This is a genomic window from Thalassolituus maritimus (genome assembly GCF_900156675.1).
Taxonomy (GTDB): Bacteria; Pseudomonadota; Gammaproteobacteria; order Pseudomonadales; family Oceanobacteraceae; genus Thalassolituus; species Thalassolituus maritimus.
Map to the genome: position 1 here is coordinate 113,736 of NZ_FTOH01000009.1, position 57,671 is coordinate 171,406.

The 57,671-nt window shown below is 50.3% G+C and carries 47 protein-coding genes, 5 tRNA genes and 1 pseudogene (2 of these 53 cut by a window edge); 26 read left to right on the forward strand and 27 right to left on the reverse strand.

All coding sequences use genetic code 11. The annotated features are described in order from the left end of the window. Nucleotides 1-1,364, reverse strand: the 5' portion of a protein-coding gene (locus BW941_RS14160) for a beta-ketoacyl synthase (RefSeq protein WP_175607917.1). It extends 433 nt beyond the left edge of the window; 1,364 of the gene's 1,797 nt are visible here — the first part of the coding sequence; it begins with the start codon at nt 1,362-1,364; its stop codon lies off the left edge, out of view. Nucleotides 1,365-1,512: 148 nt separating this feature from the next. On the opposite strand from BW941_RS14160, the gene BW941_RS14165 reads away from it, so the two are divergent. The 4 genes from BW941_RS14165 (at nt 1,513) to BW941_RS14180 (ending at nt 7,872) form a co-directional block, all read left to right on the forward strand. Continuing rightward, the gene (locus BW941_RS14165) at nt 1,513-2,517 is read left to right on the forward strand and encodes a GlxA family transcriptional regulator (protein WP_084189004.1); all 1,005 of its coding nucleotides are present in this window, start codon (nt 1,513-1,515) and stop codon (nt 2,515-2,517) included. Between the two features lie 160 nt (nt 2,518-2,677). Then, complete coding sequence (locus tag BW941_RS14170) at nt 2,678-4,498, forward strand: PAS domain-containing protein (protein ID WP_076517152.1); 1,821 nt, start codon at nt 2,678-2,680, stop codon at nt 4,496-4,498. Continuing rightward, a complete protein-coding gene (locus BW941_RS14175) occupies nt 4,495-6,903 on the forward strand; it encodes a two-component system response regulator (RefSeq protein WP_076517154.1) in 2,409 nt (802 codons plus the stop codon). The genes BW941_RS14170 and BW941_RS14175 overlap by 4 nt, the downstream gene beginning before the upstream one ends. Before the next feature lie 75 nt (nt 6,904-6,978). After that, nucleotides 6,979-7,872 (forward strand): Dyp-type peroxidase, encoded by an 894-nt coding sequence (locus BW941_RS14180; RefSeq protein WP_076517157.1) that lies wholly within the window; start codon nt 6,979-6,981, stop codon nt 7,870-7,872. Between the two features lie 100 nt (nt 7,873-7,972). Here the strand turns inward: BW941_RS14180 and rimO are convergent, their stop codons facing one another. Genes rimO through BW941_RS14195 form a run of 3 tightly spaced genes read right to left on the reverse strand, consistent with a single transcriptional unit; the run spans nt 7,973 to nt 14,560 of the window. Then, nucleotides 7,973-9,349: a 30S ribosomal protein S12 methylthiotransferase RimO gene (gene rimO / locus BW941_RS14185; RefSeq protein WP_076517159.1), complete on the reverse strand. Its 1,377-nt coding sequence runs from the start codon at nt 9,347-9,349 to the stop codon at nt 7,973-7,975. Nucleotides 9,350-9,402: 53 nt separating this feature from the next. Further along, nucleotides 9,403-10,326 (reverse strand): diguanylate cyclase, encoded by a 924-nt coding sequence (locus BW941_RS14190; protein ID WP_076517161.1) that lies wholly within the window; start codon nt 10,324-10,326, stop codon nt 9,403-9,405. Continuing rightward, nucleotides 10,319-14,560 carry a PAS domain-containing protein gene (locus BW941_RS14195; protein ID WP_076517164.1) on the reverse strand — a complete coding sequence of 1,414 codons (4,242 nt, stop codon included), beginning with the start codon at nt 14,558-14,560 and terminating at the stop codon, nt 10,319-10,321. Before BW941_RS14195 ends, BW941_RS14190 begins: the two co-directional genes overlap by 8 nt. 113 nt (nt 14,561-14,673) lie before the next feature. Here BW941_RS14195 and BW941_RS14200 point away from each other — a divergent pair, with 113 nt between their 5' ends. The 3 genes from BW941_RS14200 to BW941_RS14210 are packed head-to-tail and all read left to right on the forward strand — an operon-like array spanning nt 14,674 to nt 17,160. Next, the gene (locus tag BW941_RS14200; protein ID WP_076517166.1) at nt 14,674-15,207 is read left to right on the forward strand and encodes a DUF4124 domain-containing protein; all 534 of its coding nucleotides are present in this window, start codon (nt 14,674-14,676) and stop codon (nt 15,205-15,207) included. Between the two features lie 4 nt (nt 15,208-15,211). Next, a complete protein-coding gene (locus BW941_RS14205; RefSeq protein WP_076517168.1) occupies nt 15,212-16,345 on the forward strand; it encodes a tRNA-queuosine alpha-mannosyltransferase domain-containing protein in 1,134 nt (377 codons plus the stop codon). After that, nucleotides 16,324-17,160, forward strand: a complete 837-nt coding sequence (locus BW941_RS14210) for a CPBP family intramembrane glutamic endopeptidase (protein ID WP_084189006.1) — start codon at nt 16,324-16,326, stop codon at nt 17,158-17,160. The genes BW941_RS14205 and BW941_RS14210 overlap by 22 nt, the downstream gene beginning before the upstream one ends. Nucleotides 17,161-17,173: 13 nt before the next feature. Here the strand turns inward: BW941_RS14210 and BW941_RS14215 are convergent, their stop codons facing one another. After that, nucleotides 17,174-18,649: a RimK family ATP-grasp domain-containing protein gene (locus tag BW941_RS14215; protein WP_076517170.1), complete on the reverse strand. Its 1,476-nt coding sequence runs from the start codon at nt 18,647-18,649 to the stop codon at nt 17,174-17,176. A 189-nt stretch (nt 18,650-18,838) separates the two neighbouring features. Here BW941_RS14215 and BW941_RS14220 point away from each other — a divergent pair, with 189 nt between their 5' ends. Further along, entirely contained in the window at nt 18,839-19,942 is a 1,104-nt protein-coding gene (locus tag BW941_RS14220) for a GNAT family N-acetyltransferase/peptidase C39 family protein (protein WP_076517172.1), read from the forward strand. An 18-nt stretch (nt 19,943-19,960) separates the two neighbouring features. On the opposite strand, the gene BW941_RS14225 is transcribed toward BW941_RS14220, so the two are convergent. Both BW941_RS14225 and BW941_RS14230 read right to left on the reverse strand, forming a co-directional pair. Continuing rightward, the gene (locus tag BW941_RS14225; protein WP_068437543.1) at nt 19,961-20,173 is read right to left on the reverse strand and encodes a hypothetical protein; all 213 of its coding nucleotides are present in this window, start codon (nt 20,171-20,173) and stop codon (nt 19,961-19,963) included. Nucleotides 20,174-20,224: 51 nt separating this feature from the next. Beyond that, a complete protein-coding gene (locus tag BW941_RS14230; protein ID WP_076517175.1) occupies nt 20,225-21,346 on the reverse strand; it encodes a GNAT family N-acetyltransferase in 1,122 nt (373 codons plus the stop codon). 337 nt (nt 21,347-21,683) lie between these two features. On the opposite strand from BW941_RS14230, the gene BW941_RS14235 reads away from it, so the two are divergent. Beyond that, nucleotides 21,684-22,142 carry an HIT domain-containing protein gene (locus BW941_RS14235; protein ID WP_076517177.1) on the forward strand — a complete coding sequence of 153 codons (459 nt, stop codon included), beginning with the start codon at nt 21,684-21,686 and terminating at the stop codon, nt 22,140-22,142. Nucleotides 22,143-22,151: 9 nt separating this feature from the next. Next, nucleotides 22,152-22,946, forward strand: a complete 795-nt coding sequence (locus tag BW941_RS14240; protein ID WP_076517179.1) for a hydroxyacylglutathione hydrolase — start codon at nt 22,152-22,154, stop codon at nt 22,944-22,946. Nucleotides 22,947-22,961: 15 nt separating this feature from the next. Here BW941_RS14240 and BW941_RS14245 read toward each other — a convergent pair whose 3' ends face one another. The 3 genes from BW941_RS14245 to BW941_RS14255 form a co-directional block, all read right to left on the reverse strand. After that, on the reverse strand, nt 22,962-23,549 hold the full coding sequence (locus BW941_RS14245) for a uracil-DNA glycosylase family protein (protein WP_076517181.1): 588 nt from the start codon (nt 23,547-23,549) through the stop codon (nt 22,962-22,964). A gap of 39 nt (nt 23,550-23,588) precedes the next feature. After that, nucleotides 23,589-23,960, reverse strand: coding sequence for an HU family DNA-binding protein (locus BW941_RS14250; protein ID WP_076517183.1), 372 nt, complete (start codon nt 23,958-23,960; stop codon nt 23,589-23,591). A 138-nt stretch (nt 23,961-24,098) separates the two neighbouring features. Beyond that, on the reverse strand, nt 24,099-24,920 hold the full coding sequence (locus BW941_RS14255; RefSeq protein WP_068439995.1) for an SDR family NAD(P)-dependent oxidoreductase: 822 nt from the start codon (nt 24,918-24,920) through the stop codon (nt 24,099-24,101). Between the two features lie 261 nt (nt 24,921-25,181). Here BW941_RS14255 and aspS point away from each other — a divergent pair, with 261 nt between their 5' ends. Beyond that, a complete protein-coding gene (gene aspS, locus BW941_RS14260) occupies nt 25,182-26,957 on the forward strand; it encodes an aspartate--tRNA ligase (RefSeq protein WP_076517185.1) in 1,776 nt (591 codons plus the stop codon). Between the two features lie 82 nt (nt 26,958-27,039). Here aspS and BW941_RS14265 read toward each other — a convergent pair whose 3' ends face one another. From BW941_RS14265 to BW941_RS14290, 6 genes are all read right to left on the reverse strand, one after another. Further along, the gene (locus BW941_RS14265; RefSeq protein WP_076517189.1) at nt 27,040-28,200 is read right to left on the reverse strand and encodes a hypothetical protein; all 1,161 of its coding nucleotides are present in this window, start codon (nt 28,198-28,200) and stop codon (nt 27,040-27,042) included. A gap of 24 nt (nt 28,201-28,224) precedes the next feature. Then, nucleotides 28,225-29,091 carry a hypothetical protein gene (locus tag BW941_RS14270; protein WP_076517191.1) on the reverse strand — a complete coding sequence of 289 codons (867 nt, stop codon included), beginning with the start codon at nt 29,089-29,091 and terminating at the stop codon, nt 28,225-28,227. Between the two features lie 94 nt (nt 29,092-29,185). Then, complete coding sequence (locus BW941_RS14275; protein ID WP_076517193.1) at nt 29,186-31,102, reverse strand: MFS transporter; 1,917 nt, start codon at nt 31,100-31,102, stop codon at nt 29,186-29,188. A 118-nt stretch (nt 31,103-31,220) separates the two neighbouring features. Further along, on the reverse strand, nt 31,221-32,099 hold the full coding sequence (locus BW941_RS14280; protein WP_076517195.1) for a poly(ethylene terephthalate) hydrolase family protein: 879 nt from the start codon (nt 32,097-32,099) through the stop codon (nt 31,221-31,223). Nucleotides 32,100-32,291: 192 nt separating this feature from the next. Then, complete coding sequence (locus tag BW941_RS14285) at nt 32,292-33,170, reverse strand: alpha/beta hydrolase family protein (RefSeq protein WP_076517197.1); 879 nt, start codon at nt 33,168-33,170, stop codon at nt 32,292-32,294. A 144-nt stretch (nt 33,171-33,314) separates the two neighbouring features. Beyond that, nucleotides 33,315-34,115, reverse strand: coding sequence for a dienelactone hydrolase family protein (locus BW941_RS14290; protein WP_076517199.1), 801 nt, complete (start codon nt 34,113-34,115; stop codon nt 33,315-33,317). 177 nt (nt 34,116-34,292) lie between these two features. Here BW941_RS14290 and BW941_RS14295 point away from each other — a divergent pair, with 177 nt between their 5' ends. After that, complete coding sequence (locus BW941_RS14295) at nt 34,293-34,877, forward strand: porin family protein (protein WP_076517201.1); 585 nt, start codon at nt 34,293-34,295, stop codon at nt 34,875-34,877. A gap of 81 nt (nt 34,878-34,958) precedes the next feature. Here BW941_RS14295 and acnA read toward each other — a convergent pair whose 3' ends face one another. The 6 genes from acnA to BW941_RS14325 form a co-directional block, all read right to left on the reverse strand. Continuing rightward, nucleotides 34,959-37,676 carry an aconitate hydratase AcnA gene (acnA, locus tag BW941_RS14300; RefSeq protein WP_076517203.1) on the reverse strand — a complete coding sequence of 906 codons (2,718 nt, stop codon included), beginning with the start codon at nt 37,674-37,676 and terminating at the stop codon, nt 34,959-34,961. 524 nt (nt 37,677-38,200) lie between these two features. Beyond that, nucleotides 38,201-39,001, reverse strand: coding sequence for an HNH endonuclease (locus tag BW941_RS14305; RefSeq protein WP_084189008.1), 801 nt, complete (start codon nt 38,999-39,001; stop codon nt 38,201-38,203). A gap of 13 nt (nt 39,002-39,014) precedes the next feature. After that, a complete protein-coding gene (locus BW941_RS14310; protein WP_076517205.1) occupies nt 39,015-39,698 on the reverse strand; it encodes a hypothetical protein in 684 nt (227 codons plus the stop codon). A gap of 26 nt (nt 39,699-39,724) precedes the next feature. Beyond that, complete coding sequence (locus BW941_RS14315; protein WP_139325861.1) at nt 39,725-40,621, reverse strand: hypothetical protein; 897 nt, start codon at nt 40,619-40,621, stop codon at nt 39,725-39,727. A 63-nt stretch (nt 40,622-40,684) separates the two neighbouring features. Beyond that, complete coding sequence (locus BW941_RS14320; RefSeq protein ID WP_076517209.1) at nt 40,685-41,704, reverse strand: DUF6161 domain-containing protein; 1,020 nt, start codon at nt 41,702-41,704, stop codon at nt 40,685-40,687. Between the two features lie 362 nt (nt 41,705-42,066). Continuing rightward, entirely contained in the window at nt 42,067-44,862 is a 2,796-nt protein-coding gene (locus BW941_RS14325; protein ID WP_076517211.1) for a bifunctional aconitate hydratase 2/2-methylisocitrate dehydratase, read from the reverse strand. Nucleotides 44,863-45,194: 332 nt separating this feature from the next. Here BW941_RS14325 and pdxB point away from each other — a divergent pair, with 332 nt between their 5' ends. Next, a complete protein-coding gene (gene pdxB / locus BW941_RS14330) occupies nt 45,195-46,337 on the forward strand; it encodes a 4-phosphoerythronate dehydrogenase PdxB (protein WP_076517214.1) in 1,143 nt (380 codons plus the stop codon). Between the two features lie 27 nt (nt 46,338-46,364). Here the strand turns inward: pdxB and BW941_RS14335 are convergent, their stop codons facing one another. After that, nucleotides 46,365-46,754, reverse strand: coding sequence for a hypothetical protein (locus BW941_RS14335; protein WP_076517216.1), 390 nt, complete (start codon nt 46,752-46,754; stop codon nt 46,365-46,367). Nucleotides 46,755-46,777: 23 nt separating this feature from the next. After that, on the reverse strand, nt 46,778-47,992 hold the full coding sequence (locus BW941_RS14340) for a pyridoxal phosphate-dependent aminotransferase (protein ID WP_076517218.1): 1,215 nt from the start codon (nt 47,990-47,992) through the stop codon (nt 46,778-46,780). A gap of 82 nt (nt 47,993-48,074) precedes the next feature. Between BW941_RS14340 and msrB the strand changes: the two genes are divergently transcribed. Next, nucleotides 48,075-48,479 carry a peptide-methionine (R)-S-oxide reductase MsrB gene (gene msrB, locus BW941_RS14345; RefSeq protein ID WP_076517219.1) on the forward strand — a complete coding sequence of 135 codons (405 nt, stop codon included), beginning with the start codon at nt 48,075-48,077 and terminating at the stop codon, nt 48,477-48,479. A 129-nt stretch (nt 48,480-48,608) separates the two neighbouring features. Further along, nucleotides 48,609-49,091, forward strand: coding sequence for a glutathione peroxidase (locus BW941_RS14350; RefSeq protein ID WP_076517221.1), 483 nt, complete (start codon nt 48,609-48,611; stop codon nt 49,089-49,091). 8 nt (nt 49,092-49,099) lie between these two features. On the opposite strand, the gene BW941_RS14355 is transcribed toward BW941_RS14350, so the two are convergent. After that, on the reverse strand, nt 49,100-49,846 hold the full coding sequence (locus BW941_RS14355; protein ID WP_076517223.1) for a hypothetical protein: 747 nt from the start codon (nt 49,844-49,846) through the stop codon (nt 49,100-49,102). Nucleotides 49,847-49,958: 112 nt separating this feature from the next. Here BW941_RS14355 and BW941_RS14360 point away from each other — a divergent pair. From BW941_RS14360 to BW941_RS14375, 4 genes are all read left to right on the forward strand, one after another. After that, nucleotides 49,959-50,034, forward strand: a tRNA-Glu gene (locus BW941_RS14360). 16 nt (nt 50,035-50,050) lie between these two features. Continuing rightward, a tRNA-Gly gene (locus tag BW941_RS14365) sits at nt 50,051-50,126 on the forward strand. Nucleotides 50,127-50,259: 133 nt separating this feature from the next. Further along, a tRNA-Glu gene (locus BW941_RS14370) sits at nt 50,260-50,335 on the forward strand. A 2-nt stretch (nt 50,336-50,337) separates the two neighbouring features. Continuing rightward, a tRNA-Gly gene (locus BW941_RS14375) sits at nt 50,338-50,413 on the forward strand. A gap of 242 nt (nt 50,414-50,655) precedes the next feature. On the opposite strand, the gene BW941_RS14380 is transcribed toward BW941_RS14375, so the two are convergent. Then, a complete protein-coding gene (locus BW941_RS14380; RefSeq protein ID WP_068440847.1) occupies nt 50,656-51,033 on the reverse strand; it encodes a PA2817 family protein in 378 nt (125 codons plus the stop codon). 26 nt (nt 51,034-51,059) lie between these two features. Here BW941_RS14380 and BW941_RS14385 point away from each other — a divergent pair, with 26 nt between their 5' ends. Genes BW941_RS14385 through queF form a run of 3 tightly spaced genes read left to right on the forward strand, consistent with a single transcriptional unit; the run spans nt 51,060 to nt 53,580 of the window. After that, nucleotides 51,060-51,980 carry an ABC transporter ATP-binding protein gene (locus BW941_RS14385; RefSeq protein ID WP_068444217.1) on the forward strand — a complete coding sequence of 307 codons (921 nt, stop codon included), beginning with the start codon at nt 51,060-51,062 and terminating at the stop codon, nt 51,978-51,980. Continuing rightward, complete coding sequence (locus BW941_RS14390) at nt 51,977-52,753, forward strand: ABC transporter permease (RefSeq protein WP_076517225.1); 777 nt, start codon at nt 51,977-51,979, stop codon at nt 52,751-52,753. The genes BW941_RS14385 and BW941_RS14390 overlap by 4 nt, the downstream gene beginning before the upstream one ends. Beyond that, nucleotides 52,753-53,580, forward strand: coding sequence for an NADPH-dependent 7-cyano-7-deazaguanine reductase QueF (queF, locus tag BW941_RS14395; RefSeq protein WP_366371103.1), 828 nt, complete (start codon nt 52,753-52,755; stop codon nt 53,578-53,580). Before BW941_RS14390 ends, queF begins: the two co-directional genes overlap by 1 nt. Here the strand turns inward: queF and BW941_RS14400 are convergent. After that, the gene (locus tag BW941_RS14400) at nt 53,516-54,982 is read right to left on the reverse strand and encodes an adenylate/guanylate cyclase domain-containing protein (RefSeq protein WP_084189010.1); all 1,467 of its coding nucleotides are present in this window, start codon (nt 54,980-54,982) and stop codon (nt 53,516-53,518) included. The two genes, queF and BW941_RS14400, sit on opposite strands and share 65 nt — an antisense overlap. A 169-nt stretch (nt 54,983-55,151) precedes the next feature. On the opposite strand from BW941_RS14400, the gene BW941_RS14405 reads away from it, so the two are divergent. From BW941_RS14405 to BW941_RS14415, 4 genes and pseudogenes are all read left to right on the forward strand, one after another. After that, nucleotides 55,152-55,718, forward strand: coding sequence for a nitroreductase family protein (locus BW941_RS14405; RefSeq protein ID WP_076517227.1), 567 nt, complete (start codon nt 55,152-55,154; stop codon nt 55,716-55,718). 177 nt (nt 55,719-55,895) lie between these two features. After that, nucleotides 55,896-55,985: transfer RNA gene (locus BW941_RS14410), tRNA-Ser, on the forward strand. Between the two features lie 86 nt (nt 55,986-56,071). After that, nucleotides 56,072-56,242: pseudogene (locus tag BW941_RS18100) on the forward strand (DUF6538 domain-containing protein); the annotation flags it as partial. 15 nt (nt 56,243-56,257) lie between these two features. Beyond that, nucleotides 56,258-57,671: the 5' portion of a site-specific integrase gene (locus BW941_RS14415; protein ID WP_139325862.1), read on the forward strand. It continues 77 nt past the right edge of the window; only the first 1,414 of its 1,491 coding nucleotides appear in the window; the start codon lies at nt 56,258-56,260; the stop codon falls past the right edge of the window.

Consider the following 57,671-nt stretch of genomic DNA (forward strand, 5'->3'; position numbering starts at 1 on the left):
TGGTCGGCGGAAGCCGCCGAGATGGAGTGCCCCAAGTGGGCTTTAACTGCGCAGACCGGCCACTCACTGATGCCAAATTCTTTGGCCAGCCGGTTAAACATGTCTGATTCGGTAGTACGATTTTGTGGAGTGCTGCTGCCGTGAGCCTGCACAAAGCTCTTCTGCAGGGCAGTGTCACCCAGAGCGGTTTTACTCAGTGTACGTTTCGCGCTGGCCATGGCTTTACCCATGGTGATGTAGTTGCCAATGCCCGGTGCCGAGATTGAACGTTTGTAGCCATCTGCGTGGATAAATACGTCGCCAATACTCCCGAGTATATTCAGCCCAAGCTCAAGCGCGGTATCCCGACTGGTAAGCACGAAACACTGAGCCGACTCTGCCAGGGTGAAGCCAACGTTTTGAGCGAAGGGTCTGGAAGCACGGCGAAACTCAGGTTGTTGATTGTTGCTCAGACCTTCAAGTTTTTGCAGGCGCTCTTCGGTAGCGAGTGCTCCCATAGCATTAAAGCCCTCAACAATGCCCGGGATGAGCGGCGCTTCGCTGTTACCTGTGAGGACAAGCTTACGGCGACCGCTGCGGATATCATCAAGCGCCATACGCAGGTTGTAGAGGAAGCTGGCACAGGCGCCGTTGTTGCTTCCAGTAGCTCCAGTATTGCCAAGCAGGTAAGCGTTGATAAAGTCGGCGGGCATGGTGGATATGCCCATTGGTAACTGGCGGGAGGTGTTGCGCTGGCCCATCAAGGGGGCGCACAACATGCCGCCGAACCCCTGCATATCAAGCTGACCCGCCGTCGAGCCCATGTAGACAGCAATGTCGTCGGGGCAGAGGTGTTCTTTAATGTCATCGGCACTCATACCCAGGTTGCCGAGTGCGTCGGCGGCAGCGTAGAGCGCTAGTTGTAAGCCGCGAGGATGGTGTTTCGAGTTGTAGAGGCTGGCTACGTCAAATCCGGTCGGAATCTGACCAGCGCTCTGCACATCGCAGCGCTTGTAAGTCTCTCGATAGAGTTTGCTGGTCGTAGCGTTTGATGCATTGGTTATACCGTTATCTATTTCAGTTTCTTTTTCTGATCCCTCACGCTGGATTTCGTTAAAAACCATAGATTGTGGATTCCAGCCACGCAGGTCAGGGCAGTCTTCATCCCACGTCCGGACAAGCGAGTTATTGAGAACCTCGTGAGGTGGTTGGTCAGTCAGATTTGCCAACTCATTCTGCAGTTCTGCTTGCTGAACGGGGGAGAGTGCATCGTAAATAATCCGTCGATACGCTTGATGGCCAGAGGCACGCCCAGCGGCGTTGATACCGCCGAACGCGGCAATCACTACATCGGTGATTTCAGGAGAGTAAGTTGAATCAGACACAGTGGCCTCCGGCATATAATCAAGCAAGGTTTTGGGCGTTTGCCCGAGTGTGCCCACACAGTGTGCTCCGGATTCAGTTGTTCGGAATAGAATAAAAAAGACGTATAGTGGTATATAAAAGACACAAGCGGCTTATCCGGAGGTATTCTTGCTAAATCGATCTGACTTTCATGTCAGCGTTCTGCAGCTCGATCAGATGCTCTTGTCCAGCCTGGCAATGCCGCTTGAAATGCTCCATGCCGCGGTGAGCTACCATCACACCAAAAGCCGTTCGCGATTGAGCCTGAATGTCGAATCAGTGTCCCCAGCAGTGGGTTGTCAGCCAATAGGCGGGCTAAATATCGTTAGCGGAACGCCTTTGGCGGATGTAGGTAAGACCGATCTGGTGATCGTGCCTGCTATGTGGCGTAATCCATTACGAAAGTTAGATTCATCAGATCCTGTCTGTGAATGGCTCAGGCAGCGTTATTCCGAGGGTGCGTCTGTCATGAGTATCGGCACAGGGGCCTGGCTTCTGGCGAAGGCGGGGCTGCTTAATGGTCAGGCTGCGACCACCCATTGGCATGCTCTGAATGATTTTGAGCACGATTTTCCGGATGTTAGCCTGCAGCGCGATCACCTGCTGACGCAGGCAGGGCGTATTTATTGCGCCGCCAGTATTAACTCAGGCGCTGACCTGATGATTCATCTGATCGGTACATTGTTTACTAACGAAACCGCAGCCTACGTTGAACGGCAATTCTCTCCCGAAGCCCGTATGTCCTTCGATAAAAGAGTGTTTACTGAAGGAGCCCCGCAGCACGCTGATGAAGCCATAGCACTGGCGCAGAGCTGGTTACATCAGCATTGGCAGGGTACTCTGGCGATGGATCGGATTTCAGAGCTGGCAGGTTTAAGTGAAAGGCAACTGAGTCGGCGCTTCAAAAAGGTGACCGGCGAGTCCCCGGGGCAGTACCTGCTTCATCTCAAGTGTCGTTTTGGTAAGGAGTGGCTTAAAAACAGTGACCTCTCAATAGCAGAGATCGCTCAGATGTGCGGATTCAGTGATGCCAGTCATTTCGGGCGCATCTTTCGTCGTTGGCAGGGCGTGGCGCCATCTGACTACCGACGGGCAGTCCGAGCCAAGCTATTCAGCGTGAACAGTCAGTTTTAGCAAAAGAGATTAATTTTCACTTCCAGGAACAAAAGTCTGGCTGGTAATGTCTGACCGGAGGTTAAATTGGTCATTGAGGCCATTAACCTTCAATAAGAACAAAATTCGACTAACCTGATGTTACAGGGGCTATGCGGCGCGAGAAGCGCGGGAGCAGGCAATGGCGGTAACGGAACAGAGGGATTTGACGGGGCTGAAGTCCGGGGCGTTCGACGCCGTACTGAGCTCCGAGGATATGGGGATTGCGATACTTGATACCGGGCTACGGTATGTGGAGCTGAATTCCCTTCTGGCGAGGTTTAACGGCGTTTCTGGTGAGGAACACGTTGGCAGAACTGTCTCGGAGGTTTTGCCCAAGTTAGGTCCGCTGATTACTCCCATCTTGAAGGAAGTTATTGAAACCGGTGAGCCCGTAAGAAACCTTGAGATTGCCGGTGAGACGCCCAGTGTAGTCGGGCAGGACTCTTTTTGGGAAGCGTCGTATCTTCCGATTTTTTCCTCGCCGGGCCGGGTTGCCGGAATTCTGGTTATGGCGGTCAATCGGACGCTCGAGTATGAGCTCAAGCGCACTCAGGAAGAAGCTCACGAACTGCAGCGACGTATTCTCGACAGCCTGTTTACCTTTGTCGGCATTCTCTCTCCAGACGGTCTCCTTATTGACGCCAATCGGGCACCGCTTCAGGCCGCGGGCATTGATCTGGCCGATGTTGTTGGCAAGCGTTTCTGGGACTGTATCTGGTGGAATTATTCTCCGAAGATTCAGATGCAATTGCGTTCGGCAGTTATTCGTGCCGGAGCTGGTGAAACGGTTCGTTACGACGTGCCTATCCGCACCGTGGGTGATACCCGAATCACGATTGACTTTATGATTACACCTCTACTGGGCTCTGATGGAGAAGTTACACACCTTGTGGCATCAGCAAATGATGTCTCTGAGCGAAAAAGTCGGGAAGCTGAATTATCGCTCAGTGAAAAACGCTTTCGCCGCGTGTTTGATTCCACCGCTGATGGTCTCGTGATGATTAACGATTACGGGGAAATCATGCTAGCCAATCCAAGTATGGCCAGTATGTTTGGTTACTCGCTATCCGAACTGTACTCCTGCTCAATCGAAGATCTTATCCCTGCACACCTCCGTGACAAGCATCGAAAAGAGCGCTCGCGTTACCAGGAAAGTCCAGTCCCACGAGCCATGGCGGCTATGCGTGAATTAATGGCATGCCGACGCGACGGTTCTGAATTTCCGGTAGAAGTCGCATTGACGCCTTTGCAGTTTCCGGAAGGGACTCGGGTTCTCGCAACAGTCGTCGATATTTCGATTCAGAAGCAGATCCAGGCGAGTCTTATTAAAGCATTGAAAGAAAAGACGTCTCTCCTCAACGAGGTCCATCACCGGGTAAAAAATAATCTTCAGGTGGTTTCCAGTTTATTGAGCCTTCAGGCGCGCAGTGTCCCCGAAGAGCTGGTAGACGCATTTCTTGAAAGCCAGGGGCGGGTGAAGGCAATGGCCCTGATGCACCAGCAGCTATACGAGCACAAAACGTACGAGAGTATCGGCGCTGCAAGATACAGTAGCGAGTTAGTCACGCTGATTACGCGCAGCCACACGATGAGCAGCAGTCAGAATATTGAAACCGTCCTTGTGCCTCCGGACCGGGAAGTCTTTCTGACGATGGATCAGGCACTGCCTTTCGGTTTGTTGCTTAATGAGCTCGTAACGAACTCCATAAAGCATGCATTTACTGATCAGGATGTCGGTGAGATACGTATTTCAATGTCACAAGATGGTGATATGAATATTGTGGTTGTTGAGGACAACGGAAAGGGAGTCGAGGAAGGGATAGAACTCGGCAAAACAACATCGCTTGGATTCCAGCTGATTCCCGGATTAGTCGAGCAGCTGGACGGAGAAATAGCGTTGATAAGAGATAATGGAACTCGCTATGAAATACGCTTTCGCAAGCAGGAGACAGAGGAATGAGTGGCGAAAAGATTCTGATCACGGAAGATGAGCGGATCACTGCGCTGGACTTGAAGATGACGCTGGAAAAACTGGGTTATCTGGTGGTTGGTAGCGTTGCTTCTGGGGAGGAATCAATCGAGTTTGCACGCCGGTTGAAGCCTGATCTGGTTCTTATGGATATTCATTTAAAAACAGCCATGATGGGCACAGAGGCAGCCTATAAAATATCTCAAGAGCTCGGTATACCTGTCATCTTCTTAAGCGCATACTCGGACAGATCGGTAATTCGTGAAGCCGGTCAGTCGACTCCTTATGGTTATTTGATAAAACCTTATGATGGTCGGGAGATCGACGCATCCATTCAGGTGGCGCTGGCTAAGCACGCTGTTGATGACGAAATAAAAAAGAGTGACATGAAACTGAAATTGGCACTAGATGCTGCCAATATGTCCGCCTGGGAATGGCAACCTGAGGGTGAGCTAAATTTGCCTGAGCCAGATCGGCCAGAAGTGAAAAGTTTCACTGGTACAGTAGATGATATTATCAGGCGAGTTCACCCGGAGGATCGGGACTTCCTCGTGTCGTCTCTCAACAATACAGGGCAGTTATCACAACAAGTCAGGCTGCAGTTAAAAGAGTCAGGAAATTATCACAATGTCGATTTGTTTGCCGCAGTTATAAGTGATAGTGAAGATCAGAGAAAGGTTGTTGGTATTGCTCGTGATGTTGAGACAGAAGTGCGAGAAAGAGAGGAGCTACGCCAGGCCAGGGTAGTGTTTGAATCGATATCTGAGGCCATATTGATTACGGATGCACAGCGAAAAGTGATATCCGCTAACCCTGCATTAGAAACGATAACCGGATTCAGCATTGATGAGGTCAAGGGGCGCGATCCGGATGAGTTTCTTCACGCTCGTCGTCATAAAGACCACTTTTCACCCAAGCTCCTTGAACAAGGTAATCATTTCTGGAGTGGTGAAGTAGCCTGCAATACCAAATCTGGTGAGCGTTTTCCGGCCTGGGAGCATATTTCTGGCGTATTTGATGATGATGGCATGGTCACCAATTATGTATTTACTATTTCAGATATTGGTGAGCTTCGCCGCGCTGAAAAGAACCTGCAGAGAATGGCGTTTCTTGATTCCCTGACAGGTGTCGGAAATCGCGTTCACCTTGAACGCACGTTGAGTGAATGTCTGCATGCACAGCGTAATTCAGCGGAACCTGTGGCTGTGCTTTATATCGACCTTGACGGTTTTAAGCTCGTTAATGACACCTTAGGGCATGCTGAGGGAGACCGATTATTGCAGATTATTGCCGAGCGATTTGTCAGCTCGGTAAGGGAAGACGATACGGTTACTCGTGTTGGTGGCGATGAATTCGTCATTGTAGCACCGCACTTCAGCGACCATGAAGGGCTGCGTGTAATGGCGAATAAATTGCTTAGAGCAGTCGCCGAACCTATCACATTATCCCGTGAAGTGGTCGAGGTTTCTGCCAGTATTGGTGTTGCCATTTCAGGTGGGGAGTTGATCACGCATGAAGATGTGATTACGGCTGCTGACACAGCCTTGATGCATGCGAAAAGCGCCGGCAAGAGTTGTTATAAGTTTTATGATTTTGAACTGGCGATGGTTTCGGTTGAGCGAAACCGTATCGAACGCAATATTAAAGGTGCGCTGAACAGTAACGAAATCTGTGTTGAGTTTCAGCCACTCGTCGATGTTGTTAATAACCGTGTCTATGGGGCAGAGGCGTTATGCCGTTGGTATAGTCATGACCTCGGAATGATCCCGCCAGAGCGGTTTATTCCGATAGCAGAGCAGAGCAATGTAATTCTCGAGTTGGGTAAAAAAGTCTTAGTAGAGAGCTTTACCCAATTGCATCACTGGAGGTCACAGGGGCTGACGGACCTCGTTGTATCGGTCAATGTGTCTGCTCGTCAGTTATCTGATAAGAATTTCCCGGCTATTATCAGCTACCTCTTAAACGAGCATGACGTTCCGGCAGATAGAGTTGAGCTGGAGGTTACGGAGACCGCGATTCAGAATAATAAGCGTTCTAAACAGCAGCTTGACCAGTTGCGTGCTCTCGGAATTCGACTTGCTATCGACGATTTTGGTACCGGTTATTCTTCATTAAGCCGACTGAAATTCTTGCCTTTCGATCGGGTAAAAATCGACCGAAGCTTCGTTATGGATCTTCCGAATAGTGAAAGCGATGTAGAAATTTGCAAAGCTATTTTTGCACTCTGTGGCGTACTCGGAATGAACGTAACGGCCGAGGGTATTGAGAATGGAAATCAGCTTGATACGCTTCGTGACATGGGCTGCGGGTGCGGTCAGGGCTTCTTGTTTGGACGTTCCATGCCGTCTCAACAATTCGTGGAGTGGGTGAAAGGGTTTCATTTAAATAACGGCTGAACTCTCGGTTGTCTGGCGCTAGAATAATTGAAACCTCTGAAGATACAGAGGGCGTCGACAACCGGAGTAGTTAGAATGAAGACACATCAGGCCGGCCTGTTTGAAGAGCCGGGTCGCAGCAGCCAGTACCTTGAATATCAATTTCGTTCGGCATCTGATGCTGAATTACGTCAGGCCCTGTCGCAGGCGGTCAAGCCAGTTGACGGAGCGAACATCCTGGTAGCGTTCAATCAAGCCTCCTGGCAGCGGCTAGGGCCAGGCTGGTCTCCCGAGGGCCTTCATGATTTTACAGCTCAGTATTCCGCTAGAGGTCATGTGATGCCTGCTTCTCAGAGAGATATGTTCATCTGGGTTGTTGGCGAAGATCGTGGCGATGTCATGAACGCTGTTGTACAGGTCACTGAGGCTCTGTCCGACATTGCAGACCTGGAGCTGGATCTTGATGGCTATAAAACCCGTGATGCGCGTATTCTTACTGGCTTTGTCGACGGTACTGGGAATCCCGGAACGGCTGAGAAAAAGCGAGCCGCAGCGCTTATCCCCGAAGGGCAGCCGGGAGAGGGAGGTTCGTTTGTTTTGGGCCAGAAATGGACCCACAAATTACAGGAGTTCCTGAGCCTCAGTGTTAATGCCCAGGAAAATGTGATTGGTCGCACCAAAGAAACGAATATTGAACTTGAAGGAACAGCATTGCCACCGGAGTCGCATGTCGGGCGTACGGATATTGACGTCAACGATGTGCCGATGAAAATGTATCGCCGAGGAACACCTTATGGTGGCGGAGAGGATAAAGGACTTTATTTTCTGGCATTTGCCTGCGACATGGATCGCTTCGTAAATGTGATCAACAGTATGCTGGGCAAAGACGACGGTATTACCGATGCCATGATGGACTACAGTGACGCACTGACGGGCTCATACTGGTTTATGCCGTCGCAGGATGATCTGGATGCAATGTTGGCAGGGTGATCGCCGATAGCAAAAAAGGCCGAATGGCTCCTACAAGATGTTATCGGCTTGTAGGAGGCATTCGGCCAGCTTGTCTGGCTAACGGCGACCTCTGAATGTATCAACCGTTAACCGGTGAGCCCCATAAGTCGTATTCGTCGGAATGCTCGATTTCGACTTCAACAAAATCACCGGGTGCACAATCGAAGAACTCGTTCAGGTAAACCATGCCGTCGATGTTGGGCGCGTCGGCGATTGAGCGGCCAATCGCACCTTCGTCATCGACTTCATCAATAAGCACAGTCATGCGGGTACCCACTCTTCGGGCCAGCTTACGCGTGCTGATTTCCTGCGCTTTTTCCATAAAGCGGTCATGACGCTCCTGCTGGATGTCGTCCGGCACGTGGTCAGGCAGGTCATTGGCTTTTGCGCCTTCAACCGGGCTGTATTTGAAACAGCCAACGCGATCCAGTTCGGCTTCTTCCAGCCAGTCCAGAAGTATCTGAAAATCCTCTTCCGTTTCGCCGGGGAATCCAACGACGAAGGTAGAACGAAGTACGAGCTCAGGGCAGATTTCACGCCATTTCTTAATGCGCGCCAGTGTATTTTCTGCATGTGCAGGACGTTTCATCAGCTTCAGAACACGTGGGCTGGCATGCTGGAAGGGGATATCCAGGTACGGAAGTATCTTCCCGTCAGCCATCAGCGGAATCACGTCGTCTACGTGCGGGTAAGGGTAAACGTAATGCAGGCGCACCCAAACTCCCATCTTGCCGAGCTCTTCACAGAGGTCGAGCATCTTGGTTTTTACCGGCTTGCCATCCCAGAAGCCAGTGCGGTACTTCAGGTCGACACCGTAAGCGGAGGTGTCCTGAGAGATCACGAGTAGCTCTTTGGTGCCTGCATTGACTAGGCGTTTCGCTTCTTCCAGTACATCGCCGATAGGACGACTGACATGCTTCCCACGCATATCCGGGATGATGCAGAAGGTGCAGCTGTGGTTACAGCCTTCTGAGATCTTCAGGTAAGAGTAGTGGCGAGGTGTCAGCTTCACACCTTGGGGCGGAACCAGATCTGTAAACGGATTATGTTCGGTTTGCTTAGGTGACCATTCATGAACTGCGGTCATGACCTCTTCGTAGGCTTGTGGGCCTGTCACTGCGAGAACACCGGGGTTCTTTTCTTTGATCAGTTCAGCATCGGCGCCTTTACCCATACAGCCAGTCACAATCACACGACCGTTTTCGTTCATGGCTTCATTGATGGCGTCGAGAGATTCCTGTTTGGCAGCATCGATAAAACCACAGGTGTTTACGACAACGACATCTGCGTTGTTGTACTGGTTTACCACGTCATAGCCGTCAAGCTTGAGTTGGGTCAGGATGCGTTCGGAGTCCACCAGGGCTTTCGGGCAGCCGAGAGACACGAATCCTACTTTGCCGCTGCTTGGAATTGCATCGCCTTCACCGACACTTGGATTTGAGGGGTGGTCTGTCATGGTGTGTACCTTCGCCGCCAGGGTAGTTATCTCAGGGCGGCGATTGTACCTGATTAGTGAGGGGCTTTGGAGGTTGTCACTCTGTCTTCTGGGGGAGCAAGCTCAGTGCAATTCCGGCCATTTTCTTTTGCCCTGTATAACGCATCATCTGCACGCTTGAGAAGGTCATTGAAATTTTCATCGTGATCCGCCAGTTCTGCCGCGCCAATGCTTACGGTGACAGGGATAGAAGAGGGCATGAGCTCGGATATCTGGTGGCGCATCACCTCGGCTTTGTAGTGTGCCTGATTCAGTGAACAGGGTTCCATCAGTACGATAAATTCTTCGCCTCCAAAGCGAGCGACGGTATCTTCGGTGCGGCATTGGCGCTGGAGGAGTGCCGATACCTGTTCGAGAATCTGATCGCCAGCAATGTGCCCATGGGTATCGTTGATTTTTTTGAAGTGATCGAGGTCGATAATCAAAGTGGTGAGCGGTGTGTTATGCCGACGCGCACGCGCAATTCTTTGTTCGACCATTTCCAGCATGTAGTGTCGGTTGTACAGGCCGGTGAGCTGGTCGTGCATAGCCAGCTGCAACAAACGATCCTGCTGTCGCTTCAGTGTAACGTGAGTATCAACGCGTGCTGACAAGATCACCGGACGAATGGGTTTGGTGATGTAGTCAACTGCGCCAATACGCAGGCCCAGTTCCTCGTCTTCGATATTGTCGCGACCAGTAACAAAAATGACGGGGATGTCCCGGGTTTCGCTCATATCTTTGAGTTCGCGGCAGGTTTCGTATCCGGAAATTCCTGGCATTTCGATATCAAGAAGGATCAGGTCTGGCTTGTGCCGGAGTGCCATATCGAGACATTGCTGTCCGCTCGTCGCTGTTTTTACACGATAGCGCTCCTGAAGCACCGCGGCCATGACGCGTATGTTCGACGGCGAATCGTCAACAATCAAAACAGTGGACAACGGATTTTCATTACGCATTCTTATAGCTCTCGGTTATCTGCTGAAGCAGTGATTTAATCCTAGACTGAGCTTTTGCATTTTCAAATGCTGTGATCTCGTGCGCAAGCTGCCCCAATTCTGCCTCGTAATAGGCATTCCCAAGGGGTTTAAGCATGAATTCAAGACTCTTCTGGCTAATGTAGTCGTTTTGTTCCAAAGCGTGATTTATTGCAACAAGTCGTTCTCTCAGGCCAATCAGTGGTACGGGCGCTTCATTATTGCTTGTGTTTTCAAGCAACTCTGTAAGTCGTGCCGTTTCTTCATGCAGCTCATCGAGCAGCATCTCTGCTGTGCCAGTGTTACCGGTACGTATATCCTGATCCAACCTTGAGGCGACTTTTTGTATGGCGACCAGCCCGAGGTTACCTGCGACTCCTTTGAGGTTATGGGCTACCTCTCTGAGCGCCTCAAAGCGCCCTCCATCAAGGAGCTGCGTCATCTCAGAAAGGCGTACAGGCTGCTCGCTGCGGAACATGTCGATCAGTTGGTTGAGTAATTTCTCGTTTCCTACCACACGCTTCAGAGCTTGCTGGCGGTCCCAGATTTTTCCGCCGGTTTGTGGCTGACTTTTAATGACGACGGCTCTGTCGCTCACGGAAGCATCCTGACTCCCGTCATCTGCCAGTAACCACCGTTCGAGCATGGAGGTCAGTAAACCCGGGTCTACTGGCTTTGCCAGATAGTCATTCATACCAGACGCAAGGCAGCGCTCTTTGTCGCCAGTCATGGCGTGTGCTGTCATGGCGATGACAGGGGTACTCTGGTGTTGGTCGCCAGCGCGTCCGTGTCGTAGAGCCCGCGTTGCCTGATAGCCATCCATTACAGGCATCTGGCAGTCCATAAGAATGAGGTCGAATGGAGTTTCTTCTGAGCTGATTTTCTGAATAGCCTCTTCACCATTTTCAGTGACCACTACTTTAATACCCAAAGCGGTGAGCATTTCTTCTGCGACAAGTTGATTTACGCGGTTGTCTTCGACAAGCAGCACTCGTTTGTCCCGAAAGGTGGGCTTCTTGTTCGTAACGTCCGCATTGCCGGTATGATCGAACTCTTTGCGTGTATGGAAGTATTCGACGAGATTGAGTACGTTCAACGGCTTTAGTACATGGCCATGGAGTCTGCCGGACTCGAGAACCCGTTCTGACTGGCGGAAGCTTACCGGTACCATCAGAACTCTGAGTGCTGTATCCATGGCTGGTAGCTGAGCTAATGCTTCAGAACTGTCTCTCCAGTCTTCACCGGGAATATTGCTGCTCAAAATGAGAAGGTCGACGCTGTCTGGGTCGCCTATCAATATTTCTGATGCGTCGGCCGTTGAGCCGACGGCATCGACTCTGGCTCCCAGTGCTTCCAGGTTCTTCCGGGTAATCTCACGCGATTTCGGGTTATTAATAATAGCCAGTACACGAGTGCCATTGAGGCCGGGAAGCGGGGTAGCACCTGGGGCAATATCGAGCTGAATCGTGGCGGTAAATGCGCTGCCTACCGTTGGGGTACTTTCAACTGAAACCGAACCCTTCATCCGTTCACACAGGTTTTTGACGATGGCCAAACCAAGGCCGCTACCGCCGAACTCTCGTGTCGTTGAAGAATCGACCTGGTTAAACGCATTGAAAAGGTTCACCCGTTTGGTTTCATCAATACCGATGCCGGTATCTTTCACCGTGATCGATAGTTGCCACTTGTCATCGATTAGTATTTGCTCGAGCGATACAGTTACTTCTCCTTCATTGGTGAACTTAATCGCATTGCTTAACAGGTTAACAAGTATCTGGCGAACCCGGCCGGGGTCTCCGACAACGGTATTGGTGTGTAGCCGGGAGGTGTCGACTAATAGTTCGACGGCTTTTGTTTCTGCCTGGCTGGCAAGAGACTCTGTTGCTGCCGTCAGTACGCCGTTGAGTTCAAACTCGATGGATTCAAGTTCAAGCTTATTCGCTTCGATTTTAGAGAAGTCGAGTATGTCGTTTATCAGTGCAAGCAAAGACTGGGCACTGTTTTGCGCAATGCGTATCCGGTTGAGCTGATCGTCGGTCAGCGGTGTGTCTTTCAGCAGGTTGAGCATTCCCAACACGCCGTTCATAGGCGTGCGGATTTCATGGCTCATGGTCGCAAGGAAGTCACTTTTCGTTCGTGCGGCACTTTCTGCTTCCCGCTTCGCAGCTAACAAAGCAAGTTCATTCTCTTTCTGCTGAGTCACATCGCTGGTCATGCCAACGACCCGGGATCCCTGGGTATGGTCATCGGACAGTATCACAGCGGCGGTTCGAACATGACGCTCTTTCCCGTCGGCACGAACGATTCTGAACTCATAATCGAATGGCTTCGTATGCTCGATGGCGTCTTTGAGTCGGGTCACTACCCAGTCGTGGTCATCTGGGTGAATGAAGGACTCCCACTCTTTAATGCTGGGAGGTGTGACCTCAGGAGCGATGCCGTACAGCTCGCGCATACCTGCGTCCCAGGCCATCTCGCCGGTGATCAGGTTGTGCTCCCAGATACAGATGCCCGCAGACTCAGTCGCCAGCTGGATTCTCTGGTGACTGATGTTGATTTCGGTCTGCGCCAGTTTGTTTTCGGTGATGTCGAGGTGCGTGCCGATCATGCGCAGAGGCTGACCCTCATCGTCCCATTCAACGACACGTCCGGTGTCATGAACCCAGATCCAGTGACCGTCTTTGTGTCTCATCCGGGCTTCGCATTCATAGCGATCCAGTTTGCCTTCCCAGTGCTGCGTCAGAAGTTCACCTGACCGTTCAAGGTCATCCGGATGGCAAGCTTCCAGCCAGGTGTCGATTGAGACCGGTGAAAGCTCATCGAGAGTGTACCCAATAATGTTGGCCCAGCGTTCACTGAAAGAGGTTTCTCCGGTTTTGACGTTCCAGTCCCAGAAGCCAATGGCCGTAGACTCAATCATTAGCTGATTACGCTGAGCCTCCTCGCGCTTCTCAGCTTCCTGTTCCCGTTCTTCGGTGATGTCCTGAAAGGACCCAAACAGTCGGGTACAAATACCGTCTACCATAACGGGAGTACCCATTGCGCGGGCCCAGATTCTTCGACCTTTCGCTGTTTTCAGTGGTAATTCGAGGTCCCAGCTCTTACCCTTTTCAACGGCGCTTGCGATTGCTTCGCGGAGACGCTCTTTCGCTTCATCGCCATCGTAAAAGTCGATGCCGTTATCGACCGTGGGTATAAAATCATCGTCTACTTCGTGGATAAGGCGGGTGACTGGGGTCCAGTAGAGGTTTTCCGTTGTGAGGTCGAGTTCCCAGCCACCAATACGAGCTTGCTTACTGACGGCATCCAGTAACAGACGATCCCGCTCCAGTTCATTATCGGTTTCTTCGCGAGCAAGCTCGTCGCCCATCCACTTCGCAAATAATTGAATCAGCTCAATCTCGCCGGTGCTGAAAGCGCGTGATCGCGGCTCCGGGCCCGAGAAATTAATTGTGCCGTACAGCTTATCTTTGAGAAACAGGGGGGCGGCGAGATACGACTCAAGACCAAAATTGGCGTAAGCAGGGTGATGCTGGGTTTCGCTATCGCCCACATGGTGGTGCGCGACCGCATGACAACCAGCGATAGTTTCAGAACAATAGGTATTACCTAGCTGAAAGTTATCACCGGGCTTAAGTGCGTTTTCAGGGTTCAGAGTGAAGCGCACTGTATATTGTTCATCAACGATGTGACTGATGATGCCAATCGGCAGGTTGAATATCTCACAGCCCAGACGAAGGATTCGCTCAGCTTTAGTGTCTATGGTTGCCTGGCGGTCAGAAGTAATTTCATGCAAACGGCGCATTGCGTCCAGAGTGCGGTGCTGGTCTGTGACGTCGGTGCGCAGGGCCACGTAACCCGTGATTTCACCGGTTTCATCGCGTTGGGTAGAAATGGTCGTTTCTACCCAGTAGAGCTCACCGGTCTTACGACGATTGCAGATTTCTCCACGCCAGATGTCGTTATCGGCGAGTGTGTCGAACATTTCTTCGAAAAATTGTCTGCTGTGATGACCGGAGTTCACCATGTGATGAGTGCGGCCAATTAACTCTTCGCGTTCGTAGCCACTGATGTCGCAGAACAGGTCATTGACGTATTCGATGCGTCCTTGTTTGTCTGTAACAGCAACGATTGCGTGCTTATCCAGAGCGTACTTCTGCAGTATCCAGTGATCTCCCGGTGCTGTATCGGGGAAGCTGGGAGTGGGGTGAGGCATGCCTGCTCCGTGGTAGAAAGTATAATCCGCTTTCAAGTATAGTCAGTTCACAGGTAAGCGCAGGGCGAATCCAGGCCTTTTCGCCAACATTTCTGATAACAAGGAGTCTTAATATGCGTGGTAGTTTGCTGCTGGTTGGTATGGTCGTGGTTTCGGCTGTTCTGCCGGTGCACGCGGGGAAAGTGTATGTCTGTAAATCAGCAGCGGGCGAGACCCTGTTCTCACAAACGCCATGCCCGTCAGAATACTCGGTTAAGGAAGAGCGCCAGGTTGATACCAGCAAACCGTCGAGAGGCGCCTCTGAAGCGGAGTTACAAGGGATGGCCGATGAGCTTTCTCGCAGTAACGACAAAATTCGTGTGCAGCGTGACCTGAAGAATGCGAAGAAGAAGCTTAGCGACCTGCAACAGGAACGTGAGCGCATGATCAAAGAAAAATCCGAGCTGGCGAAGTCCATTGCGGGGCCAAATGCCCGCAACCGCGCTCAAGCCATTGTTGATGAGATGAAAACTGGTGCAGACCGCTATAACGAGCAGATACGTCAGCAACGAGAGAATATCTCCGGACTCGAAAAACGCCTGTCGGAAATTAACCAGGCGTCTGACTCCGCCAAGCAGGAGCTTGACCGCTCGCAAATGGCGATCTGAGTAAATGCCCGAGCGTCCTCTGGTCTGGCTACTGTCAGCATATCGTTCCGAAAGTCACGCCAGCTGGGTTAACTGGCTCTCGAATCAGCAGGACTGCCCGGTGCGGCTTAGAATCTTCGAACTTCCTGGCCGTTACTTCCGATGGCGTATCCGGGGTAACCCTTTGTCGTGGATGGCAGAATTTCGGGACGCACTCCAGCAAGAGCAGCCCCATCATATTCTCGCAACATCCATGGTGGATATCGCCACCATCAAAGGGCTGCATCCTGAACTGGCAGATATTCCCGTTACTCTCTATTTTCATGAAAATCAGTTTGCTTACCCGGTGGGGGACCGTCAGCACTCGTCGATTGACCCTCAGATGGTTCAGTTATACGGGGCTCTGTCATCGGAACGTTGTTTGTTTAATTCGCGCTTTAATCTTGAGTCGATGCTGGAGGGAGTTACAGAGCTCCTGCGTAAATTACCTGATGCCATCCCCGACCATGTTGTCGATGAGTTACGAGCGAAGAGTTCGGTTTTACCTGTCGCTGTCGAGACAGTAAATACTGATACGATTCCAGCGCAAACGGACACGACGCCGATGATTCTCTGGAATCACCGCTGGGAATACGACAAGCGTCCAGATCGATTCGAAGCAGTGCTTGATACGTTAGCTGATCGCGGCGTGAATTTTCAGTTGGCGCTGTTGGGGCCACGGCCTGAGAAGGTGCCGGGCGAACTGTCTGCGATACGGGAGAAGCATGCCGCACGGATTGTTGCCGATGGTATGGTCCCGCGGGATGAGTATGAAACCTTATTAAAGCGTGCTCGGGTTGTGATCAGCACAGCGGATCATGAGTTTCAGGGGCTATCGATGATTGAAGCGGTGAGTGCTGGCGCAACGCCTGTAGTTCCTGACGCGTTATGCTATCGCGAACAGTATCCAGACCGGTTTAGGTATCAACCCGGTAATATTGATGACGCGACCGACCGTGTGTGTGACGCACTTCAAGAGAACAGTGCGGTGGATATTTCTCGTTGGACCGCGAGCCATACGGGCGAACTATGGCGTAATTTAATGATGTACTTTAGTTTGCCTGTAGGGGCTATTGAAGACACAAATGGAACAGCAGCATGGGATTTTTACACTGGCTGACGCCGGGATTTCTTTTCAGCCAACTCAATGCAATTGATGAAGAGCGTAAACCGGCCGGTTTATCGCCTGCGGAAGAAGCGAAAGAGCGTATACGTGTCTGGCAGATCATCGGTATTGCCTGTGTGTGTCTGCTTCTGGTGCATTACGGAAAATACAGCAGTAACCTGACCGCGCTGGTGAAGTGGTTTTCCGAAGTGATGTCTGATCCCTCGATATATCGTGACTACCATCGTTACGAATACCGCGAATTACTGGGATATATCTGGTGGGGCAGCATAAACTTGCTTGGATTCCTCATTATTCCAATGCTGGCCATACGGTGGTGGTTCAAAGATTCACTGAGTGAGTATGGCTGGCAGTGGGGCAATGTCCATCACCACTGGCGTGGCTATGTTTTGTTAGCATCGCCGATTCTCGTGTTTGCAATCATCGCCAGTTTCGGTGATGACTTTTCACAGCATTACCCCTTTTATAATCAAGCCCATCGAAGCTGGTTTGACTTGCTGAGCTGGGAAGTGATTTATGTTCTTCAGTTTATTGCCGTTGAATTCTTTTTTCGCGGATATCTGGTAAATGGCCTGAAGCGCCAGTTTGGTAGTCTGTCGATTGCGGTGATGTGTTTGCCGTATTTGATGCTGCACTTCCCGAAGCTATGGCCGGAGTCCTTTGGCGCGATTCTGTTCGGCTTTTTTCTCGGGGTGCTTGCCCTTATGTCACGGTCTATCTGGGGTGGTGTTCTGGTGCATGTGTCTATCGCATTGATGATGGATGTAGCAGCCCTTCTGCAAACCAAAGGGCTACCCCAGCAGTGGTAGAAGGACGGGCGCTTCAGCGCCCGTTAATGTCATCCAACCTTGCCAGAAATGTCTGCATGATTTTCTGATAAAGTGCCGTACCTTCATTAAGGTCTTCAACACCTTTGTCTATGCTTGGGTTGTCGTTGACCTCAATGACAACGACCCGATCACCGCTGGATTTCAGATCAACCCCATAAAACCCATCTCCCATACAGCGCGCTGCTTTTAATGCGGTTTTGATGACTTTTTTAGGCACATCATGAATAGCAAAGGCATCAGCATTCCCAGAGCTGTTCGATTTTGATCGGGCACTGTGGTTGTAAATCTGCCAATGACTTTTGGCCATAAAATACCGGCAGGCGTAGATGGCTTCACCATTCAAAATACCAATACGCCAGTCGTACTCGGTTGGCATAAATTTCTGCAGTAAGAGCAAGGCAGAGCGTTGACCAAGGCGACTGATACACTCTTGTAGCTCCTCCCGTGTTTTTGCTTTTTCTACACCAATTGAGAAGGCGCCGTCTGGTACTTTCACGATGATCGGAAGCTCCAGCTCTTCGATGAGGTGGTCGATGTTATAGTCTTGCTGAGTCATCAATAGCCGCGTTTCTGGTGTGTCTACCTGATGCAGTTGCAAGCACTCGTGGAGGTAGACTTTGTTAGAGCAGCGCATAATGTCGCGAGGGCTGTCGATAACGACGAGCCCAGCATTTTCAGCCTGCTGTGCAATGCGATACGTGTGATGATCGACGTTTGTCGTTTCACGGATAAAGAGTGCATCGTATTCGGCAATTCTATGGGCTTCTTTCCAGGTGATCAGCTCAACGTTTAAACCAATGTCTTTACCGGCTTTTTCAAATGCAGTTAATGCGCCCTTATTGGAGGGCGGCAGTTGCTCCTCTGGGTTCACCAGAATCGCCAGATCATATTTATAACGCTTGTTGATGCGTTTAAGCCGCCATATTTTCGAGCTGAACGTGTCCAGAGACTCTGCAAACCGGGTCTGATCGCTTTCGTTGAGCTCGTTGATTGCAACGACGTTTAACGAGGCGATGATCCACAGGTTTTCGTGCACGCGTTGAAGCTTGGCATCGAATATAGGGAAGGCAAATGTCTCGAACAGTTTGCGGGCAACGGGCCTCAGAGAAGCGTTCTCTGTTTGTCCGAAATACACGCGTAGGTGCACAAGGTCTGCGTTACTTTTGCCTGAGCGTCGGTCAGCTTCGAGAATGCGGCTGGTTTTCGTCGGAAGTGGCTGCCCCTGCTCGAAATTGTTTAGTTCACGAATGGCACGAACGCCGGGGAACACCTGGCCGCCGCGCGCCTCAGCGAGAAGCGAGCCGTAGTATCCCGTACTCAGATAAGAGTAATCCGAGCATAGGTTGATAACATAGCCGCGAGCCTCGGTCTGCCCAGCCAGAAAGTCGCCAATGGTGATGACCTGACGGGTTGGGTAGTAGGGCTGCCAGTCACTGAGCTGGTCAACGAGTACGAGCAGTGGCTTCATGTATTGGTGACTCTTTGTGTATTAGAAAATGAAAAACTGAGCCAGATGATAGTTCTCGCTGGCGCATCACAACATCAAGTTTTTCTTCTCGTCTGGAGTGATATTTCTCGTGAGCACAGCCGTAGCGATTCGCTGTGTTCAGTTCTACTATGCGCCTTCAGATTGCTGTTTCATTTTTAGGTTCAGTATATGACGTTTCGGTTAGCCACATCGGCAGATGTTCCCGCGTTATCGGCTATTGAAGAGGAGGCTTTCCCGGGCGACCGGCTGACGCCTCGTCGTTTTCGCCATTTCATTCGTTCCAGCCACTCTGAATTATGGGTACATGAAGACGAAAAGGGCCTTCTGGCCTACATCCTGGTGCTGTTCCATCGCGGTACCTCGCTGGCGCGGCTGTATTCCATCGCGGTGGCAGCTAGGGCACGAGGGCGTGGACTTGCGCGTCAGTTGCTGAATCATGCAGAGGCTCAGGCGATGCTCCGCGGAGTATTTTTCATGCGCCTGGAGGTTCGTGATGATAACGAGGGCGCTCTGTACCTCTATGAATCGACTGGGTATCGGAGAATTCGCTTCCTGCCCGGTTATTACGAAGACGGCAGTGCGGGCTGGAGACTGGAGAAACACCTTAGCACGATGCGTGTCGTTCCTCAGGAGTTGCCTTTCTACGGTCAGACAACGCCGTTTACGTGCGGTCCGTCCGCATTAATGATGGCGATGCGCAGTCTGCAGTCAGGGTTTCAGTTGTCGCGTCTGTGTGAACTGAATATCTGGCGGGAAGCAACAACCATCTACCTGACGACAGGTCATGGCGGTTGCTCTGCACAGGGGCTGGCTCTTGCTGCTCAGGCACGCGGTTTTGATGCGGCTATCTGGATGTCTGATGAGTCGGTGCCTTTTATCGAGGGCGTCCGGAATGAGCATAAGCGCGAAGTACTGCGCCTTGTCAGTGATGACTTCAGCCATCGATGTGAAGGTGCGGGGATATCCTCTGAGGTATCGCAATTTACGGTTGAGACACTCAGAGAGGCATTAAAGTCTGGCCATCGTATTCTGCTCTTGATCAGTACGTACCGGATGAACCGGAACAAGGCACCGCACTGGGTGTGGTTGGTCGCGATGGATGAAGATTTTGCTTACATCAATGACCCGGATGTCGATGATACGCTGGATCAGGCGGCGGTTGATAATATCTATGTGCCTGTGAGTCTGGAGAATCTGGCGGCGATGTGTCAGTACGGCAGCCGTCGTTACATGGCTGCTGTCTTAATATCGGGAACGGGACGTCCTTTGTAGAAGCCGCCTGACGATAGGTTAGTGGCTGGTATGGATATACGGCTCAGTTTTGCTGGCGTCCACCCTGTCATCCAGTTCTGGTGCGCGCTCGGCACGCAGCGCTACCCACGCGGCTACGTCTTCGCGCCACTCTTCTGCCGGGCGCAACTCTGGCGCAGCCAGAAGTTTCGCTTCGGTACCGCGTGATGCGAATACAACAATGTCCTGAACTTTGTACGCTCTCATAGCCATGATAATTACCTCCGGGTGGGGTTATAGCAAAGCTGGGATGAGACAGCCAGATCAATCCCGCCTGAACGGCAGTCTTTCTGAGGCAGCTGCGGCGTATTCTTCAATGTACGCCGCTTCTTCACGCGTAAATCTGCCAATAGCGTCGTGAAATTCCGGATGTGCGAGCCAATGGTAGCTTCGTGTGAACTCGGGGGCGAAGCCACGACTGATCTTGTGTTCTCCCTGAGTACCCGGGTTAAACATACCCAGGTTCTTCTCAATGCAGAATTCAATCCCCTGGTAATAGCAGGCTTCAAAATGCAAGCCATCGTAGTCGCGCAGACAACCCCAGTAGCGGCCATAAAGTGCGTTGTCGTCGAAGAAACAAAGGGCAGCAGCGCATGGGCCTTCTTCGTCTTCTGCGAGCACCAGCATCATCGAATCTGCCATGGTCTCACTGAGTTGGTGAAAGAAACCGGGCGTAAGGTAAGGATGAGAGCGTCTGCGGTAGTAGGTATCGCAATAGCAGTGGTAGAAGATATCAATCATTTCGGGTGTGATGCCTTCGCCTTCGAAGCGTGACACCTTTAAGCCCTGTTCTGTGATCCGGCGGCGCTCCTTTAGCAGGTTCTTACGTTTACGGCTGGCGAACGTTGCCAGAAAGTCGTCAAAGGAGCTGAAGTTATTGTTCCTCCAGATGAACTGGCAGCCTTTTCGTTCCGATGCGCTAGCGTCCGGAGTCAGTTCGCCAGCGGGGAAGTTCATGTGCCAGCCACTCAGCCCCTTACTCGAGCAAAAGTCTGATAAGCCCTGGGCCAGGCTTTGGGTGCCCACCGGTGTGGTGCTTAACCATCGTGGGCCCGGAACCGGCGTGAACGGGACGCCTAGCAGAAGCTTTGGGTAATACTGCATGCCATAACTGGCGTAGGCCTCTGCCCACTGCCAGTCGAATACGTATTCTCCGTAACTGTGGTCTTTAATATAGGCAGGGAGAACAACATTGGGAGTCCCGGTGTCATCAAGGCTGACCAGATGGCTCGGCGTCCAGCCAGTGTCTGCAGAGACGGAGCCGCTGGACTCCAGAGCATGCAAGAAATTGTAGCGCAGAAACGGCCCAGCATTAGCTGGTAAGAGCGCATCCCACTGGTCTTTCGGAATGGCGTTTATGGCCGGAAGAGCAATGAATTCGGGCATTTATAGCGGACCTCCAGGGCACCTCTGATTAATGCAGTTATGACAGCGGCTTTCAGGAAAAATGACAGTTCAAGGCGCTACTTTGAAGATATAACGGGTTACATCGAAAAGCTGCAACAAAGAAATGGCGTTTTTCCTGAAGGCCCCGAAGGGCGTGGACAGTAGGCATGTCATCTCTTTGTAGTTGATCTCGCCAAGGACTCGTTACTACCTTCGATCAAGGCCGCGATCTGAAGCACTATAGCACTCACGCGCTGCGTGACTGCATTATTTAGAGGTGCCCTAGTGACCTTGCGCGTATGGCGATTTATCATGAAAACAATAAACAGGAGAGATTATGTTCCGCTTAGATGAACGCCTGCAAGCCGACACCGTGTATTTGGGCCGCTTGCCTTTGTGCAAAGTACTTATGATGAAGGATCGCCGTTACCCTTGGGTGATTCTTGTGCCATCCCGCTCTAACGTTTTCGAGTATTACCACCTGAAGAAAGAAGACCGCCTCCAGCTAATGGAAGAGTCTGCATTTGTAGCAGAGAAGATGGCTGATCATTTCGCATCTGATTCCATGAACATCGCCGCGCTCGGGAATGTTGTTGCCCAGCTTCATGTTCACCATGTAGCGCGATTCAAAACTGATCCTGCCTGGCCAGGACCGGTCTGGGGGCATAGCCCTGCGGAAGCTTTTTCTGACGAAGAGCTAAAAGAGCGCTCCGAAGAAATGATTAACTTATTGAACAGTCACTTCATTAAAGAGTCTGAAGCAGACGATGATATTCAGGACACTGTGTACTGGTAAGAGGTGAATGTGGAAGTTTTTCGACGTTATATGAACAACCCGTTACGTAATTTCAATTACCTGATTGGTTGTGAAAAAACTCGAGAAGCCATCGCTCTGGACCCTTTAGATGGTGATGCGATGGTGGCCTTGGCAGAAGAGCAGGGCTACACCATCAAATATATTATTAATACGCACGAACATCATGATCACGTCGAGGGTAACCCAGCGGTGGTGGCGGTCACGGGCGCGGAAATTATTGCGCACAAGAACGCCATGGTAAGAATACCCAATGTAAATCGTGGCGTGGTCGCGGGTGATGTGATCGAACTCGGCTCACTGAAACTTCATGTCCTATTCACCCCCGGCCACACTCCGGTTCATTTGTGCCTGCTTGTCAAAGCAGAAAACAATGGCGGAATACCGGTCCTTTTTTCGGGTGATACGTTATTTAATGCCTGCGCCGGTAATTGTCGAAATGGTGGTGACGTTGACGAAATGTACGATTCATTTGTTTCACAGCTGATGCCGCTGCCTGACGATACTCTGCTGTATCCGGGGCATGATTACATGAAGAATAACCTGGCGTTCGCATTAACGCGTGAGCCTGAGAATAACGATGCCAGTGACTGGCAGGCATCGGTTGCAGAAACGGAACCCGACGACATGCCTGTGATGACCATGGGGCAGGAGCGTTTATATAATCCGTTTTTGAGATTACATCACCCAGCTGTCATTGATGGTTTAAAAGCCGAATTTCCGCACCTGGGATTAAGTGATCGTGATGTATTCAAAGCTTTGCGTAAATTGCGTGACCAGTGGTGAGGCTTTTTCTGACGCTCAGTTTTTAAGAGCATCGTGTACTTTTTTACGCAATTCCGGCAGTACTTTGCTTTCAAACCAGGGGTTCTTCTTTAACCAGATCTGATTTCTCGGTGACGGGTGCGGGAGCGGAAAAAAGGGCGCTTTGGCTTCTGTCGCGTGCATAACGCGCTCGGTCAGTGTTTTATAGCCGTCGTTCAAATACGATTTCTGTGCGTACTGGCCGATCAACAGAATAAGCTTTACATCTGGCAGATGCTCAAAGACTTTGTGATGCCATTGTGGCGCGCATTCCTTTCGTGGGGGCAGGTCGCCCGATTTTCTTTTACCCGGATAACATAGCCCCATTGGCATAATGGCTATCCGGTTTTCGTCATAGAATTCGTCATCGGAGAGCTGCAACCACTGGCGCAGTTTATTGCCGCTCGGATCATTCCATGGAATGCCAGTTTCATGAACACGTGTGCCAGGTGCCTGGCCAATAATTAATATCTTTGCAGTACTGGCGACTTGAATGACCGGATTTGCTCCCAGTGGTAAATCATGGGCGCATAAGTCACAGTTGCGAATTTCGGTCAGCAGATTTTTGAGAGGAATGTCGGGCATAACAAAAGAGGGCCGTAGCCCTCTCTGCGAAGATGTGACTTAAAGAGCCATATCCTTCAGTTTTTTCAGCGGCAGAACTTTTACCTTGGTTGAAGCAGGCTTCGCTGCAACATCCATTGTCTCGCCTGGGCGGAATGGGTTTGGCACGTTTTTACGGGCTTTCTGCGCTGGTTTCTTAACTGTTTTGATCTTCAGCAGACCGGGCAGGGTGAACTCACCAACGGCACGCTTCTTAACGTGGCGCTCGATTACGATACCCAGTTCATCAAGCACGGCGCTGACTTCTTTCTTAGACAGGCCGGTGTTCTCTGCAATTTCGTTCAGAATCTGAGTTTTGGTGAATTTTTCACGAACGGCTGTAACTTTACGGGCCGGTGCGGCTTTAGCCGTCGTTGGTTTCTTTGCTGCCATAGTGGTTTTTCCTTTTCTTGAGTAAGCGGCTGCCCGAAATGCGTAGAGAGATGAGTGCTAACAGGCTCTTCGATTCTTAAGCAAAAAAAAAGGGTTAGCAACCCGCTAACCCCTGTTTTTTAGGCATAGATCACGAAATCAGCCTAATTTTTTCAACGCCCAGCCAAAGATGTCAGAGTAGCGCACTGGGAACAGGCGTTGGATGCGATCCATCAGGCGAGCGTCACTACCGATCAGAATGCGGCGTTTACCGCCTTTAACGCCTTCCAAAATGGTGTCAGCGGCTTGCGCTGGGGTTGTTTTAGCAATTTTTTCGAAGTGTTTCGCTTGCTGCTCCAGCGTCTGGTTGTCGCCAGTCATACTGGTTTTCATACGACCATTGCGAACGATATTGGTCTTGATGCCACCCGGGTGAACGGTGGTCACAAAGACGTTGGTGCCCTTCAGCTCCTGACGCAGTGACTCAGTAAAGCCGCGAACTGCAAATTTAGTGGCGTTGTATGCCGCTTGCGTCGGTAAGGCAATGATGCCGAAGATGCTTGAAACATTGACGATGGCAGACTCAGGACGTTCTTTCAGCAACGGCAGGAACGACTTGGTACCGTAGACGACACCCCAGAAGTTGATGTTGACGATCCACTCCATGTCTTCATAGCTCATACGTTCGACTGTTTCAGACAGAGCAACACCTGCGTTGTTAATGATCATATCGACTTGACCATGGTCCGCTTTTACCTGTTCTGCATAGGCTTCCCATGCACCACGATCTGCAACGTCGAGTTTCTGCAGGGTGACTTTGCCAGTACCACGCAGGATAGATGCGGTCTCTTCCAGAGCTTCCATATTAACGTCCGACAGAGCGAGATTAGCGCCCTGCATGCTGAGCTGTTGAGCGAGTGCGCGGCCGATGCCGGACGCTGCGCCGGTGACAACAACGACTTTCTCTGAATAAGACTGCATAGCTCGAATACCTTCTGTTGATTGTTATTTCTGTATGGCTGCAAAGCTTACTGTGTGCCCATGCTATCTCAAGGTGTGAAAGTGTCATGGAACAGTGAAATAGTACCCTTACGACCCTATCCAGACGGTTAACGCGGCTGGTCAGATCCGCTATAATGCGCGGCTTTTACTGACTTGCCGGCGGAACTCCACCGCGCCAGGCGGATTTCGATGACAGGGAAGGGCGTTCAGCGGCCTCCCAGACTGACTTAGGACCGAACGATGCGCACACATTACTGTGGTGATATCAACGAAACACTGATTGATCAGACCGTAACCTTCTGCGGTTGGGTACATCGTCGCCGTGACCACGGTGGCGTCATCTTCCTCGACGTACGTGACCGTGAAGGTCTGGTACAGGTCGTTTTCGACCCGGATACCGTTGATGCATTCAACACCGCTGACAGTGTTCGCTCTGAGTTCGTTGTTCAGATTACTGGTCGTGTTCGTGGTCGTCCTGAAGGCACCACCAACGAGAACATGAAAACCGGCATGATCGAAGTGCTGGGTAAAGAGATCAATGTACTCAACAAGGCAGCGACGCCTCCATTCCCTCTCGACGGTTACACCGACGTGGGTGAAGACGTTCGCCTGAAGTACCGTTATATGGATATGCGTCGCCCTGAAATGCAGGAAAAGCTGCGCTTCCGTTCTAAAGTAACCTCTGCAGCGCGCCGCTTCCTGGAAGACAATGGCTTCCTCGATATCGAAACGCCAATTCTGACTCGTGCAACCCCAGAAGGTGCGCGTGACTACCTGGTACCTAGCCGTACTCACGAAGGTTCGTTCTTCGCATTGCCGCAGTCGCCACAGCTGTTCAAGCAGCTGCTGATGGTGTCTGGTTTCGACCGTTACTATCAGATCGCTAAGTGCTTCCGTGACGAAGACCTGCGTGCCGACCGTCAGCCAGAATTCACCCAGATCGATATTGAAGCGTCTTTCATCAATGAAGACGAAATCATGGGTATGGTTCAGGGCATGATCAAAGACATCTTCGCCAAAGAGCTGAGCGTCGACCTGGGTGATTTCCCACGCATGCCGTTCTCCGAAGCGATGAACAAATACGGTTCTGATAAGCCAGACCTGCGTATTCCGATGGAGCTGGTTGATGTTGAAGAATTCCTGCAGGACATCGACTTCAAAGTATTCGCAGCGCCCGCGAAAGATCCTAAGTGCCGCGTTGCAGCGTTGAAAGTACCAGGTGGTGCTGAGCTGTCTCGTAAGCAGATCGACGAATACACCAAGTTCGTTGGTATTTACGGTGCGAAAGGTCTGGCCTGGATCAAGGTCAACGAAATCGAGAAAGGCGTAGAAGGTCTTCAGTCTCCGATCATCAAGTTCATTGGTGACGACAACACCATGAAGATCATGGAGAAGCTGGACGCTAAGAACGGCGACATCGTGTTCTTCGGTGCAGACAAAACTAAGGTCGTGAACGAAGCCCTTGGCGCACTGCGTTGCAAGCTGGGTGAAGACCTCAACATGTACACCAAAGAGTGGGCTGCTCTGTGGGTTGTTGATTTCCCAATGTTCGAAGAGAACGACGACGGTTCAATGACTGCGCTGCACCACCCATTCACCGCACCAAGCTGCTCGCCAGAAGAACTGGAAAAGGCCCCATTGGAAGCACTGTCACGTGCCTATGACATGGTACTGAACGGCTGCGAACTGGGTGGCGGTTCTATCCGTATCCACGACGAAGCGATGCAGGAAACGGTATTCCGTGTACTGGGTATTTCTGAAGAAGAGCAGCGTGAGAAGTTCGGCTTCCTGCTCGACGCACTGAAGTTCGGTGCGCCACCACACGGTGGTCTGGCATTCGGTCTGGATCGTCTGATCATGCTGCTGACGGGCGCAACCAGCATCCGTGAAGTGATTGCCTTCCCGAAAACTCAGTCGGCTGCGTGTGTAATGACACAAGCACCGGGTGAAGTGAGCAACACGCAACTGCGTGACCTGCACATCAAACTGCGTGAGAAAGCAAAACCGGCGGAATAATCTGCCGGGTTTGTTATTTCCCCTTTAGCGACGGGCGCCCACTCATCGAGTCGGCGCCCGTTTTTTGGTGGCCGGTATTGCGTTAATGCCACTGCTGATTTCCCTTACCCAGTGCCGAAGAAACGACTTTAGGCAGGTTGCGTGCGTAGCCGCCAAACGTGGTCGCTTTATCTTTGGCTAAAACATACGCCGATGTACCCATGACCATGGTGGTAGCGATAGAGCTGCCTGCCATGATGGCATCATAGCCATTTGAGAGTGCTGTATAGCCAACGTACCCTGTGACACCACTCAGGCCCATAACCCCTCCAGCGCTGATAGCCTTATCAGTGAACTTATCCCGCGCGTCACCGTTGAACAAAATATCAAAGTCGTTGATTTTGGTGCCTACATAATTCAGGCCGACTTTTTCACACAGTGCTTCCAATTGCTTCTCGCGGCAGTCTTTGCCACGAGGGTTCGAAAAATAGACCGCCTGTTCCGCCAGATTGCTTGCAGTGTCTTTCAATACTCCAGCCTGGGGCTGGGTACTCAGATATTTAACTGCTTCTACAAACACACCAGCGCCTTCACCGTGGACCAACCAACGCACAGAGGTGTTTTTTAATTTTGCCTGCTGAATAAAGGACACAATGCTCTCGACATGGGCACGGTCCTTAAAGTCGTTGTTCATCCAGAACAACGAAAAGTGATTACCCTGTGTCTGCACCTCAGACGCACTGAAAGCTGCTCGATAGGATTTAGTTATATGTTCTCCAATTACCCGGCCAGCCTCTCCTTTATCGTCGAACTTCCCTGGAATCGCCGCCATATGTGCGCCTTTCCATTTGTGGGATAGTGCCATCGCCTTCTTCGATGTGCCTTGAGTAACCCAATTATTCTCTTCATCCACCCACTCGGATTGATAGAGACCGGGAGTTTGTCCTTCAGCCGAAACCAGACTCTGGTCCACTTTAAGGGCAATCAACTCAATACGATCTGCTTGCGCCAGGCTGTAATGCATAATGAAGGGGCCAAATATCTTTTGCTGAATAGCAGCATGAGTGCGCCCGCCCGGGCAGGCCGCCAGATCATAAAGGGCCCGCATTAAATTCGTCAGGTAATAGTTGCCGTTGTGGTTTTGCTTGATGAATTTCCACTGTTCATATTGTTTCTCCGCCATATATACCGGGCGGCAGATATTACTACTATCACGTTCAGTAATAATGGCAACCAAGGGGCTTTTTGCTGTGCTTCCGTTCATGGGGCAGTCCTTTACTTAATAAAATTACAGATGAAACTTGGGCGGCTGGGTGTGATATTGGGTGATAACGACATGGCGCTCGCCCTTATTGGTGTCTCCATCACGCCACTCAGGGTATACCCAGTTATAAGGTTGGCGTTGTGGCGATATGGTTGCGTCCGGCCACTGAGATTGCACTTCGACCTTACGCTGCTGAGCGTACTCACTCAGCGTGAGGGTGACAGAGTTCAGTACCTTGTCTCGTACGCTGTTAACAAAACGGTTGGAATATTCAGCAGGCTTATACCCCAGATTATGAAACATCAAGCGGATATAGTGATGATCATCCAATGGCGTGACCGCATAGCTTGAGAATTGAGAAGGGGCAAATGAGTTAGGGTCACCGTCGTTTGCCTTACGCATCTCATAGCATACCCACAAACAATCATTCTTTACTTCAGTACACCAGTTAACTGGTGCTACTTTAGGATCAATCTGAGGCGTCTCTGGCCCCATTTTAAACATCAGGCGATTAATCACCTGTTCAAAGTGGTTAGGGTTAAAGCAACTCATGCCCTCGGGCAAGCTGTCAATCCGCTCCACCACGGCCACAAAGGATATTGAACCGATATTCCGTAGGCGAGTCAGAGGTCCAAATAGCTCCCATGCTCGACTGATAAAACGCTTCCTGTTAAAAACTGCAGTGCCCATCGGGTCGCCACTGTAGCCAGTAGGGTCGTAGATATTCATCGTATCAATAGGTTCGCAATGCGCTTCAAAGCCATCAGAACTGTAATGGGGCGGCAGCTTGAGTGATAGCACTGACCCCGACAAGTTGACGGTAATGTGCTCTGGCGTATTCAGGCCAGGCATACAGGGGTGCTTGCGGGTGGCAAAAAGTCGTTTAAGCATCAGTCTTCCATGAGAGTTCAGTCAGCATTGCAGCGCGGTCGATAATACCAGCGATAAGGTCAGTCTGAAAGTCAGACAAACTTGGCTTCTTGATTCATTGTTTATCGCCTCGTAATTCGGCGACTTTCTCTTTTAAGTAGCCTGGGCTTGCATCTTCTGCTGGTACAGTATCGCCAACTACCATATCGATCTTCGACCAGAAACGTTGCGGTAATCGTGTCAGAGCAGGGCGGTCTTTGTGGCTGAAGAAGCTTCCCCACAGTCCACGCAGTGCCATCGGTATGACTGGTACTGGCGTTTCGTCGAGTATTCGGCTGATGCCATTTTTAAACTCGTCTATTTCACCGGTTGTAGTGAGTTTTCCTTCCGGGAAAATACACACCACTTCGCCAGCTCGAAGCTCTTCAGCGATTCTCTCGAATGCTTTTTCATAGCCTTCAGGGTCGGCTTTTTTACTGTCGATCGGGATTGCTTTTGCCGTGCGGAAGATGAAGTTCAGCACCGGCATGTTGTAGATGGGCTTAAAGGTAACGAAGCGAACAGGGCGGCGGCAGGCACCTCCAATTAACAGTGCATCTACGAATGACACATGGTTGCACACGAGCACGCAGGCGCCCTCATCCGGAATTTTATGCAGGTTAATGTGGTTTACCCGGTACATGGTGTGCGTAAGCACCCAGATGATAAAGCGCATCGCAAATTCTGGGATTGTGCGATAAATATAGATAGAGACCAGCGCATTCAGGATCGCGAGGATCATAAAGAACTGCGGAATTGAGAGGTCTAATACTCCCAGAACAATAATCCCTGTGATGGCTGACGCGACCATAAACAGAGCATTCATAATGTTGATCGCGGCGATGACCTGAGAGCGGTGCTGAGGTTCAGAGCGTGCCTGGACCATGGCGTACAGCGGAACGATGTAGAAACCACCAAAGACACCGATCATCAGAAAATCAAAAACGATACGCAGGTTCCACGGTGAGCTTAAAAACTCACCGGCATTGATCAGTTCGTTGCTAACGGCGGGTAAGTCCTGCAGGAATAAGTCGATACCAAATATGGTCAGACCAATCGAACCCAGAGGTACGAGGCCGAGTTCTACCTTATGTCCTGACAGACGCTCACATAGCAGCGAGCCCAATGCGATACCAATAGAGAAGGTCGCCAATAAAACCATGACGACACTCTGGTCCCCGCCCAGAAAGTCTTTGGCGAAGCCATAGATCTGGGTCAGGTAGGCAGCACCCAGAAACCAGAACCAGGAGATAGCGAGAACAGCCAGAAAGATACTTTTTGTCTGGCGTGCGTAACCCAGCGTGCGCCAGGTTTCGGTAATCGGGTTGAAGCGAACCTTCTGTGTCGGGTTGGCGGCAGGTGCAGAAGGAATCTGGCGGCTGACCAGATACCCAAGGCAGGACACACTGATAATCACAGCGCTGACCCACATCACTCCGTCTTCTCGGGTGGCGATTACACTGGCGATCAGCGTACCAGTCAGAATGGCTAGGAAAGTCCCCATCTCAACCAGAGCGTTACCACCAACGAGTTCGTGGTTATCTAGGTGTTGAGGAATGATGCTGTATTTTACTGGCCCAAAGAACGCAGACTGTGTCCCCATAAGAAAGAGCAGACACATCAGCCCCGCGGTGGCACTGAAGTAAAAGGCACAGGCACCGAGCACCATAATGACGATCTCAAGTAACTTAATACGTCGTATCAGGTAAGACTTCTCATATTTATCAGAAAGCTGCCCAGCCAGTGCCGAGAATAAGAAAAAGGGAAGAATAAACAGCATCGCCCCCAAATTGTTCATCAGGCTCAGGTCCATTGTGCTGGAAAGCAGACCGAAGGTGATCATCGCCATCAGCGAGTTTTTGTAGACGTTATCGTTAAAGGCGCCTAGAAACTGAGTAAAGAAGAAGGGCGCAAAGCGTCGGCTCTTAAGAAGGCTGAACTGCGAGTGATCACGAGGATCGGGTGTGCCGTTGGGCGTCTGTTGGTCAGACATTAAAACATCCTGTCGTGCGGGAATTTGGTGTACTGAAAATACCACCAGTTTGACGTCAGGCCAAATTACAAAGAAGCCCGCGTTTTAGCGGGCTTCTTTGTGTTCACGTAATGTCGACTTACTTCTGGTAGTCGTACGCTGAGAACCAGCCTTCTTCAACGTGCTCTTCGTGCTCAGCGCCATCAAAGTAGCTGTAAGCGCTGGTGTCACCCTTCAGCTGAATTTCCAGAAAGGCCGTAACCAGCGTACGGAATTTCTTCTTATATTCCGTTTCGCTGTTACCAAACCAGTGGAAGTGGCTACCGCCTGCATACATAGCAAGGCCGCGCTCTGTATTAGGTGAAAGCTCAGAGTAGTAGCGTTCAGTCGCGTAGGCCAGTTCGTCGAATTCACTGCCCAGCATCAGAATCGGAGATTCAATAGCTTCGAAATCAACACTGTAAGCGCCTAACCACGGAGCCAGTGCAATCGCGCTGGTGTGCTGGTTGCCCATTTCTTCAGCTGCCAGAATGACGCCGCCACCACCCATGGAGAAGCCCATCAGGTTACGCTTATCCAGATCAATCTTGCCCTTCAGCGGGCTACCATTGCGGCTGTTCTCGTCTTCGAACTCAGCAAAACCGCCAAACTGCGCGTCGCGCCAGCCCGGTGGAACACCCAGAGTGTTGTTAGGCGTCATAGTCAGCACAGCGTAACCATGTGATGACAGGTGCTCTGCCAGCCATTCCATCTGCTCTTTAGTGTTAGTGAAACCACCAGTCAACGTCGTTGCTGGGATTGGGCCACCGCTCAGGTCGCAAGGGTAGGTCATACGCGCTGACGCGTAGCCGTCGTTCTCAAGATTCGTTTCATAAGAGCAGATCTCGAAGTCTCCAGATACACCCAGAGCCTGACCTTCTGGTGAAGGATCAGGATCGCCACCGCCAAAACAGCCAGCGAGTGCAATTGAAGCTGCAAGAGGAAGCGCGCGGAAAGCGCTTTTCAGAGATACAGACATGTCGTTAACCTTTAGTTATTTTTGTAAGGAACGTCAGCGAGGATAACAAGGTCTACGGTGTGGGCTTGTCTTATCTGGCCATGGAAAAAAGATTGGGCGCCGGAGTCCTAATTATGGCCAGATTTAACTATCTCGATATGGCAGACACAAAAAAGCCCGCGTTAAGCGGGCTTGAGAGGGGCGAAGCGTGCGTTACTTCTGGTAGTCAAACGCTGAGAACCAGCCGTCGGCTACGTGTTCATCGTGTTCGGCGCCTTCGAAGTAGCTGTAGGCAGAGTCGTCATTTTTCAGCTGAACTTCCAGGAAAGCAGTCACGAGCGTGCGGAATTCAGCCTTCTCGTCCTGATTGCCTGAGCCAAACCAATCGTAGTGACTAGCACCGGCAAACATCGCCAGGCCGCGTTCAATATTGCTTGGCAGCTGCGCATAGAAGTCTTCGGTGTAGTAAGCGAGCTCATCGTCTTCACTGCCCAGCATCATGGTCGGTACTTTGATGCCGTTATAGTTGACGTTGTTATCGCCTAACCATGGTGCAAGTGCGATAACACTGGCTGGATCTTCACCCATGTCTGCCGCTGCCAGCAATACGCCGCCATCGCCCATAGAGAAGCCCATGATGTTACGTTTATTCAGGTTGATCTTGCCTTGAAGCGGGCTGCCAGCACGGTTGTTTTCTTCTTCGAGTTCAGCGAAACCACCGATCTGAGCACTGCGCCATACCGGTGGCTGGCCATAACGGTTAGTCGGAGTCATGGTCAGAACAACGTAGCCGTGGCTCGTGAGGTGTTCAGACAACCACTCCATTTGCTCTTTTGAATTGGTAAAACCGCCGGTGAGGGTTGTCGCTGGGAATGGACCAGCACTCAGATCACACGGGTAGGTCATCCGGGCAGACGCGTAACGGCTGTTTTCCAGGTTGTTCTCGTAAGAACAGATTTCGTAGTCACCTGGGTTAGTCAGAGCCTGGCCTTCTGGGGCCGGATCTGGATCTCCACCACCGAAGCAGCCTGCCAGAGCGACAGACGCAACGAGTGGAAGAAAGCGGAGCGTGGACTTGAATGAAACAGACATATACTCACCTGTGTTGTTTTTATTCTTAGTGAGCACAGGGTAACAAGCTGATTGAGCCTTTCACGCACTAATTATACAAACGTTCATAGGTGGAACGAAATGTCCTATTGGTGTCCATTTATGGTACGCAAAGCCGATTTCGGCTCATAATTTATGGCTGATCCGGGTGAAACGTTCAGGCGATTGCCTTTCTGTTTCGCTCAATACCTTTGCTGCTGAACTGCTCTCTTTTAAGTGGTAATCCAGCCAGGCAAGCGTCAACTCGATGTAGCTATCACGGTTTGTGGTGATCTCTGGTCGGTACCACTGCTGGTGACGGCCATTCTCATACACAGCAATAAAACGCTGATCCGTGGAAGCTTCAACGTGCTGGTAAATTTCCTCGATAGATTCATTCGTTACCAGTAAGTCCTTAGCACCAGCCAGGATCATAGTCGGTGCGGTAGGGGATACGTTTCGTTGTTCTTTCAGCAAAAACGGCGCAAACGCGGCGAGGGCTTTAACGTCATCTTTCAGAATGCTCCCTGCGAGTAGGGTACCGCCACCGCCCATCGAAAACCCGGCGATTCCACGAAGGTTGGTATCAATCAGGCTCTTAACTGGTGAGCTTTCTTCTTTAGTGGTGGCGATCAGTGTTTTCTGACCTCTGAGGTGCGCATCGCGCCATTGCTCAACTTTTCCGTACTTATCTGTCGGGGTCATCGCCAGAACCACATACCCCGAGTTGGCGATCGCCTCCGCCATCCATTGCAGTTTGTGATAGGTATTCGAATAACCGCCCGTCAGCGTAATGGCAGGTAGAGGAGTGTCTGCATCACAGGGATAAAAATACGCTGCTTCTGAATAATTTTCAGTCGACGGGACTTCAAACTGGCAGACATCGGCCGCAGAAAAACCCGAAAAAAGCAGTGTAGATCCAAGGACGAAATAATTTTTTAAGCGCATATTTTTCTTATTTTAAAAGTGAAAACAGCCGCTGAGCATAGGCCCAGCCTGACCCGAAGTCAAAATGCAGAAAGTTCCTGAAACAATCTGTTGCGTTGTTTCAGTGAACGAACTTTCCTCCCAAGCCTCACACTTTCACATGTTTAATAACCTCGTTCATGAGGCAAGGAGTCAAATATGAAAAAGCTAACTATCCCAGCAACGACTGCACTTCTTACTGCTGCTATGTATGGCGCACCAGCAATGGCAGAAGGCGAATATGATGCAGATGCATTCGTTGGTGGTTCAATCAGTTACAGCAAGCTGGAAAACCTCTCTATCGGTGGCGAAGAAGTCGAAGAGCTGGGTGATGCAGACGAATTTGACGACGACCGCACAAGCTGGAAAGGCTTTGCCGGTGTGTGGCTGAACGATTACGTGGGTATTGAGGGGCAGTACCTGAATCTGGGTGAATATAAAGAAGGCAGCTTCCAGTTTGACCCAAGCGGTTTAACGGCGTCACTGATGCTGGGTCTTCCTGCTGGCGACCACACTCGTGTATTTGTTAAAGGTGGTCAGTTCTGGTGGGACGCTGATGTAAAAGGTCCACTGGGCTACAGCGATGAGCGTGAAGGTACGGCCATGTTCTACGGTGTTGGTACATCCATCGCGCTGCTGGATAACCTGAACCTGCGCCTTGAATATGAGCGCGCTGACTTTGACGAAGATAACGTCAAAGCAGATGTTGATTTTGCTTCAGCAGGTCTTGCTTTCATGTTCTGAGTCGTTTGACGACATAGAACGAGCAAACATAAAAAAACCCGGCAATTGCCGGGTTTTTTATGTGTTAGCTCAAACGTCAGATCAGCTATTAGCTGCAATAATATCTCGCAACACCATCGGCAGAATGCCCTTATGACGAATTTGCTCAAGCTCAGACGAGGTATCCACACGAGACCGCAGTTCATGCTGTTCGGTTGAGCCGTCTTTGCGCTTAATCGTCAGCGTCACAGAGCCACGCGGCTGCAGGGCATCAATACCCGCCAGATCGAAGGTTTCAGAGCCATCCAGATTCAAAGAACCCAGCGTCACGCCTTCTGGCAACTGCAGTGGCAGTACGCCCATGCCCACCAGGTTGGACTTGTGAATGCGCTCAAAGCTCTCGGCGATGATGGCTTTCACACCCAGCAGCGCAGGGCCTTTGGCCGCCCAGTCACGGGAAGATCCGGTACCGTACAGCTTGCCACCGAATACCACCGATGGCGTGCCTTCCTGCTGGTAGCGGGAGGCCGCATCGTAGATCGACATCTTCTCAGCGTCGCCATTGGCGTTGTAGTAGTTAGTGACCGCGCCGGTAGTGCCCGGCAGCATCAGGTTTCGGGCTTTTACGTTGCCGAAGATACTGCGCAGCATCACATGGTGGTTACCACGACGCGCACCCAGAGAGGTCAGGTCGTTGGCATCGACACCGATCGACATCAGGTACTCGCCCGGAGGAGAGTCAGGGCGGATACGGCTCACTGGTGAGATGTGGTCAGTGGTGGTGTTGTCATCACACATCACCAGCATACGTGCGTCGCTGATGTTGTTCAGTGAATCGGCTGGTGTCTCCAGCGCGAAGCCGTCGAAAAATGAGATTTCCTGAATGTAGCTCGACTTCTCGTCCCACTGATACACAGGGCCAGTCGGTGACTCCAGCTTCTGCCAGGTTTCCGGGCCACCCATGGAGTTTTCATAGGTTTCGCGGAAGGCGGTTGGGTCCATGCACTCGTGCATGGTCTGCGTGATTTCCGCGTTGCTTGGCCAGATGTTTTTCAGGAAGACATCATTACCCTGAGCGTCTTTGCCAAGCGGCTCTTTCGTCACGTCGATGTTCACGTTACCAGCAATCGCCATGGCAATCACCAGCGGTGGTGACATCAGGAAGTTAGTGTCGACATCCGGGTGCACACGACCTTCGAAGTTACGGTTACCCGACAACACAGAAGATACAATAATGTCGTGATCACGCAGCGCAGCTTCAATGCTTGGCGCCAGCGGGCCAGAGTTACCAACGCACGTAGTACAGCCGTAGCCTGCGGTGTTGAAGCCCAGCGCATCCAGATGCTCCTGCAGCCCAGCCTTGGTTAAGAAGTCAGTTGCTACTGGTGAACCCGGAGCCATTGACGTCTTAACGCCGTCTGGCACTTTCAGACCCAGCTCGTTCGCTTTCTTCGCCAACAAGCCAGCGGCAATCAGCAGGCCGGGGTTAGAGGTGTTGGTACAGGCAGTAATCGCGGCAATCACGATGTCGCCATCTTTTAAGGTGCGCTCAGGCAGCGACTGGAAGATACCGGCTTCGTCGGCCTTAACCGGCGTCACTTTCACTTCTTCAGGGGTACGGTTGCCCGCAGTAGCGGTTTGCTGGAATACCTTGCCGATATCACCTAGCGGCAGGCGATCTTGAGGCTTTTTAGGGCCAGCAACAGACGGCTCAACGGTCGACAGATCCAGATGCAGCAGGTCGGTGTAGCGCGGCAGTTTCTGGCCCGCTTTCCACGCCATGTTCTGCGCCTGGTAATACGCCAGCGGCAGGTCGCCATCTCTACCAGTCGCTTTCATATAGTCAGCGGCGATTTCATCAAACGGGAAGAAGCCCATGGTCGCGCCGTACTCTGGCGACATGTTGGCGATGGTCGCACGGTCAGGCAGAGACAGGTTCGCGCTGCCTTCACCCACGTATTCAACGAACTTACCAACCACACCGCGCGGGTATTTACGCAGCATTTCGGTGATGGTCAGCACCAGGTCGGTTGCGGTCACGCCTTCTTTCAGAGCGCCCGTCAGCTCGACACCAATCACCTCAGGTGCAAGCATTTCCATTGGCTGGCCCAGCATAGATGCGCCAGCTTCAATACCACCAACACCCCAGCCAACAATACCCAGCGCGTTAGCCATAGGCGTGTGGCTGTCCATACCGATGAGAGTATCCGGGATCATGAGCTCATCCTGCTCAAGGTAGCCCTGAGCCAGATACTCCAGGTTGACCTGATGCACGATGCCCGTCTGAGGCGGAATAATGCGAATCGTGTTAAACGCCTGCGCACCCCACTTAAGGAAGGCATAACGCTCGGTGTTTCGCGCAGCTTCCAGCTCACTATTAATGCGCAGCGACGCCGGGCTACCGGTGTTATCCATGGTTACCGTGTGGTCGATCACCAGATCAGCACGCACCAGCGGCTCAATGATGGAAGGGTTCAGACCCATACGCTCAACTGCAGAGCGCATCGCCGCGAAATCGACGATGGCAGGCGTACCACTCAGATCGTGCATGATCACACGACCCGCAGTGAACGGAATCTCCACCGGCTCCTGCCCCTGATGCGCGGGCCAGTTACCCAGCGCCTGCAGCTGCTCAACGGTGATGCCGTTCTTGCCGACATTACGGGCAATGCCTTCAAGAATAGGGCGCAGAGAGAAGGGCAGTTCATCCAGATTGATGCCTAAACGTTCGGCGGTGTCTGGCAGGCTGTGATAACGATGAGACGTGCCTGGCAGCGTCTTGATTGAGCTGGATGGGTCAAAATTAGTGGAAGTAGTCATGCTGGATACCTAGCAGGCTGTTGAAATACATATTCGAGGCAGTCAGTGCAAGGCAAAAACTGGCGAAAAAGCGGAGTTTATAAGCCATAAATGAGCACTTTGAGCCTGTTTTTAACGAAGCAATGCCAACGCAGATAGTTTTTCAACCACCTGCGAGTAGGAATAGGGTTGGCAGGAGCTTTGGATTGTCAGCAATTTTAACGGTTAAAGGGGCTAAATCAAGGTAAACGGCCGTTGTTTGGGTGGGATTGTATACAACTTTGGGTGGGTGGAGCGGAGGGTTGGTGTGCGGGAGTGCGCGGGGGGAGTAGTGTTTTGCCTTGCCTGTAGAGCCATGAGCCGCAAATTTCATATTTGCGGCTCATAAATGGGTGGTATTTGAGCCGCAAAGGCAAGTTTCAGGTTGCATCTTAAAATCCGAAAAACGCCAGGCTAGAAGGCGAACGAAGCGAGTCTTGGTGAAAGCCAAGTTCTTTGTGGCTGTAACGAATTGCAGCGGCTTGCTATGCAACTGCACTTAAACTCTATACATACCAAGGTTCGTACATCTTTGAGGTTTTGAAGTCTTTCTTTCCCTTCATAAGATTACATTTTTCACACATAAGTTGAATATTAGTAACATCGTTAATACCACCGCGCGCTAGCGGTACCATGTGGTCAAAGTGCTTAGAGGACTGAAGAGAGACTAAATTACTAATATCCAAAGAGCAGCTTACGCAACGCCCCCTGTCTCGAAAAAATACTGCTCTTTTGACCCACTCAGGGATTTTAGCCCTTTTAGGTATTCCATCCTTGTTTAGATAGTTAACTTGATTTTCATCTAATTCAGAAATTTGAATGAAAGAAACAATTCCAGCTACATACTCATTAAGATTTTGGAGTAGCTGCCTATTGGAGAACAGTATCAAAAACACTTCATTCACCATATTTTCGATAAGAAGTTCTAACCAGCCCGTCATTCTAAGTTCGGAGTGATAGTCGCCAATAGCATTTATATCATTCCGATCCGAACCAGTTCGTATCAACCATTCCTTAAACGATTCCACGTCTAGTCGGTGATGGTGAAAAGCATGCTCTACCCATAGCACCTCGTTAGAATCACTTTTTTCAATATTTTCATATATAATGTCTTCAATTATAAAATATGAAAAACTATGAAGGACACTCCATTTTTGGAAAGGTTGAAGTAGTAGTTCGACAGCTTGATCTTCATGCCATTCATGTAAGCTCCGGCTGTATGCCATGGCATTATTCAATACATTATTTATTACATTCGCATAGTAATAAGTCTCAAAGAAATTCATTTTTATTAAGCTTGGCTTCATTCGAATACCATTGTCACTGAACTACAGGTTTATTGGGTAACACAATATCACCATCAACAGAAATTATTTTAAATATGACATCGAAATAATTCGTTAATAATTTCACCATAACTTCGTTGTTATCCGAAATTTTTTTCTTCCACTTTATTCTTGACTTCTTGTATTGATAGTCAAAACTATCTTTGAAGGAATTGTCTGTATCACTTACTAATTTTAAAGAGGATAGCCAATCCAAATCTTCATCAGAGTGACGCTCACTGTGCACGTGCAAATTTCGTGTATTGTTAATTCCTTCAAGACTTTCTTTGATGCTTGCATAGAGCTGCTCAAAATCATCTTTCACATCTAGTGTAGGGTCGACTTTGGCGTACATCCTTGATATCTTCGTTGCGTACGAATTTAAGCGCTCCTTCAGTATGTAGACCTCACTCAGATAACTAGAAATTAGATGTTTCAAATATAAATCAACACTGACTAGTCTGCTTCGTGGAGGATTTATTCCTACCAATATGTATAACATATCTATTGTTTCAATATTCTCGCATATGTCCATAAACCCTTTGAATATTTTTCTGAAATCATCATATCCATCAGGCACACATTCGTCATCTTTATCTGAGACTTCGTTGATCTTAAGAACGAAGGCCCTCACCGTATTAGCCATTTTACCTTGGTACGACTTTAAACTTTCAATCATAATTTACTACCCCAGGGTCTAACGTCTCATGACGAGGCGCCGATTTCGGCGTCATTCTTACTTGATTTTTTGCTGAATTCATCTTCATGCTCTTTGCAGCCATTTTTAAAACATCGGTTTCTATCTGGTTTGAAATAGTAATTTGGGGGCATGGTTAAGGTTATTGGGCCTTCTTTGGTAAGAATTGCAACTAGCGAGCCGTTTTTGAAGAGAACCCTACCTATCGGATTGCTTATTCCCCCATAGTTCTCTGGTTCAGTAACATTAATTTCTATACACCGGCTCCAATAGTCACTAAGGTCACCGCATAAGTAGGATTCATAATACTTAAGTCTCTTTTGAGCAACTAGCTCTCCATGGTTGACGCCGAACAAAGGAAAATATATCCATATTATTACGAATAGCGGTATGAAAATAAGGAAAAGCATAAAGAAGTATGACGCAGCGAAAGCCATAAACGACTGTTCCTTTAGTAGAAACCATCTGGTTGGTATGTAGATGAATCTGTATACCCAGATATGTTTAAGCTTAAAGCTATAGATTTTTTTAGCTAGGCGGAAATTGATTTTAGGTTTTATTTTTCCTTTAACATTGTCTGACTTAACGTTTGATAGCTGCATCCATATTCTGGATATTATATATAAAGAAAGCAAAAGAATTAGCAAGGCAGAAGAAGAGAATTTATTCATCAAATCAATCGAGCTGATTCCTAGTTCCCTGCTGGCGTCGTAAGTCCATAATAATGTATCTTTCCATTCAATAGGAAAGAGATTGTATTCGAACCCTAAAGCTTCAACATACCCTTGGTAATACCCTAGACCGTAAATATACAGGGCATTACCCAATAATCCTGAACCAATTGCTAAAAGCATTAGCCTCTTGAAAATTTTTAAAAATACGCTCTCCAAGTTTTCAGATTCCATAGCTTCCTGCTCATCCCGTAACTCCATAGTTTTCGACTTGATTCGCTCTTTTTCTGTTATTTGTTATTGTGCATCCAGCTTCATTGTTGTTTTTGGAAGTAATTCAACAACAGATCTTGTAGTACTTGACTGTTGAGATTGAGATTTAATGAACCCTGTATCTTGTGGTGAAAAGATGCAAGCGGACGCATGGTTGAGCACTACATCTTTACTTTCTTCAGTGGCAGCAGAATCTGTTATGGCTGTATAAGTCATTAGTGCATTTTGCCTATGCTTATTAATGATGGCGCTATGCTTGTGAGATAGAAAGTTTTTAGCTGATAGAAATAGCATATATGATATAACGCCGAAGATGAGTATTTTACTAGTTACGAGCTGTATAGACTGGATCGTATCTTCGGGTTGAAGCCACGACCACTTATGGAAAAATATGCTTAAGAAGGCATAACCGCCCAAACCCCAAGCAAGTTTAGTAGTTCGACTTCGCCAAGTTTCTGCTAGTTCTTCATGTGCCTCTGCTTCATCCTTAAAGTAAATCGCTTGCTGTGAAACACCTTGTTCTGCTGCAACTCTTCTAACATCTGCAAGAACACCTTGTGCTTGTTCTTGATGCTCGGATAATTGCTCAGTTATTTCTGAAGCTTCATCTTTTACATTTTGAAGCATTGCTCGAGCTTCATTTTCCATTCGCTGGAAATCAACAGACTTGCTTGTGCCGTATGATATAAATGGAAATAGTTTCTGAAATGCAGGGTCGTATGCATTGGTAACTTGCTGGATTAATTGATCTCTAGGCTGTGTGGGATTCTGGTTTTGTACGGTGGTTGGGTCAAAATCTAAAACTTGCTGAAATCTATTAAAGTCAGCGTCGGCCTGTTGCTTAATCTGGGTAAGTATGGGACCTGGAAAATCATCCAGCGTCGTAAGGCCTAGCTGATTGTAGAGCCTAATAAGCTTTGATGCTGGGGCTACAATAGCAGAGAAATCAAAGTTCCTTCCTAGGTCTTCCTCTCTAGCAAGGCTTTTCGGGTCAAATGCCTGCATCCGCGATAGCGATTCTTGTGTTTCTTCCAGTTGACTCATCTTATCTCCTTTTCGGGTATGGCATTTGGCATTTGATTCGCGAATGTGCGTCGTCTCGACGCTTCGCTTCCGCTCAAGATTCCGAGCATAACTCCCCGTCAACGGTATGAAAAGTGCCTGAGGCGACGCCGTTCGCCATTGCGGTCGCAAGGAGTCGACTAGGGCACTTCTTCGAACTTGATTCGCGCTGAGGTGTGTTGATGCCTGTGAGGGATTAGCTTTTCAGGCAGGGCGGTTTTCAGAAAAACTCGTTCAGAAACAAAAAACCGGCGCCTCTCACGAGTGCCGGTTTTTTATTTGCTTCGCCCGCTGCCTCAACGCGAACGTCAGGGCAGTGGGCTAATCGCCTCTTCAGCTACTGATTAAACAGCTTTCAGAGGGATCGCTGGGCGAGCCAGGTCTTCAGACGGTGGAGCGAAAGAAGTCAGGTTGATACCTTCAACCGCTGCTTTGTACTCCTCCAGAGTCGGGAAGCGACCCAGGATAGTGCCCAGAACAACCATTGGGGTAGAGCCCAGCAGTGACTCACCTTTCTTCTCAGCGCTGTCTTCTACAACACGGCCCTGGAACAGACGGGTAGAAGTTGCCAGTACGGTGTCACCTGGTTCTGCTTTTTCCTGGTTACCCATACACAGGTTACATCCAGGGCGCTCCAGGTACAGCTGGTTTTCGTACTTAGTACGAGCTGCTTCTTTTGGATTTGCATCGTCGAAGATGAAGCCAGCGTATTTCGCCAGGATGTCCCAATCGCCTTCGGCTTTCAGCTCGTCAACGATGTTGTACGTTGGTGGCGCTACAACCAGTGGAGCCTTGAACGTGATAGGACCGTTCTTCTCCAGGTTGCGCAGCATCGCAGCGATGATCTGCATGTCACCTTTGTGAACCATACAAGAACCAACGAAGCCCAGGTCAACCTGACGGCCATCGTAGTATGAAGCCGGACGGATCACGTCGTGGGTGTAACGCTTAGATACGTCTTCGTTGTTTACGTCTGGGTCAGCAATCATTGGCTCGTCGATAGCGTCGAGGTCAACAACTACTTCTGCGTAGTACTTAGCGTTGTCGTCTGGAGCCAGAGCAGGTGCAGTGCCTGATTTAACTTCTTCGATACGCTTGTCAGCGAGGCCGATCAGCTTCTGCAGCATGCCTGCTTCGTTTTCCATACCTTTGTTGATCATGATCTGGATACGTGACTTAGCCAGTTCCAGAGATTGGATCAGAGTTTCATCGGTAGAAATACAGATAGAAGCTTTTGCCTTCATTTCTGCAGTCCAGTCGGTGAAAGTGAAGGCCTGGTCAGCCAGCAGAGTACCGATCTGTACTTCGATGACACGGCCCTGGAAGACGTTTTCGCCGCTGAACTGCTTCAGCATCTGCGCCTGAGTCGCGTGTACGATGTCACGGAAGTCCATGTGCGGCTTCATGTTGCCTTTGAAGGTAACTTTCACAGACTCTGGGATTGGCATTGCTGCTTCACCAGTTGCCAGTGCTACCGCAACAGTACCGGAGTCAGCACCGAACGCGACACCTTTAGACATACGGGTGTGAGAGTCACCACCGATGATGATCGCACGGTCGTCAACAGTAATGTCGTTGAGTACCTTGTGGATTACGTCGGTCATTGCTGGGTAAACACCCTTAGGATCACGTGCAGTGATCACGCCGAACGCGTTCATGAACGCCATCAGCTTAGGCGTGTTGGCCTTAGCTTTGTTGTCCCATACAGAGGCAGTATGACAGCCAGACTGGAACGCACCATCAACGCTTGGAGAGATGGTAGAAGCAGCCATTGCTTCCAGTTCCTGAGTAGTCATAGGACCAGTAGTGTCCTGAGAACCAACGATGTTCACTTTAACGCGAACGTCAGAACCAGCGTGCAGTGGAGTCTCAGAGTTAACACCAACCGCGTTACGGTTGAAGATCTTCTCAACAGCGGTCAGGCCCTGGCCTTCGTGAGAGATTTCTTTAGATGCAGCGTAAACAGCTGGTGCTTCAACGCCCAGAGTTTCTGCAGCGAAAGTCTGCAGCTGCTTACCGAAGGTTACCGCGTAAGAACCGCCAGCTTTCATGAACTCGACTTTCTGTGGAGTGAAAGCGTCAGATACGTCAGACAGCTCGTTGCCTTCGCTGTCGAGCAGTTTCTTGGTCTTGGTGTTGATGGTCAGAACGGTACCGGTCTTAACAGAGTAGACTTCTTCCAGTACTGCATCGCCGTTCTCGTCGCGAACAACGTTGCCGTTTTCGTCTTTCTTCTGTACCCAGTTTTTCAGGTCCAGACCAATACCACCGGTTACGCCGACAGTAGTCAGGAAGATAGGTGCGATACCGTTGGTACCAGCAACCACTGGAGCGATGTTGATAAATGGAACGTACGGGCTTGAAGGCTTACCAGCCCACAGTGCTACGTTGTTCACACCAGACATACGTGATGAACCAACACCCATGGTGCCTTTTTCGGCGATCAGCATAACCTGCTTGTCTGGGTTGGCTTCTTTCATTGCAGTGATTTCAGCCTGAGCTTCAGGAGAGATCATGCACTTACCGTGCAGTTCGCGGTCAGCACGTGAGTGAGACTGGTTGCCCGGAGACAGCAGGTCGGTAGAGATATCGCCCACTGCAGCAACGTAGGTGATCACTTTAACTTCTTCGTCAACGTCTGGCAGTTCAGTAAAGAATTCTGCCTTGCTGTAGCTTTCCAGCAGTTCTTTAGCGATCGCGTTGCCTTCTTTGTAGGCAGCAGCCAGGCGCTCGGTGTCTGCTTCGTACAGGAATACCTGAGTTTTCAGAACAGCAGCAGCCGCTTTGGCGATGTCAGCGTCGTCGCCCAGAGCCAGGTCCAGCAGAACCTTGATAGACGGGCCGCCTTTCATGTGAGACAGCAGTTCGAAAGCGAACTCCTGGTTGATCTCTTCTACAGACGCCTGACCCAGAATGATTTCTTTCAGGAATTCAGCTTTAACGCCTGCCGCAGGAGTCGTACCTGGAAGTGTGTTGTAGATGAAGAAGTTCAATGAGTCTTTGCGGTGCTCATTATTCACATCTTTGATCTGTTCGATGATTTCAGACAGCAGCTCCGCGCCATCGATCGGCTTAGGGTTCAACCCCAGCTCGTTCTTACGAACCTCAATTTCTTTCAGGTATTCTGAATACAGACTCATTTGCGACCCTCTCTCAAAGCCTTGTTAACAACTTCATTGCACTTTAGTTAACTTGCGTCCTACGATGGCAGCAAGCCCACGCCCATGCAGTTATGTCCGGTGAACAGTGCTACATAGCCACGAAAGTCACTATGTATTTGTTTCACCCTCTTTTTAGTAGTGCGGGAGTATACCGGAAATTTAGGCTCAGACGTATTTGTACCCCTGATGTGCATTATTCATGGTGTTTATGACGTTCTGGTTGAATATTTTCTTGGTTTATTAAGAATTATTGTCATTGGGGTAAACAGTTGCCACAATGGATCGATCATACAAAACAGGAAGAAAGCACTGTGCACATCGTCGCGGACGAAAACATCCCGTTAATTGAGCAATTTTTTGGCGATTTTGGCGACATCACTCGTGTCGCTGGCAGGACCATGACGCAAGAAGATGTAGCGAAAGCCGACATTTTACTTGTCCGCTCTGTAACTCAGGTTAACCGGGAGCTGCTTGAGGGTTCTTCCGTAAAATTTGTTGGCACGGCAACCATAGGTACCGATCACATTGATCTTGAGTGCCTGAAAGAGGCCGGGATTGGGTTTGCAAGTGCGCCAGGATGTAACGCTCAGGCCGTAGTTGACTATGTTCTTAGTGCTTTGAGCGTTGTGGTGGATAGTCGCGGGATTGATTTTCGTGACCTGAGTGTCGGCATTGTCGGTGTAGGTAATGTCGGCTTGCTTCTGCGCCAGCGTCTGGAGCAAATGGGGCTGACGGTTCTTGCCTGTGATCCTTTCAAAGAAGAGGACGACGTTGGCGAGCTGACGACGCTCGATAAAGTCCTTGGTTGTGATGTAGTCAGTCTGCATACACCGATGGAGAAGGGCGGAGATCACCCGACCTGGCACCTTATCGGTGACGCTCAGTTGCAGCAGATGATGACAGATGCCTGTCTGATTAACGCTTGTCGTGGGGCTGTTGTCGATAATGATGCCTTGCTGAAGCATCTTCACGATAATCCGGATTTTGTTGCTGTGCTGGATGTCTGGGAAGGCGAGCCAGAGCTGAACCGTGAGTTGCTGGATTTCTGTGCGTTGGCGACACCGCATATCGCTGGATATTCTCTCGACGGCAAGATGCGTGGCACGGAACTGGTCTATCAGGGCGCCTGCGAATTCTTTGGGCTACCTGAACGCCTGAAACTGGGGCAGTTTTTACCGGAGCCCGGTATCCGACGCGTCGACTTTTCTGCCGAAGTACCCGTGCATCAGGCATTGCGTACTGCTATCCGGGCATCGTATGAGATTCGGGTTGATGATGGCGTGATGCGCTCAGTCATACGACACAGCCAGAATCTGCGTGAGTCGTTCGATCGCATGAGAAAGGATTACCCGCTGCGTCGCGATACCATCAATCTTAAGGTTGGGGTGCCTGCTCGTGCTCACGACCTGCAGGATGCGCTTGAAGCCGCGGGCTTCGATGTACGTTCCCGCTAAGGCTGAGTAAGCCAGCCTGTACTGGGGTTATGCTTCGAGAAATTCTTCCCGAAGCAGTCTCCGTATTAATTCAGAATCACTTTCCTGAACGGCACCGTGGAGGCGACGGAACAATGGTTCGTCGCTCTCGTCTGGCTGACGCAGTAATCGGGTGAATGCTTTGCTGCTCAGTACGAAATCATCGACAGATTCCTGCCGGTCTACAATTCCGAAGCGAACATACTCTTCATCGCGAAGCCACTGAATTGCGCCCAGTGCTGCTAAGTGGCGAGGGGAGTGAAGGCCGAACTCGTCCATGTCATCTGGCCCGCAGATATCTTCGACGAAGAGGGTTCTTGGGGCAGGAAATTGCTGCAACCCTGTGAGCAGGGTGACAGCAACATCCCGGAAAAAATCGTCGATATGAACGTCGAGCATTGGCGTACTGGCCTCTGGTAAGGTCAGAGCTGCTGGTAGCTCTCGAAGAATTGCTTCATACGCTGCATCGCCGCGGTCAGATCTTCTGGCCTTGGCAGGAATACTACGCGGAAGTGATCCGGATCTGGCCAGTTGAAGGCCGTACCATGCACGAGCAGGATTTTCTGCTGCTCAAGTAAATCCAGAACCATGCGTTCATCGTTGCGTATGTTGAACTTCTTGGTGTCGACCTTCGGGAAGCAGTATAGAGCGCCTTTGGGTTTAACACAGCTCACGCCGGGAATGTCGTTCAGCATTTCGTACGCAATATCGCGCTGCTGAACAATACGGCCGTCGCCATTAACCAGATCAAAAATGCTCTGATAGCCACCCAGTGCGGTCTGAATAGCATGCATTGAAGGCACGTTGGCGCAGAGTCTCATCGTCGCCAGCATCTCAAGACCCTGAATATAATCCCGCGCTTTGTGCTTGGCGCCGCTGATGATCATCCAGCCAGAGCGGAAGCCTGCCAGGCGGTAGTTCTTAGACAGCCCATTGAAAGTAATAATCAGCAGATCATCAGCAAGTGATGCGGTTGAGGTGTGGGTGACACCGTCAAACAGAATCTTGTCGTAGATTTCGTCCGAGAAAACAATCAGGTTGTTTTCGCGGGCAATCTGCAGCATGCCTTCCAGGATTTCATCCGGGTATACGGCACCTGTCGGGTTGTTCGGGTTGATGATCACCATTGCGCGGGTGCGGTCGGTCACCTTGTTGCGAATATCATCAAGGTCCGGGTACCAGTCAGACTGCTCGTCGCACAAATAGTGAACGGCTTTGCCACCTGCGAGGCTGACAGCGCCTGTCCAGAGCGGGTAGTCAGGTGCTGGAACCAGAACCTCGTCACCGTTATTGAGCAGACCCTGCATACACATGACGATCAGCTCGCTGACGCCATTGCCGATGATGATGTCTTCGAGGCCGACGTTAGGGATCTTCTTCTGCTGGGTGTATTGCATGATGGCTTTTCGCGCAGAGAAAAGCCCTTTGGAGTCGCAATAACCCTCAGAATCTGGCAAGTTGTAGATGACGTCCTGGATAATTTCCTCAGGCGCATCAAGCCCGAACGGTTTCGGGTTGCCGATGTTCAGCTTCAGAATCCGATGGCCTTCTTCTTCCATGCGCTTGGCGGCATCCAGCACTGGTCCGCGTATGTCGTAGAACACGTTTGCCAGTTTGTTGGATTTGAGGATTTCCATGGAACTTTGCCGCCTGTATCGGAACTGAATTTAAGTGATTAATCATACTCTTACGATGCTCTATCGGAAAGTGGTTCAAAGAATGAAAAAAATTAGCAAGAGTGAAGACGAGTGGCGTCAGCAGTTAAGTGCTGAGTCATACCGGGTTACCCGGGAAGCAGGAACAGAAAGGCCGTTTACTGGCCAGTATTACGATTTCTCTGAAGAGGGTACTTACAACTGCGTGTGTTGTGGGGAGCCGCTCTTTCTGTCGCAGGATAAGTTTGATTCAGGCTGTGGCTGGCCAAGTTTCAGTCTGCCAGCAGATGAAGAGAACATAGAAGAGCGCAGCGACACCAGTCACTTTATGGTAAGAACTGAGGTTGTCTGCAAGCACTGTGATGCGCATCTTGGCCACGTATTCACCGATGGCCCGGCACCGACGGGTCTGCGTTATTGCATTAATTCTGCCGCGCTGACGTTTGAGGCGAAAGACGACAACAACTAATGGTCGTTTAATGGCTATTCAATAGTCGTCAGAGGCCAAATGCGCACAGGTTTGGGCCCATTCGGCACTTGCGGCTGTGAGGGCTGATGTTTACTTTAAGCGCTTTGAAATTAACGGATGGAGTGCCAGATGTCGGTTCTTGATTACACCATGCCCCTGTTGAACGGGAAAGATCAGGATCTCAGCGAATACGCGGGTAAGGTTGTTCTTATCGTAAATACCGCGAGTAAATGTGGCTTTACGCCGCAATACGATGGTCTGGAAACCCTGTATCAGGACTTAAAAGATAAAGGGTTGGTCATTCTTGGTTTCCCCTGTAACCAGTTTGGTAAGCAGGAGCCGGGAAGTGCCGATGATATTGGTGCTTTCTGCCAGAAAAACTACGGTGTGAGCTTTCCGATGTTCAGCAAAATCGACGTGAATGGCAGCGACGCAGCGCCTATTTACGACGAGTTAAAAGCGGCAGCGCCTGGCGTTATGGGAACAAAAGGAATTAAGTGGAACTTCACTAAATTCCTCGTGGGGCGTGATGGAAAGGTGATTGATCGCTACGCGCCGACAACGACGCCAGAGTCTCTGAAGGCCGATATTCTTAAAGCGCTGGAAGCCTGATTCCAGCGTTAATCAAAGGTTTTCTTCTTCCAGGATTTCTCTGCTTCCGCCAGCTCTTCAGCGCCTTCTGCCAATCGGGTGGGGCCAGAGCTGGCTCTATGCTGCTCAAGTTCATCAATGGCCTCAACCAGAGCATCGAGTTCTGTCATCAGATCTTGTGGCAGATCTTTTATATTCCGTATGGTTTTTTCGGCGCGCTTCAGAAAGTGCAGCGCCTGGTTCGGTGCATTCTGCGCCAGTGACTGTTTCGCACGAGCCTGATAGGTGTTGGCGCAGATACGTGCGTTCAGGACGGTCGCTTCTCTTATACGTTCTCGCGCAGATTCTGTGGGAATCACGTGTTCTTTGTGCCCACTTTTTATCAGCTCAAGGTAGTCCATCAGTGAGTCGCGCAATTCTTTTGCTTGCTTAGGTTGTGTCGGGAGCGGAGAGGGAGAGGGGGGCGGCGCATTATTTCGCCACTCTTCAGCCTGGTCTAATGCTTTAGAGGTGCGTGGCGGCATGGTGATGAACTTGGTATTCACCTGTTGTGCGTGGAAATCCGTCAGTTCGGCCAGTGCACGTAGTGCTTCTATTGATAACCATGGGCGCAGGCTGCTACCCACGTTACTGGTCATGTTGATGGAATCGATATGCTCAACAGATTTGCGCATCTGTTCCAGTCGGTACTGATCAAGCCACTTCTTTACCGTCACCACAGCGATGGCAATAATGCCGGTGACGATAGCGACAGCGATCATCGTTGTACTGTCCATTGGACGCTTCCTGGGAATAGGGCTGTTTTCTCAGTATAGGACAAATTTTTTGCTTTACAGGTATTGACGCTTTCCACGAACGTACATAGAATGCGCGCTCCTTGATTGAGACGTCCCCATCGTCTAGAGGCCTAGGACACCGCCCTTTCACGGCGGTAACAGGGGTTCGAATCCCCTTGGGGATGCCATTTTCAAGTGTGAAATGCGGGAATAGCTCAGTTGGTAGAGCACAACCTTGCCAAGGTTGGGGTCGGGAGTTCGAGCCTCCTTTCCCGCTCCAATTTCACACGAAAGTGGCATGACGCTGAATCAGGATCGGTGTTTTGCAATTAGGCAGTTAGCAAACATCTTGTTGAAAAAAGTTCTTGCAAATCAACGAGATGGAGTTAAAATGCAACGCACTTAAACGATGTGTCCCCATCGTCTAGAGGCCTAGGACACCGCCCTTTCACGGCGGTAACAGGGGTTCGAATCCCCTTGGGGATGCCATTGCGGGAATAGCTCAGTTGGTAGAGCACAACCTTGCCAAGGTTGGGGTCGGGAGTTCGAGCCTCCTTTCCCGCTCCAAATTCCAAAAAGCCGGTACAGAGATGTACCGGCTTTTTTATTGTCTGAAATTCAGTCTCACGGGACAAAAAGCATTGGGTGTGTTGCTCGGGTGCCGCAAGGCCAAATCTGTTCCCGACAGATTACGGCATTTCCTCCATCCGTGGAGGTCAGACGCGGCACCCGAGCCTACAAGGAAGTATTTACGGCGTGTCCCTGAGTAATACGCGCATTGCTTAGAGAAATAGGCAGGTCGACCGCCATCAATGCAGGCTACGGCCCGCCGAGCGGTAGTCGTATTCTTTACCCTCGGCTTCAGCCTCTGCTGCCATCTCGTCAAGGTGCTGGAATCGTGTGATTTCTTCATCGCTCAGGAAGTGCATGCATTCACCACCGAAGAACCAGAGCAGTGCGCGGTCTACCGCAGGCATGAGTTGTGGCTGGTGTGTGCCAATTTTGCTGAACAGATCCTGTCCTGCCTCGTAGGCTGAATCCCTGTGTTCTGTGAGCTGATCAATAACGTCACGGAATTGTTGTAGAATGTCGGCATCTATGACCCCTGACTCGTTTGCTGCGGCCTTTTCAATGCGAGAAAGCGTTTCGTTCAGCAGTTCGAGGTGGTATTTCAGTCGGTTATTCATTTTCTATCTCAGAAGGTATTCAGTTTATGGTTGCAGCCCTGGCGGTTGAAAACCTTTCCAAGGTATACGGCAACGGTTTCGAGGCCCTGAAGGGTATCACGCTTGAAGTTGCCAAAGGGGATTTCTTTGCCTTGCTTGGCCCTAATGGTGCCGGTAAGTCGACGACTCTGGGCATCGTGTCTGGTCTGGTTCAGAAGAGCTCTGGCAGTGCCTATGTTATGGGGCACGACGTTAACGGTGATGCCTTTCAGGCGCGTCGCTCCCTGGGGGTTGTGCCTCAGGAGTTTAACTTCAATCAGTTCGAGAAAGTCTACGACATCGTTGTGACTCAGGCCGGTTATTTCGGGCTGAAACCATCGGAAGCTCGTGCAAACGCCGAAGAACTGCTGAAAGCTCTGGACCTTTGGGAGAAGCGGGATACGCCGTCACGCATGCTCTCTGGTGGTATGAAACGTCGTCTGATGATTGCGCGTGCGCTGGTGCACAAGCCGGACGTGCTGATTCTTGATGAGCCGACTGCCGGTGTTGATATTGAACTGCGCCGCTCTATGTGGGAGTTCATGGAAGACCTCAATAAAAAGGGGACAACCATTATCCTGACGACACACTATCTCGAAGAAGCAGAGCAGTTGTGCCGGAATATCGCGATTATTAATAAAGGTGAAATCGTTCAGTGCACCAGCAAACGTGAACTGTTGAGCCAGTTGACGACTGAAACCTTTGTTTTTGATCTGTGCGAGTCTTTACCCGATGGTTTTTCTCTGGAAGGGTTTGAGTTTTCTTCACCGGCTGATGAGACGCTCGAAGTTACGGTTGAGAAAGGGCAGAGCATTAACCGGATATTTACCATGCTCACAGAAAAAGGCCTTGAGGTCCGCAGCATGAGAACCAAGTCTAACCGCCTTGAGGAGTTGTTTGTGAACCTGGTACGGGAGAGTAATTCATGAGCCCGATGCGCGTTCAGTGGGTTGCATTCCAGACGATTGTGACCAAAGAAGTCCGTCGTTTTATGAGAATCTGGCAGCAGACGTTATTGCCGCCAGCGATCACAATGACGTTGTATTTTATTATTTTCGGCAATCTGATTGGCAGCCGGATCGGTGAGATGGGCGGTGTTGATTACATGGCCTATATCGTACCTGGCCTGATCATGATGAGTGTCATCACCAATGCTTATGGCAACGTTTCTTCGTCTTTCTTCAGTAATAAATTCCAGCGAAGCATTGAAGAAATGATGGTCGCACCTGTGTATCCGGTAACCATTCTACTCGGATTTGTTGCCGGTGGTGTGGCGCGAGGCGTGGCGACGGGGGTGATTGTTACTCTGCTGTCGCTGTACTTTACGGATCTTCAGGTGCATCACGTCGGAGTCATGGTCGGTGTTGTTCTTTTGTCGGCGATTCTGTTTTCGTTGGGCGGTTTTATTAACGCGGTTTTTGCGACCAAGTTTGATGATATCGCGATCGTTCCTACTTTTATTATTACGCCACTGACCTACCTCGGCGGTGTATTTTATTCCATCAGTCTGCTTCCTGATTTCTGGCAGGATGTATCCAAGCTGAACCCGATTCTCTACATGGTTAATACCTTCCGCTACGGAGTGTTGGGTGTGACGGATATTGATGTTTACGTCGCCTTTGGGATGCTGGTTTTGTTTATTTTTATTTTGGGTAGTTACAGCATCTGGTTGCTGCGACGCGGCACAGGCATGAGGCAATAATGATGGGATCAGTACACAGCGAGACCAACCCGCTTGGCAAAACATCCGAATATCCTGAGCAGTACGATGCAGGGTTGTTGTTTCCTATTGATCGCAATGAAAGCTGGAAAGCATCAGGCGATGACCGTTCTGCGATTACCTTTTATGGCGTTGATATCTGGAATGGCTACGAGGTGTCATGGCTAACACCTAACGGAAAACCCGTCGTTTGCGTTGCGGAATTTCGAGTCCCTTCTGGTAGCCCGTTCCTTGTGGAGTCGAAGTCGTTCAAGTTGTACCTCAACTCTTTTAACCAGACCCGATTTGAAAATGAGTCTGATGTTAAAGCGGTGATGGAGCGGGACTTGTCTCTCGCTGCTGGAGGAGCAGTAACGGTTGCCTTCCACGGAATGGATTACGCCTATCCCGCCGCTCCTGATGCTTTGTGCATAGACGATGTCGATGTCGATATTTCTTCATACACACCGTCGCCGGAGCTTCTGAAAGTGGTTCCAGACAGTCAGTTCGATGGATGGATCTGCAGCCACTTACTTAAATCAAATTGCCCAGTGACTGGTCAGCCGGACTGGGGCTCAGTGTATATTCAGTACAAGGGGCAGGAGATTGATAAAGCGTCTTTGCTAGCGTACCTGGTTTCTTTGCGGCAGCATCAGGATTTTCATGAACAGTGTGTTGAGCGAACATTCCGGGATATACAGCAGCGCTGTACGCCAGAGAGTCTGACGGTGTATGCCCGTTACGTTCGCCGGGGTGGGTTGGATATCAATCCATTCCGGACGACAGAGGAAACTTTCGAAGCGTTGAACTTTCGGTTACAGCGTCAGTAGTAACGTCACTGGCGTCTGCGTTGTGGTTTATTCGCAGACGTCGAGCGGCTTTCTCCAGTGTCTCTGCGGCTTTCAAACGTTCCGCTTCGGTCATCTGATCGCGATCCAGGCGGAGGCTGAAACCTTCCGACTCCTGAATAAACTGACGTTCATTCGAGTCGTCCTGACTGCGGTAGTCGCGCACTTCAAATGTAGGGATTGGGTCCCGGAATCCTTTTACGATGGCATTGCCGCGGCTGCGGCAATCAATCTTATCGCGGATCAGGGTATAGGTATCCTGAGACACCAGAATCTCACCCGGTGTTGCTTCGGTTTCAAGGCGTGAAGCCAGGTTCACTTCCTTTCCAATGATGGTGTAGTCCATCCGGCTCTCGGTACCAAAGTTGCCGACGGTGCAGTAACCGGTACTGATGCCCATACGAATCTGGAGCGGGGCCGAAATGCCTTGATCTGCCCAGCGCTGGCGAAGAACTTCCATATGGTTACGCATTTCAATCGCCATAGAAACACAAGCCAGAGCGTCGCGCTTGGTGCCCTTGGTTTTGGGGTCGCCAAAGAAAATCATTATGCCATCGCCAATAAACTTATCGATGGTGCCACCGTATTTGAGTGCGATGTGCGACATGTCGGTCAGGTAGGTGTTGAGCAGGTCGGTGAACGACTCCGCTTCCATCTGCTCAGACAGGGCAGAAAAACCGACGATGTCAGAAAAGAAAACCACCAGCTTTTTACGCTGAGTTTCGAGGCGAACCTGGCGACGGCCAGAAAAGATAGATTCCCATATCTGCGGCGCCACATACTTCGATACCTGATGAGAGAGCGCCTGAAAGCGTTCAACCTGCCCCTGAAACTTCATCTTTAATCGCATCAGGTCACGTGCCTGGCGGTAACTGTTGTGTGCTGTCAGGGCTAAGTGGAAGCCGACACCGGCTGCCGTCGCGACAAAGACTTCATAAGGAACAGGGGCGGGCTGTGTGTAGCCTGTCAGCAGGTATGCGGCACCGGCACCGGATACCAGTGAAATAATACAGAATGCCCAGGCTGTCAGGCTGCCCACGACGATAAAACTGGTGTTTATCATCACTGCGAAGAGCACAACGATCTCTATCGGGAAGTTGATAAGCCCGAGGAAAATACCGCAAAGAAGAGCATCGCCATGAATCAGAAACTGACGTGTCGTGTATGCTTTACGACGTCGGAATGGCCCGCTCGCGAAATAAACCAGATGAGGGTAAAGCAGTGCGAACATTGCTATACCATCGCTGCTCTCCGGGAAATAACCAAAGTGTATGCCCGTGTAGACACTGACGGCGGCTACCGCGTAACCGAAGATCCGTGCGACATAGTCTTGTTTTGGTAGCGTCGTTTCGTGGAACTGCGCCTGGGCCTGCGAACTCGACATGTAACTTCACCGATTGTTTATTATTATGTGGCGGAGCGGGGCGGAACTAATTACTTTGCCTTAGTCATACTTATATAGACATTCTGACTACACGGCAAGACCCTGACCCATTTGTCACAATACTGCGTAAATACTCACGCATGGCCTGTAATGATACATTGGAGCCCTGATGGACGCAATTAGAGCGATTACCGAGCGGGTGTCGGTGGCACAGCTCACCGGACCTGACATCACTCAAGAGCAAAAAGAGATACTTTTTAAGGCCGCTCTGCGCGCGCCTGACCACGCCTGGATGAGACCAAGCCGTTACCTGACCATTGAAGGTGAGGCGAGAGAAGAGCTGGGTAAGATTTTCTACAAGTACCAGGCTGGCCGTGAAGTCCTTTCGCCGGAGAAGGCCAAAAAGATCAAAAATATGCTGTTGCGAGCGCCTCTGGTGATCGTTGGCATTACACATCTGGAAGAACACCCTAAAGTGCCTCGCGATGAGCAGCTGCTCTCTACGGGAGCGGGCGTGCAAAATATGCTGAACGCCGCCTATGCAATGGGGCTGGGTGCTATCTGGCGCACGGGAGCCATGGCTGAGTGCGAGGGCGTTCGGAAAGCATTGGGCCTGAATCGTGATGATGTCATTACAGCCTTCCTGTATGTTGGCCACATCAATACGACACCTAAACCAGTACCTGACGTCGAGCTGTCAGAGTATGTGACTGCGTGGACGGGCGAAACCAGTTAAAAAACAAGGCATTAGCCTATAAAGGTTGACCTCACACTGTGCCATGCGTATAGTGCGCGGCGCTGGTGAGGCGTCCTGGTGACGACTCGCAGAGAACGTCGGAGTTTACGACGACGGTAACTAGCACGGCAGCGTGCGACTTACAGCCCCTGTGAACGGGGTAACGTAGGCAAACAAGGTGAGGTGTCCGAGTGGCTGAAGGAGCACGCCTGGAAAGCGTGTATAGGTTTATCCCTATCGAGGGTTCGAATCCCTCCCTCACCGCCATTATTCTTGCAACCCTTTGATTTAAAAGGGTTTCTTTGTTTCGAAAATCCCCGCTTTCGCCATGGTGCATACAAGAGTGCATACACATGGCAGTAAAACCCCCACGTATACCTGTTTACTTAACGACCAATCGGGTCGGAACGTATATTTTTCAGGTTCGAATTCCGAGAAAGATCAGGCAAGATAACCCTGCGATAAAACCGACGCTGTGGCGATCTCTAGGTACAAAAAACCGAGCCGAAGCCCTTCGACGAAGTAAGTGGATGTGGATTATGTTTGACAAGTTGTCCAGTAAGTTCAGTGATCCTGACGTGTTTGGGGTTGCTATGAAGTTACTGAAAGAATACGACACGCACGCTAGAGGGGATTGGAAAACAGAAGTTGAACCTTTTCTTATGGGGCTTGGTGAAGAAAAAAATGAGCTTTTAGAGCGGGCGCTTCTAATTCGAGGGGAGTCAGTGTCGGAAGTACTCAAGTTACAGGAAGATAACCGTCGCCAGCAGGAAACGATTGACTATCACAATACAGGGAAGACCACTCGGACCTATAGTGATGAACAGAATCCAACCATACAGGTCGTGGTGGATCGGTTTATGCGAGACAAGCTCAATGCAGAAGTTGCCGAGTCTTCAGAGAATTGGTATCGGAGCAAGGTAGAGCAGTTTGCCAGTATTCTCGAAGTTCTCAACGAAGGACGTTCCCCGCGTCTTAGTGAGATAACAGGTACGATGCTTAGTTCATATTGCGACGTATTAAAGCGATATCCAAAGAATGCATCAAGTATGCCTAAGACTCGTCATCTTACTCAACGTGAATTGGTCGAGCTGACCGTTGAGTACTCCCGAAAGCAACTGGAAGCTCAGGGCATCCCTGTGATGTCACTATCCACCATAGGTCACTACTTTACAGCCGTTCGTGAATTACTCCGTTATGCGCATGATAAGGCTGATGTTGAATCTGGTGATTTCGAGCTCAGCGAAAAGTTAATCAAGCAAATTAAAGCTCCTGTGCGCCCGAAAGGTCAGGGACGCGGTAGTAAGCCTCGAATAAAATTCAGCCAAGAAGACCTTGTTTCCATGTTCAATACAGGTCGCTATGTTACTGGCACATTCAAACGGAATTCTGAATATTGGATTCCACTTTTGGCAGCATTTGGCGGTCAATCACAAGCTGAGCTTTGCCAGCTCCACGTTTCAGATGTAAAGCAGGATCGTGAAACTGGAATTTGGTATCTTGATATAAATGATCAGGGCGGGACGGATGATCGAAAGGATCCGCACTACAAGGCTCTAAAGGTTGATGTTGATGGGCGTCCCAGAGATGTTCCTATCCACCACAAGTTGATTGAACTGGGCTTCCTTGATTTTGTGGAGCAATGTCGTAAGAACAAGCAGGTACGTCTTTTCCCAGAGGAGCATAGAGGGAAGCAAGCAAATTCTTTTGATCCGTATTCAAAACGATTCAATCGCTGGCGTGAGCGCGAATTGCAAATCCATGTGGACTCCAAAGGGCAAAAGAAAGATTTCCATTCCTATCGCCATACTGTAAGTGGATTGATTATGGGGAAGGGGTGTCATGAGGGAATAGCCAATGACATTGTTGGGCATGGCAGTACGATGCGATCAGAAACTCGAAAAACGTACTCAGATGGTACGTGGCTTGAATTGAAGTCTGAATGGATCAATC

Coding starts and splice junctions, on each gene's coding strand:
- BW941_RS14250 (WP_076517183.1), bottom strand. CDS start 23,960: ATGGCAGCAAAGAAACCAACGACGGCTAAAGCCGCACCGGCCCGTAAA.
- BW941_RS14285 (WP_076517197.1), bottom strand. CDS start 33,170: ATGTCTGTTTCATTCAAGTCCACGCTCCGCTTTCTTCCACTCGTTGCG.
- BW941_RS14265 (WP_076517189.1), bottom strand. CDS start 28,200: ATGAACGGAAGCACAGCAAAAAGCCCCTTGGTTGCCATTATTACTGAA.
- BW941_RS14270 (WP_076517191.1), bottom strand. CDS start 29,091: ATGCTTAAACGACTTTTTGCCACCCGCAAGCACCCCTGTATGCCTGGC.
- BW941_RS14325 (WP_076517211.1), bottom strand. CDS start 44,862: ATGAGTCTGTATTCAGAATACCTGAAAGAAATTGAGGTTCGTAAGAAC.
- BW941_RS14175 (WP_076517154.1), top strand. CDS start 4,495: ATGAGTGGCGAAAAGATTCTGATCACGGAAGATGAGCGGATCACTGCG.
- BW941_RS14205 (WP_076517168.1), top strand. CDS start 15,212: ATGCCCGAGCGTCCTCTGGTCTGGCTACTGTCAGCATATCGTTCCGAA.
- BW941_RS14245 (WP_076517181.1), bottom strand. CDS start 23,549: ATGCCCGACATTCCTCTCAAAAATCTGCTGACCGAAATTCGCAACTGT.
- BW941_RS14200 (WP_076517166.1), top strand. CDS start 14,674: ATGCGTGGTAGTTTGCTGCTGGTTGGTATGGTCGTGGTTTCGGCTGTT.
- aspS (WP_076517185.1), top strand. CDS start 25,182: ATGCGCACACATTACTGTGGTGATATCAACGAAACACTGATTGATCAG.
- BW941_RS14355 (WP_076517223.1), bottom strand. CDS start 49,846: ATGGACAGTACAACGATGATCGCTGTCGCTATCGTCACCGGCATTATT.
- BW941_RS14235 (WP_076517177.1), top strand. CDS start 21,684: ATGTTCCGCTTAGATGAACGCCTGCAAGCCGACACCGTGTATTTGGGC.
- BW941_RS14180 (WP_076517157.1), top strand. CDS start 6,979: ATGAAGACACATCAGGCCGGCCTGTTTGAAGAGCCGGGTCGCAGCAGC.
- rimO (WP_076517159.1), bottom strand. CDS start 9,349: ATGACAGACCACCCCTCAAATCCAAGTGTCGGTGAAGGCGATGCAATT.
- BW941_RS14170 (WP_076517152.1), top strand. CDS start 2,678: ATGGCGGTAACGGAACAGAGGGATTTGACGGGGCTGAAGTCCGGGGCG.
- BW941_RS14210 (WP_084189006.1), top strand. CDS start 16,324: ATGGGATTTTTACACTGGCTGACGCCGGGATTTCTTTTCAGCCAACTC.
- acnA (WP_076517203.1), bottom strand. CDS start 37,676: ATGACTACTTCCACTAATTTTGACCCATCCAGCTCAATCAAGACGCTG.
- BW941_RS14225 (WP_068437543.1), bottom strand. CDS start 20,173: ATGGCTATGAGAGCGTACAAAGTTCAGGACATTGTTGTATTCGCATCA.
- BW941_RS14230 (WP_076517175.1), bottom strand. CDS start 21,346: ATGCCCGAATTCATTGCTCTTCCGGCCATAAACGCCATTCCGAAAGAC.
- BW941_RS14320 (WP_076517209.1), bottom strand. CDS start 41,704: ATGAGTCAACTGGAAGAAACACAAGAATCGCTATCGCGGATGCAGGCA.
- BW941_RS14290 (WP_076517199.1), bottom strand. CDS start 34,115: ATGCGCTTAAAAAATTATTTCGTCCTTGGATCTACACTGCTTTTTTCG.
- BW941_RS14350 (WP_076517221.1), top strand. CDS start 48,609: ATGTCGGTTCTTGATTACACCATGCCCCTGTTGAACGGGAAAGATCAG.
- BW941_RS14190 (WP_076517161.1), bottom strand. CDS start 10,326: ATGCGTAATGAAAATCCGTTGTCCACTGTTTTGATTGTTGACGATTCG.
- BW941_RS14295 (WP_076517201.1), top strand. CDS start 34,293: ATGAAAAAGCTAACTATCCCAGCAACGACTGCACTTCTTACTGCTGCT.
- BW941_RS14215 (WP_076517170.1), bottom strand. CDS start 18,649: ATGAAGCCACTGCTCGTACTCGTTGACCAGCTCAGTGACTGGCAGCCC.
- BW941_RS14305 (WP_084189008.1), bottom strand. CDS start 39,001: ATGAAGCCAAGCTTAATAAAAATGAATTTCTTTGAGACTTATTACTAT.
- BW941_RS14280 (WP_076517195.1), bottom strand. CDS start 32,099: ATGTCTGTATCTCTGAAAAGCGCTTTCCGCGCGCTTCCTCTTGCAGCT.
- BW941_RS14315 (WP_139325861.1), bottom strand. CDS start 40,621: ATGGAATCTGAAAACTTGGAGAGCGTATTTTTAAAAATTTTCAAGAGG.
- queF (WP_366371103.1), top strand. CDS start 52,753: ATGATGGGATCAGTACACAGCGAGACCAACCCGCTTGGCAAAACATCC.
- BW941_RS14310 (WP_076517205.1), bottom strand. CDS start 39,698: ATGATTGAAAGTTTAAAGTCGTACCAAGGTAAAATGGCTAATACGGTG.
- BW941_RS14195 (WP_076517164.1), bottom strand. CDS start 14,560: ATGCCTCACCCCACTCCCAGCTTCCCCGATACAGCACCGGGAGATCAC.
- BW941_RS14335 (WP_076517216.1), bottom strand. CDS start 46,754: ATGCTCGACGTTCATATCGACGATTTTTTCCGGGATGTTGCTGTCACC.
- BW941_RS14385 (WP_068444217.1), top strand. CDS start 51,060: ATGGTTGCAGCCCTGGCGGTTGAAAACCTTTCCAAGGTATACGGCAAC.
- BW941_RS14390 (WP_076517225.1), top strand. CDS start 51,977: ATGAGCCCGATGCGCGTTCAGTGGGTTGCATTCCAGACGATTGTGACC.
- BW941_RS14255 (WP_068439995.1), bottom strand. CDS start 24,920: ATGCAGTCTTATTCAGAGAAAGTCGTTGTTGTCACCGGCGCAGCGTCC.
- BW941_RS14380 (WP_068440847.1), bottom strand. CDS start 51,033: ATGAATAACCGACTGAAATACCACCTCGAACTGCTGAACGAAACGCTT.
- BW941_RS14405 (WP_076517227.1), top strand. CDS start 55,152: ATGGACGCAATTAGAGCGATTACCGAGCGGGTGTCGGTGGCACAGCTC.
- BW941_RS14400 (WP_084189010.1), bottom strand. CDS start 54,982: ATGTCGAGTTCGCAGGCCCAGGCGCAGTTCCACGAAACGACGCTACCA.
- msrB (WP_076517219.1), top strand. CDS start 48,075: ATGAAAAAAATTAGCAAGAGTGAAGACGAGTGGCGTCAGCAGTTAAGT.
- BW941_RS14220 (WP_076517172.1), top strand. CDS start 18,839: ATGACGTTTCGGTTAGCCACATCGGCAGATGTTCCCGCGTTATCGGCT.
- BW941_RS14275 (WP_076517193.1), bottom strand. CDS start 31,102: ATGTCTGACCAACAGACGCCCAACGGCACACCCGATCCTCGTGATCAC.
- BW941_RS14340 (WP_076517218.1), bottom strand. CDS start 47,992: ATGGAAATCCTCAAATCCAACAAACTGGCAAACGTGTTCTACGACATA.